Genomic DNA, 57,205 nt, shown 5'->3' on the forward strand with positions numbered 1-57,205 from the left:
CGGCCAAGGCCGGCGTCATGGCGCTCACGCGATGCAGCGCCATCGAGGCCGTCGAGCATGGCGTACGCATCAACGCGGTAGCCCCGAGCATTGCCCGGCACAAGTTCCTCGACAAGGTGACGTCCTCGGATCTGCTGGACAAGCTGTCCTCCGATGAGGCATTCGGTCGCGCCGCCGAGCCGTGGGAGATTGCCTCCACCATCGCCTTCCTGGCCAGCGATTACTCGAGCTATCTGACCGGTGAGGTCATCTCGGTGTCCAGCCAGCGGGCGTGACATGCGCCATTAAGCGGTGACCAAACAAGCGCTTGGTTGATACAGTAGGGAGGTGGACAAGGTGGCAGAAGTGCGAGAGTCGGACGCTCTTCGCTCAAGCGGTGCATCGCAGCCGTCGCGACGTGACGAACTGCTGAGCCTTGCGGCCGCCATGTTCGCAGAGCGCGGCCTGCGCGCCACCACGGTGCGCGACATCGCCGATGCCGCCGGAATTCTGTCAGGCAGCCTCTATCACCACTTCGATTCCAAAGAGGCGATCGTCGACGAACTGCTGCGCGACTTCCTCGAGGGACTCTTCGCCCGGTATCGCGAGATTGCCGCGGCCAACCTGAATCCCGTCGACACGCTTAAGGGCCTGTTCCTGGCCTCGTTCGACGCGATCGAAACCAAGCACGCACAGGTCGCCATCTACCAGGCGGAAGCACCTCGGTTGCTGTCGCAGGAGCGGTTCGCCTATCTGAACGAACTCAACACTGAGCAGCGCGAGTTATGGCTCGAAGTGCTGCGCGACGGCATCGCCCAGGGCTACTTCCGTCCCGATCTTGATGTGGCAGTGGTGTACCGGTTCATCCGCGACGCAACATGGGTATCGGTGCGCTGGTTCCGTCCGGGCGGTTCGCGCACGGCGCAGGAAGTCGCCGAACAGTACCTTTCGATAGTCCTCGGCGGGATTACCGTCGATTAGTCTGGGAAATAAGGAGATTCACCATGTCTGAGGCGTACATCATTGACGCTGTGCGTACCGCTGTCGGTAAGCGCAACGGCTCACTGTCCACGGTGCACCCGCTGGATCTGGGTGCAGCCACCTTCAAGGGGCTCTTCGACCGCGTCGACGTCGACCCCGACGCCATCGATGACGTGATCATGGGTGTCCTGGACGCCATCGGTGGGCAGGCCGGCAATGCCGGACGCCTCGCGTGGCTGGCCGGTGGATACCCGGAAGAGGTGCCGGGCTGCACCGTTGACCGCCAGTGCGGATCGAGCCAGCAGGCCATTTCCTTTGCCGCGCAGGCCGTTATGTCCGGTACCGCGGACCTGGTGGTGGCCGGTGGCTTCCAGAACATGAGCCAGATTCCGATCTCTGCCGCGATGATCGTCGGCAAGGAGTACGGATTTACTTCGCCCACAGCAGAATCCGAAGGCTGGCTGCACCGCTATGGCGATCAGGAAATCTCCCAGTTCCGCGGCGCGGAGATGATCGCCGAGAAGTGGGACATCAGCCGCGAGGAGATGGAGCAGTTCGCGCTCTCCAGCCATGAGCGGGCTTTTGCCGCGATCCGCAACGGACACTTCGACAATGAGATCATCCCGGTCGGCGACTTCCGCGTCGACGAGGGTCCGCGCGAGAGCACGCTGGAGAAGATGGCGGGGCTCAAGACCCTCGTCGATGGGGGCCGGCTCACGGCAGCGCTGGCCAGCCAGATCTCGGACGGTGGTAGCGCGACGCTGGTCGCCTCGGAAAGCGCCGTGAAGGCGCACGGGCTGAAGCCACGCGCACGTATTCACCACATCAGCGCCCGGGGCGACGACCCGGTGTTTATGTTGACCGGCCCCATCCCCGCCACCAAGTACGCGCTGGCCAAGACCGGCCTGACGATGGACGATATCGACGTTGTCGAGATCAACGAGGCCTTCGCCCCCGTGGTGTTGGCATGGGCCAAGGAGCTGGATGTCGACCTGAAGAAGGTCAACCCCAACGGCGGCGCAATCGCGCTGGGTCACCCGCTGGGGGCCACCGGCGCCAAGTTGTTCGCCACCATGCTCAACGAGCTGGAGCGCACCGGCGGCAAGTACGGTCTGCAGACGATGTGTGAGGGCGGCGGCACCGCCAACGTCACCATCATCGAGCGCCTCTGAGCGCCTCGCGGGCGTAGCCTGAACTGATGCGTGCAGGAATCCTGATTGGCACGGCCGCAGCGGCCCTCGGCGTCATCGCAAGCAGTGCGCCGGCATCTGCCGAACCGTGTCCGCCGGAGGTTTGCAGCATTCCCGGATTGCCGGGCGGCAGTCTGCCCTTCAACCCGCAGATGTCTGACCTGCCACAAGACCCGATGTGGATGGGTCAGGCCTGGGATTGGTTGAGCAAACGGGACAACACAGGCATGTTCGATACCCCAGGGGCGGCGGACTTCATTCGGTCGCAGCCATCCGATGCGTGGGCGCCGGAGCAGGCGCCGCCACCCCTACCGGGGCCTGCTCTACCGGGCGACTAGTTTCCGGCCCAGGTGCCGAACGGGACGTCAGGGTCGGTGCCCAACGGGGTATCCGGGTCGGCGCCACCGATGTCGTTGGCATGGTCCGGGACATAGGGATCGGTTCCGTACGGGACGTCCGGGTCGGCGCCGCCCTTGTTCTGGTCTTGTAACAACACGTGGTGCGGACCCCGGTCGGTCGGTAGCTCCATCGCCCCTTGTGAGGGTGCGTGGATGGGTTGCTCGGGTGCCAATGGTTCGTCGGGGTCGGCCGCGGCGACCGGTGCCAGCACGAAGGCGGCGGCTGCGGCCAAACAACACGCAGCTGTCGAGAAGCTGAACGTTCGATGTCTCATATCTCCAGGATTCTCCCGCATTCTGTGAATCCGCTGTCCCTATCCTTGCCCATTCCTGCCGAATGGGAATCTGGCGAGGGATTTCGACCGATTTCCCTCGTGAGATTCCCACTCAGATTTGTCAGTGGTGAGTGGCATGCTCCCGCTATGGGGAAGGTTCCATGGCCGTTTCGTTCGGGTGAGGCTATTGCTTCTGGGACTGTGACTGAGCACGAGATCCGTCGGCGATACGAACAGCTCTACCCATCCGTTTACGTTCCACGCGGATCGAATGTGACGGCCATACAGCGTGCGCGGGCCGCATGGTTATGGTCGCGGCGGGGCGGGGTGGTCGCGGGCCTGTCCGCGTCGGCGCTTCTCGGCTCGAAGTGGGTAGGTGGTTCGGCCCCAGCGGAATTGATCTATCAAAACCATAAGGCGCCCAAGGGGTTGAGGGTTCACCGAGAGTCATTGCTGGCAGACGAGGTTGCCAGCGTCGACGGCCTCGCGGCCACCTCGGCGGCACGCACGGCCTTCGATCTTGGACGCTGGTTGCCGCTAGACGCTGCTGTTGAACGCTTGGACGCCCTGATCGCAGCTACTGGCGTCAGCCCTGCACAGATTCTTCAGATCGCGGATATGCATCCCGGAGCCAGGGGGCTAGTGGCGCTCGGCAGGGCGCTGGAGTTGGTCGACGGCGGAGCAGAGTCACCTCAAGAAACCCGCACGAGGCTGCTTCTCGTAAGGGCGGGATTCCCCACGCCGCGGACTCAGATCCGGGTCTACACGCGCTATGGAGAATTCGTTGCGCGGATCGACATGGGTTGGGAGGACCTCAAACTCGGAGTCGAATTCGACGGCGCCCAGCACTGGACTGATCCGCACCAGCGCTCCCGCGATGTCGACCGGTCAGCCGGACTCTCCGCAGAGGGCTGGACCATCATTCGGGTGACATCCGAGATGCTGCGGCATCGAGCCGGCACGATCGTGGCCCGGGTCGATGAGGCGTTTCGAACAGCGATGTCGAGTGGGAATCTGGCGAGGGATTTCGGTCGTTTTGCCTCGTGAGATTCCCACTCGGCGGTTAGAGAATGGCCGCGTTCGCACTCTTCAGATGGGCGACCGCTTCCGTCACGATCGCGTCGATCAGGTCTTGGCAGCTGGGCAGGTCATCGAGGATGCCCGCGACCTGACCGGAGGCGAGAACACCGGCACCGGTGTTGCCCTCCACCAGACCGGCTTTCAGCAGCATCGGGGTGTTCGCGGCCATGAGCACCTGAGACCAGGTGAGCTCCTTGCCATGACGCATCGCCAGGCCGTCCTTGACCATGGACCGCCACGTCATTCCCGACATCTTCTTGAACTTGGCCGCGTTCCGGATCGCTGCACTGAATCCACGTACCCGCGAACCGCTTTCGAGCTTCTCGACCAGCTCGGTGCGCAACACCCGGTGCGGCATGCCGTCGACCCGGGTCGACACCACGGTGCCGTCGAGGGCCGAGGCCAGATAGCGCTCCTTGACTGCATCCGGCACGGTGCTATCGGAGGTCAGCAGGAATCGGGTGCCCATGGCGACACCGGCCGCACCGTAGGACAGCGCGGCGGCGAGGCCACGCCCGTCGAAGAATCCACCGGCTGCGATGACCGGCATTCCGGTGTCCTTCACGGCATCGAGCACCGAGGGCAGCAGCAGGGTGGTTGCTACCGGACCGGTGTGTCCGCCGCCTTCACCACCCTGGACGATCACCGCGTCGGCACCCCAGGCGGCGACCTTCTTGGCGTGCTTGGCTGCGCCGATAGACGGAACCACCACCACGCCATTGTCTTTCAGCTTGGCGATCAAATCCTGCTTGGGGGCCAGCGCGAACGAGGCCACCTTCACCTTCTCGCGGATCAGCAGATCGATGCGCTCGGTGGCATCACCGGCGTCGGCACGGATGTTCACACCGAAGGGTTTGTCGGTGAGTGACTTCGTCTTCGCGACTGCCGCGACCAATTCTTCCAGCGTCATGGTCGCCGAGGCGAGGATGCCCAGACCGCCGGCGTTGGAGGTGGCGGCCACCAGGCGCGGTCCGGCCACCCACCCCATGCCGGTCTGGACGACGGGATGGTCGATGCCGACCAGCTCGGTCAGTGCTGTTTTGAGGACCGGTGCGCTCATTGCTTGACTTCCTTGTCCCGGAACGACTTCGGATCGATCACCTCGCGAATGATCCGAAGCTCTTCATCGGTGGGCAGGCGGGTCTCACCGGCGTCGGCCAGCCCGTGCACCTCGAAGCTGGTGTTGGACGCGACGTCCTCGACCGAGACCCCGGGGTGCAGTGACAGGGCCTGCATCTCGTGGTTGGGGCCGTTGAAATCGAACACACCCAGGTTGGAAATCACCCGGAACACATTGAGGTACTTGTACGCCGGGTTGGCCGGGTCGACCTTGTCGTAGCCGACGCCGGAGACGATGTCGACAGAGTTCCCGAACACACGCGCCGAGTGGTTGCCCACCCAATACGACGTGGCGTGATTGATGGTGTTGCCGGGAGCGCCGCGCACACCGAACATCTGCCGGGTCGGGTGCTGCAGCGGCCCGAACGCCGAGAGGTTCTGATTGCCGTAGCGGTCAATCTGATTGGCGCCCATGACGACATGCCGGCGGCCGGAGGCCACCACATCGAACACCTTGCGGAAGGGCATCCACCCTTCGATCGGCGAGATGCCGCCGATCGCCGGTGTCTCGGCCATCAGGACGGCCTCGCCATCGGAGAGCACCAGATCAGGGGAGAAGGTCAGGCGAGCCAGCCGGGCGCCGACGGTGGACATGGTCGACATCGCGGAGGCCATGATCTCGCCTGCGTCCCTGAACAACTCGGCGCACGCCACGGCGCATACCTCGGCGCGGGTTGCCTCGCTCATGCCTGCTGCTCCTTAAACCGCTTAACGGCTGCCTGGTAGTCCTCTTCGGAACCGGACAGGTAGGTGTCGACGAAGGTCTGCCAGGTCTCCGGATCCCCGGCGGCCTCGGCGTAGTGCCGCTGGAACTTCTCGTCGCGGCCGTAGTCGGCGGCGCCGATGGTGAAGTGCGCGCCACCGGGAGCTTCCACCACCTTGTCCACCATCATGCGGTTCAGCAGAAGCGACTGCAGAGGAACGGTTTTCACCAGTTCTTCGGTAGAGACGACCTTCTCCACCGAGAGGAAGCGGCGCTCGGCTGCCAGGCAGTAGAGGTCGTCGAAGTATGGGTCCACGCCGGTGTAGGCGGCATTGCCGGTGGCGTCACCCAGGTTCAGGTGCACGAATGCGGCGTCCAGATTCAGCGCGGGCATCGCGACCAGGGTCTCGTTATCCGCATACGGGGATGTGACGGTCTTGAGCTCGTCGCCCCAGAAATTCATGACGTCCGAGCCCAGCCCGGCCCGGATGGGCAGGAACGGCAGGCGGGCGGCGGCGGCTTCCAGGCCGCACTTGACCATGCCCTCGTCCATCTCGCGGGACTCGATCGCGCCGGTGGTGCGGGCCTTGGCGAACCACGGGTCATAGAAGGGCGGCGAATCCAGGGACACGAAGCCGTAGTAGGCCTTTTTGACCTTGCCCGCCGAACACAGCAGGCCCAAGTCCGGTCCGCCGTAGGTGACGACCGTCAAATCCTTGACATCCGAACGCAAGATCGCGCGCACGAAGGCCATCGGCTTGCGGCGCGAACCCCAGCCTCCGAGGCCGATGGTCATGCCGCTACGCAGTTCGGAGACGACCTCGTCGAGAGTGCTTGTCTTGTCTGCCATTAGTTTCCCTTCGGCTTTCCGGTCTCGACGAATGCGTCGCGATGCTCGTCGGCGACACCCGCCAGGTTGAGCTCGAATGTGAAGCCCTGCTCCATGCGGTAACTCAACTCGACGTCCTGCGGATCGATGAAGTTGATGGCTTCCTTGGCGGCGCGGATGACGCGGGTGTCCTTGGCAGCGATGTCACGCGCTACGCGCAGCGCGGCCTCGTCGAGCTCCTCCCGCGGCACCACCTCGTGGATGGATCCGTAGTGGTGCAACGTTTTTGCGTCAACCTTGGCCGCCGTGTAGAACATCCGGCGCATCACGTGCTGGGGAACCAATCGCTGCAGATGAGTGGCGGTGCCGAGTGCACCACGATCCACCTCGGGCACGCTGAACACCGCGTCGTCGGAGGCGACGATCACGTCGGCGTTACCCACCAGGCCGATTCCACCGCCGAGGCAGAAGCCGTTGACGGCGGCGATGACGGGCACCTTGCAGCGGTAGACCGCGCTGAAGGCTTCGAAACAGCCGCGGTTGGTGTCGATCAAGGCGGTGAAGCCCTGTCCTTCTGCCTGAGTGCGCTGCATTTCCTTGATATCGGCGCCCGCGTTGAACCCGCGGCCCTCTGCTCGCAGGATCACGACGTGGGTGGACGGGTCGTTGCCCGCCGCCAGGATGGCGTCGGCCAGCTCAAACCATCCGCGCGAGGGGATGGCGTTGACCTTCGGATAGTCGACGGTGACGGTCACGATGCCCGGTTCAACCGTCGCGGTGATGATGCCCATGAGACTCCTCAAGGTACCGAAACAAGCACTTGCTTGGTACGCTACCATGGCTCGAAAGCGCAGGACAAACAGCAGGAATACAGCAAGGAGTGACGTGCGAACCCCTTACGAACTCGGCCTCGCGGGTCGCGTCGTGCTGGTCACCGGAGGTGTCCGCGGCGTCGGTGCCGGGATCAGCCGGGTGTTCGACGAGCTCGGTGCGACGGTGATCACCTGTGCGCGCCGTCCCGCACCTGATGGTCTTCGCGCAAGCGGCTCATCCCAGAGCCTCCCTTACGAATTCCATTCCTGCGATGTCCGTGATGAAGAGTCGGTCGATGCGCTCATCAACACCGTTGTTTCCACACATGGGCGTCTGGACGCCGTCGTCAATAACGCCGGTGGTGCGCCCTTCGCACTGGCTGCCGACGCGAGCCATAACTTTCATCGCAAGATCATCGAACTGAATCTGCTCTCCGCCTTGCTCGTCTCGCAGCGCGCCAACGCCGTGATGCAGCGGCAGGACGAGGGCGGCACCATCGTCAACATCACCAGCGTGAGCGCAAGCCGGCCTTCGCCGGGTACCGCCGCATACGGCGCCGCCAAGGCCGGGCTCGAGAGCCTGACTCGGAGCCTCGCTGTGGAATGGGCGCCTAAGGTGCGGGTGAATGCCCTGGCCGCCGGAATGATCCGCACAGAGCTCTCGGAAATGCACTATGGGGATGAAGAGGGAATCGCGTCCGTCGGCGCGACGGTGCCGCTGGGCCGCCTTGCCAATCCGGACGAGATTGGTTGGACGGCAGCGTTTCTTGCCTCACCCCTGTCCTCCTACGTGACGGGTTCGGTTCTTACGGTTCACGGTGGAGGGGAGCGTCCCGCGTTCCTCGACGCCGCCAATGTCAACAGCAATGAGAACGGCGAAAAGGAATAGAACATGCCAGGTTTGCTCGACGGTCGGGTCGTCATCATTACCGGTGCAGGCCGGGGCATCGGACGTGCGCACGCGCTGGCGTTCGCGGCCGAAGGCGCCCGGGTGGTCGTCAATGACATCGGTGTGGGCCTGGATGGATCGGCTGGCACCAGCCCCGCTCAGGAAGTGGTCGAGGAGATCAAGGCTGCCGGTGGCGAAGCCGTCACCAATGGTGATGATGTCGCCGACTGGAACGGTGCCAAGAACCTGATCGACACCGCCGTCAATTCCTTTGGCCGCCTCGATGTTCTGGTCAACAACGCCGGATTTCTGCGCGACCGGATGCTCGCCAACATGAGCGAGGAGGAGTGGGACGCGGTCATTCGTGTGCACCTCAAGGGGCACTTCGCGCCGCTGCGTCATGCCGCCGCGTACTGGCGTGACGAGTTCAAGGCCGGCAATGCGGTGGATGCCCGCATCATCAACACCAGCTCCGCCGCCGGGCTGCAAGGCAGTGTCGGGCAAGGGAATTACGCCGCCGCCAAGGCCGGTATCGCCACCTTGACGCTGCAGGCTGCTGCCGAGATGGGCCGCTATGGCATCACTGTCAACGCCATCGCTCCGGCCGCGCGTACCCGGATGACCGAGGCAGTGTTCGCAGAGACCATGGCCAAGCCCGAGGACGGTGCATTCGACGCGATGGCTCCGGAGAACGTCTCGCCGCTGGTGGTGTGGCTGGGCAGCCCGGAGTCGCGCGCGGTCACCGGAAAGGTGTTCGAGGTCGAAGCCGGCATCATCCGCGTCGCCGAGGGATGGGCGCACGGTCCGCAGGTGGACAAGGGTGCGCGTTGGGACCCAAGTGAATTGGGTCCCGTGGTCACCGACCTGCTCGATAAGGCTCGTACGCCGGTTCCGGTCTACGGCTCACAGGGTTAGGGCTCCAGGATGACGACGGGAATCTTGCGGGTCGTGTACGACTGGTACTTAGCGAAGTCGGCGTAGAGCTCGACCAGCTTGGGCCAGTAGTACGCGCGTTCCTCGTCGGTCGCGGTGCGAGCCGTCATGGTTCTGATGTCGCCCTTTATCTGAACGGTGACTTCAGAATTCGCCTTCAGATTGAGGTACCACGCCGGATTGGCGTCGCGTCCGCCCTGCGACGCCACCAGGACGATCTTGTCGCCGTCGGGTAAGTAAAGCAGCGCGCTCAGCCGCTTCTGCCCGGTCTTGCGGCCGATGGTGGTGATCAGCAGTACCGGTATGCCCCAGGGGAAAGCCGCACCCACACGCCACTTTCCGCCCAGGCGGCCGTCAGTCCGCTGATACAGCCAGACATTGGCGGTGGTCATCCACTTGATCAGCTTTCCGGCCAACTCCGAGTTCAACTGGGCGGGTGCATTCGCGGAGGAGCCGCTCGCGGCAAGACCATCAGACATGGCCCTATGCTACGAGGGTGTCAACACCTGGAGCCTCCGACGAAGTACGTATTGCCGCCGCGAATGCCTACATCGAAGCCCTCGTCACCCATGAGGCAGACGCGGTGCCGTTCGCCCCGGAATGTGTGCGGATCGAGCAGGGTGTCAAGACCGGCTTTTCTGGAGATCACTTGCGGCGCAGCCTGAATAACGGACCGCAGTTCCGGCTGATTGCTGCCGCGTCCAATCGGCAGTTTCGTGTCGAAGGTGACAACGTCATCGCGAGTTTTGTCATCGAGACCAAGGCAAAGGTCGCCGGATGGCGCGTCGTGGCAAAAGTGGACGAGACGTTCAAGATTCCGGCTACTGATCCGCGGATCCACCACATCCGGGCGATCTTCGTGCCGAAGCTGTCACGCACCTAGAACGCGTTCTAGATCTGGGGTTTTTCCTCGACGCACCCTTGTCCCGGGGTCGATTTCTGTGCTTCACTGCCACTAGAGCCATTAGTGAAATGCATCACAGGTCGGGAGGTACAGCGTGGTACAGGCCCAACATCCCCACTTGCCGGATGGTATCGACTTCACCGATCCCGATCTTTTTGTGCACGGAATCCCAGAGGTCGAGCTCGCCGAACTGCGGCATACCGAACCGATCTGGTGGAATCACACCGAGCGTGGGGTCGGCGGATTCGATGATGACGGTTTCTGGGTGGTGTCCAAACATAAAGACGTCAAAGAGATCTCACTTCGGTGCGACGTATTCTCCAGCGAGCAGAACACCGCGATACCGCGCTATCTGTCCACCACGCCGCGTGAGCGCATCGACGCGACCCGCTTGATCATGCTGAACATGGACCCACCGCGGCACAGCAGGTTGCGGCACATCATCAGCCGGGGGTTCACGCCGCGCGCGGTGAACCGGCTCCGCGATGACCTCAATGACCGCGCGCAGGGCATCGCGAAATCGGCGGCCCGACTGCAGCACGGCGACTTTGTGGAACAAGTGGCTTGCGAGCTTCCGTTGCAGGCCATCGCCGGTTTGTTGGGCACTCCGCTCGAGGAACGCGAGCAGCTGTTCGACTGGTCCAACAGGCTGGTGGGTTCCGACGATGGCGAGGATGACAGCGCGATCGCCAGCGCCGAGCTGTTGATGTATGCCATGCAGGTCGCGGCACGCAAGACCGCGGAGCCCGGCCCGGATATCTGTACCGACCTGGTGAATGCCGATATCGATGGGCAGAAGCTTTCCGATGACGAGTTCGGTTTCTTCGTCATGCTTTTGGCGGTGGCCGGCAATGAGACGACCCGCAACTCCATCACTCATGGAATGCATGCCTTCACGCAGTTTCCGGAACAGTGGGAGTTGTACAAGAAGGAGCGTCCGGAGACGGCGGCCGATGAGATTGTCCGTTGGGCAACACCGGTGACGTCTTTCCAGCGGACTGCGCTGGAGGACACCGAGCTTGGTGGTGTGAAGATCAAGAAGGGCCAGCGGGTGGTGATGATGTACCGCTCGGCCAACTTCGATGAAGAAGTCTTCGAGAATCCGTTTACCTTCGACATCATGCGTAACCCCAACCCGCATGTGGGATTTGGTGGAAATGGCGAACACCATTGCGTCGGATCCAACCTGGCCCGCATGACCATTAACCTGATGTTCAACGCCATCGCCGATCACCTGCCGGACCTCGCGTCGGCGGGCGAGCCGGACAGGCTGCGATCCGGATGGCTGAACGGGGTCAAGCACTGGGAGGTTGACTTCTGCCCGGCCGGGTTCGGGCGGGCCAGCTGACGAAAAGGCCCCCGGACACCGAGGTGCCGGGGGCCTTCGCGCAGGTACTAGATCCGCTCGATGATGGTGCCGGTGGACAGCGCGCCACCAGCACACATGGTGATCAAAGCCGTTGACTTGTCGGTACGTTCCAGCTCGTGCAGTGCCGTGGTGATCAGGCGGCTGCCGGTGCTGCCGACGGGGTGCCCCAGCGCGATGGCGCCGCCGTTGACGTTGACCCGGTCGAAGTCCGGCTTGTGCACCGCGGCCCAAGAAAGCACCACCGAGGCGAAAGCCTCGTTGATTTCGACGACGTCGATATCGCCGATCTTCATGCCCGCGCGGTCCAGCACGCGCTGCGTCGACTGCACCGGGCCGTCCAGGTGGTAGTAGGGCTCGGCACCGACGAGCGCCTGCGACACGATGCGGGCGCGCGGCGTCAGGCCCAGTGAGCGGGCCTTGTCCTCGTCCATGAGCAATACCGCAGCCGCACCGTCGGAAATCTGCGAGGACGTACCGGCTGTGTGAATACCCTCCGGCATAACGGGTTTGAGGTTGCCCAGAGATTCCAGGGTGGTGTCGCGCAGGCCCTGGTCGCGGCTGACCGTCAGGGTCTCACCGGTGGGGTTGCCTTCCTTGTCCACCTGCGGCGCATCAAGCGCGGTGATCTCGCGATCGAATCGTCCTTCGGCCCATGCCTGCTTGGCCAGTGCCTGCGAGCGCACTCCGAGCCCGTCGACATCGGCGCGGGTGATCCCGCGGCGCTTGGCAATCCGCTCTGCTGCCTCGAACTGATTGGGCATGTCGATATCCCAGGAGGCGGGGCGGGGGATGCCGGTGCCGCCGACGTTGGCGCCCAGTGGCACGCGGCTCATCGATTCGATACCGCAGGCGATGCCGGTGTCGATGGCACCGGAGTAGATCAGGCCGGCGATGAGGTGATTGGCCTGCTGCGCGCTGCCGCACTGGCAGTCGATGGTGGTGGCACCGGCGGCTTCGGGCAGCCCCGCGTGCAGCCATGCCTGCCGAGTGATGTGGCCGCCCTGCTCACCGAACTGGGTGACACAGCCGCCGATGACCTGCTCGACTTCGTTCGGATCCAGACCCACGCGGGTGATCACCGACTTCTGGATGCTGCCGAGCAGCTCGGCCGGATGCAGGCCCGCGAGCCATCCACCACGTTTGCCGATGGCGCTGCGCGTCGCTTCGACGATGACCGGATTACCCATGGAGCTGCTCCTTTGCGCTCTGAACGTTGACTTCACGGTAGAACACGTTCCAGTCTGGAAGCAATGAGAACGTGTTCTCCCCCCATCCACCACGTTTTGTCTGCGCTGATCGTGTGCTTCAATGGGGTTAGAGAGTGTCGTATCTCACTAAGCTCTCACTAGATGCTCTAACAAGATCGTCCCTGAATGACGCCCTGAAAGGCCATAGGAGTTCAACGTGGTGCACCCCAGCCTTCCCGCCGGTTTCGACTTCACCGACCCGGAGATCTACGCAGAACGGCTCCCGATCGAGGAGCTCAAGGAGCTACGGAAGACGGCTCCGATTTGGTGGCAGGAGCAGCCCGACGGCGTCGGCGGCTTCAATGACGGCGGGTATTGGGTCGTCTCCAAGCACAAGGACGTCAAGGAGGTGTCGCTGCGCAGCGATGTCTTCTCCAGCTGGGAAAACACCGCCATCCCGCGGTTTCAGGATGACATCACCCGCGAGGCCATCGAGCTGCAGCGTTACGTGATGCTCAACATGGACGCCCCGCATCACACCCGGCTGCGCAAGATCATCTCCCGCGGTTTCACGCCCCGGGCGATCGGCCGGCTGCGCGACGAGCTGAACGAGCGCGCTCAGCAGATCGCGAAGGCCGCCGCCGCGACCGGCTCGGGTGACTTCGTGGAGCAGGTGTCCTGCGAGCTGCCGTTGCAGGCCATCGCGGGTCTGCTCGGGGTGCCCATCGAGGACCGGGGCAAGCTCTTTAACTGGTCGAACGAGATGACCTCGTACGACGACCCCGAGTTCTCCCACATCGACCCGGCGGCATCGTCGATGGAGATCCTCGCCTACTCGATGGAGATGGCGAAGCAGAAGTCCGAGAATCCCGGCGAGGACATCGTGACCACCCTTATCAACGCCGAGGTTGAGGGCGAGGGCAAGCTCTCCGATGACGAGTTCGGCTTCTTCGTGATCATGCTCGCGGTGGCCGGCAACGAGACCTCACGCAACTCGATCACCCAGGGCATGATGGCCTTCACGCAGTTTCCGGAGCAGTGGGAGTTGTACAAGAAGGAGCGTCCGGAGACGGCGGCCGATGAGATTGTCCGTTGGGCAACACCGGTGACGTCTTTCCAGCGGACTGCGCTGGAGGACACCGAGCTTGGTGGTGTGAAGATCAAGAAGGGCCAGCGGGTGGTGATGATGTACCGCTCGGCCAACTTCGATGAAGAAGTCTTCGACGATCCGTTCAGCTTCAATGTCATGCGTAACCCGAATCCGCACATGGGATTCGGTGGCAGCGGTGCGCATTTCTGCATCGGCGCGAACTTGGCGCGGCTGACCATCAACCTGATGTTCAACGCCATCGCCGACCACATGCCCAACCTGGCTCCGGCCGGCGACCCGAAGCGACTGCAGTCCGGCTGGCTCAACGGCATCAAGCACTGGCAGGTTGATTTCAACGGCGCCAGCGGTTGCCCGGTTCTGCACTAGCCATTCAAAAGGAAACGCACGCTATGGATTTCGCTTTCGCGGAGGAGCAGCAGGCTGTCTCCGACGTGGTCGAAGCGGTGCTTGCCGATCGGGAGTTCATCGGTGTGGTGCCCGAGGTTGGATATGACGACGGGTTGTGGCAGTCGCTGGCCGCCAATGGGGTCCTGAGTCTTGCGCTGCCTGAACGGCTGGGCGGCGACGGACTGGGCCTGGCCGAAGTGTCGGTGGCGTTGCGCGTGCTCGGAAAGCATGGCGCATTGACGCCGGCGCTGGCCACGCTCGGATTCGGCGTGGTTCCCCTGGTGGAGCTGGCATCTGTCGAGCAACAGGACAGATTCCTCGACGGCGTCGGTTCCGGCTCGATCCTCACCGCGGCCCTTGATGAGCCAGGGTCCGCGCTGCCTTCGTCGCCCTCGGTTTCCGCCGTGCACGACGGTTCCTCGTTGGTGTTGAACGGTCGCAAGATCGGCGTTCTACATGCGGCCGAGGCAAATTGGATACTTGTCACCACCGACAACGGCGTCGTTGTGGTGGCACCCAACACCCCGGGAGTGACGATCACCCGGACGCCGACGGCCAGTAAAGCCGCCGAATACGCGGTGACCTTCGCCGATGCCTCAGTACCCGATTCGGATGTGTTGGGCGGGTCTGTTGAGCGTGTGAACGAGCTTGCCTTGGCGGCGGTCGGTTCCTATGCGGACGGATTGGTCTCGGGCGCCCTGCGCCTGACCGCCGATCACGTGTCCAACCGGGTGCAGTTCGGCAAGCCACTGGCTACCTTCCAAGCGGTTTCGCAGCAGCTGGCAGACGTGTATGTGGTCTCGCGCACGCTGAATCTCGGTGTCACGTCTGCGGTATGGCGTCTCTCTGCCGGGCTTGACGCGACGGAGGATCTTGACGTCGTGGCGTTCTGGATGGCCGCGGAAGCGCAGCGAGTCATGCAGATCTGTCATCACCTACATGGTGGTCTGGGCGTCGACATCACCTACCCGATGAACCGCTACTACTCGACCATCAAGGACCTGAGTCGTCTGGTGGGTGGGTCCTCCGAGCGCCTCGACGTTCTCGCTGCGGCCCAGGTTTAGGAGCCAGTGATGCTGATAGATCTCACGCCGGAACAGGCGAAGTTGCAAAGCGATCTGCGACAGTACTTTTCGAATCTGGTTACTGCCGATGAGACGCGCGAGATGATGGTCGACCGCCACGGCTCGTCCTATGAGGCGGTGGTGCGGCGGATGGGGCAGGATGGCTGGCTCGGTGTGGGCTGGCCTAAGGAGTACGGCGGGCACGGATTCGGTCCGCTGGAGCAGCAGATCTTCATGAACGAGGTCATGCGGGCCGACGTGCCGATGCCGTTGGTGACGCTGCAAACCGTCGGTCCTACTCTGCAGAAGTACGGGACCGAGGTGCAGAAGAAGAAGTTTCTGCCCGGAATCCTCGCGGGTGAAATACATTTCGCCATCGGATATACCGAACCGGAAGCCGGGACAGACTTGGCGTCGTTGCGTACCACCGCGGTACGCGATGGCGATCACTACATCGTCAACGGGCAGAAGATCTTCACCACCGGTGCCCACCAGGCCCAGTACATCTGGTTGGCCTGCAGGACAGACTCGGATGCGCCCAAGCACAAGGGAATCTCGATTCTCATCGTCGATACCAAGGATCCGGGCTACTCATGGACCCCGATCATCACCAACGATGGTGCGCACCACACCAACGCCACCTACTACTCGGACGTGCGGGTTCCGGTGGACATGCTGGTAGGTGAAGAGAACTTGGGATGGAAGCTCATCACCACTCAGCTGAACCATGAGCGGGTTTCGCTCGGACCGTCCGGCCGGATCGCGGGTATGTACGACCGCGTCTACGAATGGGCGGCCAAGCCGGGACACGACGGTGTGGCGCCGCTGGCGCATGAGGATGTGCGCCGGGTTCTGGGCGAGATGAAGGCTGTGTGGCGCCTCAACGAGCTGCTCAACTGGCAGGTGGCCTCGTCGGGTGATGACATCAGCATGGCCGATGCTGCCGCAACAAAGATCCTTGCCACTGAATGGATTCAGAAGCTCGGCCGGTTGAGTGAGGGTGTCGTGGGGCGCTATGGAGACCCCGCCGACGCGAACACTGCCGAGACCCTTGAATGGCTGGACGCCCAGACCAAGCGCCACCTGGTGATCACGTTCGGTGGCGGCGTGAACGAGGTGATGCGCGAGATGGTCGCGACGGCTGGTCTGGGTACTCCCAGGGTGCCGCGGTGATGAAGGCTTGCGCGAAGAACGGACAATCATGAGCGTCGTGGATATTCAGGACGGCTTCGCCGAGATCAAGGCCGCCGGACCCAGCGCCCCCCGTCTGGCGCGCGATCCGGTGAACCAGGCCATGATCAACAACTGGGTTGAGGCGATGGGGGACCGCAACCCGATCTACGTCGACGAGGACGCCGCGAAGGCCGCCGGGCATCCCGGTGTCGTCGCGCCGCCCGCGATGGCGCAGGTGTGGACCATGGCCGGGTTGTACGGCGAGCGCTCGGGAGACGACCCGCTGGGCCGGGTGATGGAGCTGCTCGATTCGGCGGGTTACCAGTCGGTGGTCGCCACCAACTACGAGCAGATCTATCACCGCTACCTGCGGCTGGGCGAGCAGGTCACCACCACCAATGAGGTGACCGAGGTCTTCGGGCCGAAGCAGACCGCGCTCGGCGAGAGCTGGTTCATCAACATCCACGCCGAATGGCATGTGGGCGATGAGCTCGTCAATGAAATGAACTGGCGCATCATGAAGTTCCGGCCGGGCGCTAAGAAGTCGGCCGAGGTGCCGGATGATCTCGATCCTTCGAAGCTGATGCGTCCGTCCTGGTCGAGGGATAGCGCGTACTTCTGGGAGGGTGTCGCGGCCCATGAACTGCGGTTGCAGAAGCGGCCCGATGGGTCGTTGCAGCATCCGCCCGTACCCGCTGTGTGGCAGGACAAGGACGCTCCGATCGAGTATCAGGTGTCCAGTGGGCATGGCACGGTGTTCAGCTACGTGGTGCATCACGCCCCTCAGGTGCCTGGTCGCACACTGCCTTTCGTGATCGCGCTGGTGGAGCTTGACGAGGGTGTTCGGATGCTGGGCGAGCTTCGAGGGGTATCGCCCGACGATGTTCAGATCGGGTTGCCGGTTCAGGTGACATATCTGGACTTCCCCGCCGAGGGGGAGAGCCCGGCATGGACTCTGTATGCCTGGGAGGCAAAGTGACCACCGTTGGCGAGAAGCTGCCCGAGCTGAAACTTGAGGGCACTCCGACGTTCATCGTGTCGACCGCGCTGGCCACACGTGACTTCCAGGACGTGCATCATGACCGTGACCTGGCGCAGGCGAAGGGGTCCAAGGACATCTTCATCAACATCCTGTCCGACACCGGTCTGGTCGAGCGATTCGTCACCGACTGGGCCGGACCTTCGGCTCGGGTGAAATCGATTTCGTTGCGTTTGGGTGTGCCGTGGTACGCCTACGACACCACGGTGTTCTCCGGCGAGGTGACCGCCGTCGATGACGGTGTCGTGGAAGTGGATGTGGTGGGCAACAACAGCCTGGGTGCGCATGTCACCGCCAAGGTCAAGCTGACGATCGGAGCAAGCGCGTGAGCTTGTCGGGTAAGGCCGCTATTGCCGGTATCGGTGCCACCGACTTTTCGAAGAAGTCGGGCCGATCCGAGTTGAGGTTGGCGGCCGAGGCGGTGCTCGATGCGTTGACGGATGCCGGTTTGTCTCCCGACGAAGTCGACGGTTTGGTGACTTTCACCATGGACTCGAACCTGGAGACCGCGGTCGCGCGTTCGACGGGCATCGGCGAGCTGAAGTTCTTCAGCCAGATCGGTTATGGCGGTGGCGCGGCTGCGGCGACGGTGCAGCAGGCCGCATTGGCGGTCGCTGCCGGTGTCGCAGAGGTGGTCGTTGCGTACCGGGCCTTTAATGAGCGCTCGGAGTTCAGGTTCGGTCAGGTGATGACGGGACTGAGTTCGACCGCCGACTCGCGGGGCGTTGAGTACAGCTGGTCGTACCCGCACGGGCTGAGTACGCCGGCCGCCTCGGTGGCGATGATCGCTCGCCGGTACATGCACGAATACGGTGCCACGAGTGCCGATTTCGGTGCGGTGTCGGTGGCCGACCGTAAGCATGCGGCCACCAATCCGAAGGCATTCTTCTATGGCAAGCCGATCACCATTGAGGACCACCAGAATTCGCGGATGATCGCCGATCCGGTGCGACTGCTGGACTGTTGCCAGGAGAGCGATGGTGGGGTGGCGATCGTCGTGACGACACCGGAGAGGGCCAAGGATCTCAAGAACCGGCCGGTGGTCATCGAGGCGGCCGCGCAGGGGTCCGGCGACGACCAGTTCACCATGTACTCGTACTACCGGGACGAGTTGGGATTACCCGAGATGGGACTCGTCGGTCGGCAGCTCTGGGACCAGTCCGGCTTGACGCCCAACGATATTCAGACCGCGATCCTGTATGACCACTTCACGCCGTACACCTTGTTGCAGCTCGAAGAACTCGGCTTCTGCGGCACGGGCGAGGCCAAGGACTTCATCGCCAACGGCGCCATCGAGCTGGGCGGAAAGCTGCCGATCAACACACACGGTGGTCAGCTCGGCGAGGCCTACATCCACGGTATGAACGGTATCGCCGAGGGCGTGCGTCAGCTGCGAGGAACCTCGGTGAACCAGGTGCCCGATGTCGAGCACGTGCTCGTCACAGCGGGCACCGGTGTGCCGACGTCCGGCCTCATTCTGGGATAGCCGGCTCAGCTCAGAAACCTGGCGATGCCTTGCGCGATAGCCGCTGCCAGCCGCGCCTGGCCGTCCGCGCTGGACAGCATCGCGGCGTCGTCGCTGTTCTTCATGTTCCCGCACTCGATGAGGATCGCCGGGTACTGAGCCAGGTTCAGCCCGGCCAGGTCGGAACGTCCATACAGACCATCGTTTCCGCGGTAGGTCGACGGCTGGAATCCCGAGGCCTTGAGCTGGTCGCGCATGGTGCTGGCCAAGCGCAGCGAGGGACCTCCTTGCGCTTCATTGATCGGTGGGTTCGAGTAGTTGACGTGGAATCCCCGGCCATCCCGGGGGCCGCCATCGGCGTGAATGCTGACGATGGCGTTGGGCCTGAACGAGTTTCCGGTGGCAGCGCGCTCGTCGATGCACGGCCCGAGCGCGTTGTCATTGCCACGAGACAATGCGGTGCGAACACCGGCCACGGTGAGGGCCTGCCGGATGTGCAACACCACATTCCAGTTGAAGGTATGTTCTGGAAAACCTGAATCGGTTGCGGTGCCGCTGGTCTGGCAGTCCTTGGTGCGTCCCCGGCCGTCACTGACCTGCCGGGTGATTGAGCGGTCGTTGGCGCCGTTGTGCCCGGGGTCGAGGAAGACGATCTTTCCCGCGATGGGAGATTCCGCGTGGGCCAGGGCCGTGGTGGACAGCACGGCCGGCATGCTGAGTAGGACGGGCACGCTCGAGGCGTACTTGAGGACGTCGCGTCGCGAGAGGCAGCGGGACCGCTTGGCGGGACCGCACGGGGTGGTCTGCACGCCGGAAAGGTAGGCCCCGAACCTGGGATTTGAGAACCCGACATGTGGTTCGGTTGAACTGTGACCGAGACGAGACCGTATCGCAGTCACAGCTTTCTGACAGAAACCGCGGCGATGCTTGCCCAGTGACTCAATCAAAGGCCGCCACTGCGACAGGCGCATTGACCCGCCTGCGCAAGGATGTCGTCGAGACCTTCCGGCCGCCGCGTCGGTGGCTCGAGGGATTGGGTCTGAACCTCGGCCTGGCAATCGCCTATCTGATCATCTGGCAGCCGATCGCCCAACATGGGCGCAAACGCGACTGGGCGCTGCTGATCGGCCTGTACTTCGCGATGTTCATCTTCGCCGATGTGTCGGTGACCAACATGCTGGGTCTGGATGCCGATCGAGTCAGGCACGTGCTGCGGGGACATCGATCGCTTCTGTACGTCTTGCTGGTCAAGAACATCGCGCTGTTTCTTGTCGCCGGGCTGCCGACGCTCATCCTGACGGCTTTCTTGACCATCCACCGGCAGCAGGCAACCCAAACCGCGATCACCGTGCCCGATGTGGGCGTACATCGTCAGCTGGCTTGGTCTGGGCAATCTGGTCTCGGTACTGCTGCCGATGGTGACGCGCCCGTTGCGCGAGCGGTGGCGGCAACGAGGGGACGTTCCAGCCACGGCGCGATGGCTCTTTTATCTAGCTGTACCGTACGGCGTCTACTACCTCGTTGCGCCGGTTGGAGGTATCCCTCGAGCCATCTTCGGGCGCAACGTTTTCCACTCCATGCCGCTCACCGAACGATCCCTACTGGAACTCGGCTTGGGTGTCGCCGTCTGGAGCATGGGCACCGCGCTGGCCCTGGGGGTGTACCGCTACCGCGGAATACGTTGGTACTAGCGCGCCGGACTAGGTGTAGGTGAGCTCCACGTCTGCGAGCGCGGCGGCATCCTCACGTTCGGCCACGACAGCCGAGATCAGCAGCTTGCCGTCTTCCTTCCAGATGCGGGTCTTGAGGGTCTCGCCCGGGAACACCACACCCGCGAACTTCGCGGCATACGACGTCACCCGCGAGGCATCCCCGTCGAGTGCGGAGTCAACCGCCGCCTTGCACACCACGCCGTAGCTGCACAGCCCGTGCAGGATCGGGCGGGGGAATCCGGCCGCCGCCGCGAAGGCAGGGTCGGAATGCAGCGGGTTGCGGTCACCGCAGAGCCGGTACAGCAGCGCCTGCTGCGGCAGGATGTGCGTCGAGACCTCAATGTCGGGCGTGCGGTCGGGAGTGCCGCCTGCGGCGGAGGGCCCTCTCTCGCCGCCGAAGCCACCCTCGCCACGTGCGAAGATCGACCGGCGGATCGTCCAGAGCGGTCCCTGGTCATCGGAAGTCGTTGTCTCCGTGACGATGACGGCTGCCTTGCCCTTATCCCAGATCTCCACGACCTTGCCCTCGGAGCGGGCCGAACCCGCGGGCGGCAAGGGACGATGCGCAGTCACCTGCTCGGTGCCGTGCAGGATCTTGGCCAGGTCGATCTCGATACCCGGGAATGACACCTTGGGTGGCTCCACCGCGTGGAAGCCCGAGGCCACGGTCGCGAACGTCGGCAGCACCTGCGGAGTCTTGTCCTGCAGGTAGCGCAGCTCGGTCTCGCTCACCGGGTCGGCGCCCGCACCGATGGCCAGGTGATACAGCTGCACATCGGATGCGGTCCACGAGAATTCTGCGGGCTCGACAGCAGCGCCCAGAGCGATATCGACGTTGATAGGCATGAGCTGACCCTACTTCCCGGCGATATCGAGCGCCGCGAGGTAGCCCCATGTCATGGCCGGGCCAATGGTGGCGCCGGGGCCGGCGTAGGTGTGACCCATCACCGGGGTGCTGACATTGCCTGCGGCGTAAAGGCCTTCGATGATGCTGTTGTCATCGCGCAGCACCCGGCCCTGGACGTCGGTGCGCACGCCACCCTTGGTACCCAGGTCGCCGGGCACCATCTTGGCCGCGTAGAAGGGCCCCTTCTTGAGTTCACCCAGATTTGGGTTCGGCTTGTTCGTCGGGTCTCCGTAATAGCGGTCGTAGGCGCTCTTACCGCGGCCGAAGTCCTCGTCGGTACCGCTGCGGGCGAAGCCGTTGAACCGGTCGACGGTCGCCTTGAACTCCTCGACGGGCAGGTTGGCCTTCGCCGCGAGCTCTTCGATGCTGTCGGCCTTGACGATCACGCCGGATTCGATCCACTTGCTCGGAATCTTTTGTCCCGGCTGCAATCCGGCGAAGATGTACCGGTTGCGGTACTCCTGGTCGAAGACCAGCCATGCGGGCAGGTTCTCGCCGGGTCCCGCGCCCTGGCCGTACTCGCCGCCATACATGCGGTGGGTGGCCTCGACATAGGGCAGCGACTCGTTCATGAACCGCTTACCGGATGCGTTGACGATGATGGACCCGGGGGAGTTGCGCTCGGACAGCGCGAACCACGGCCTGCCGACCAGCGGAACCGTTGGGCCCCACCACGAGTCCTCCATGAACTCCAGCGCGGCGCCGAGCTTTTCTGCTGCCAGGATGCCGTCGCCGGTGTTGGCCTTGGCACCGACCGTCCACTCGGTGGTGATGGGGGCGCGCTGGTACTTCACGCGCATCTGCTCGTTGTGCTCGAACCCACCGGAGGCCAGGATGACGCCCTTGCGTGCCCTGATGACCGTCGGCTCGGAAGCCTCCGAAGAACCGCTCTCACGCACGTAGACGCCTTTGACCGTGCCGTTCTCGAGGTAGAGATCGGTCAAAGCGGTGTTGAGCTTGACCGGAACACCGGCGTCACGCAGGCCGATGCGCAACGCGGCCGAAAGGGCCCGTCCCATGCCGACGAGTTTCTTGCCGGTGCCCTGCGCCCAGAAGGTGCGCACGCCCACGCGCAGGCTGCGCAGCACACCACGGGGATGGCGCTTGAGCTGGTTCAGCCGCACGTAATCCTGCTGGCGTACGACGACATTCAACGGGACCTTGCCGTAGGGAGGCTCCAGGTTGGGCAGCTCGTCGCCAAGCTTCTTGGCATCGAAAGGCTTGGGTTCCACCGAGCGGCCAGTCGAACGCCCGCCGGGGGCCTCGGGGTAGTAGTCGGAGTAGTTGGGCACCCAGTCGAGCTTGAGCGGAGAGTTGGCCAACACGAAGGAGAGCATCTCCGGGCCGCGATCGAGGTAGGTGTCGATCTTCTCGCGGGGGACGACATCGCCGATGATGGTGTAGAGGTACTCGCGGGCCGCCTCGGGGGTGTCGCTCTGGCGGGCCTTCTTGAGCACCTGGTTGTTGGGGATCCAGACGCCGCCACCGGAACGGGCGGTCGATCCGCCGAAGTGGGGGGCCTTCTCGATCAGTACGGTGCTCAGCCCGTTGTGTGCCGCGGTGAGCGCCGCAACCATGCCGGCGCCACCACTCCCGACGACGACGACGTCGTACTCCTGCTCAGTCATGTAGAACACGTTATAGAATTGAGGCGGCCCGGCGCTACCGGCGCTGGCCTGTGGTTTCACCGTCTCGACACTTTGATGTTGCGGTGAAAACAGAAACTTGTTGCTGTTTTGGCTAAATGACGGTGAGGGAGGCCCAGTGCCGGGTGATGTCGAGGTGCCCGCGGTGCCTTCCTCGGATGTCGTCATCGTCGGGTACGGGGTCGCGGGGGCGGCCGCCGCACTGGCCGCCCTGGAACGCGGCGCATCGGTGACGATCCTGGAACGGTTCGACGGCGGCGGGGCTTCGGCCATTTCAGGGGGCATTTACTACGCCGGAGGTGGCACCAATATTCAGCGTGATGCCGGTGTCGAGGACACCCCGGAGCTGATGATGGAGTACCTGCAGCTTGAAGTCGGAGACGCGGTGAAGCCCGAGACGCTGCAGAGATTCGTCGACGGTAGCGCGGACACTCTGGATTGGCTCCAAGGTTACGGAGTGCCGTTCGAAGGTTCGCTGGCTCCGTTTAAGACTTCGTACCCCACCAACGACTACTACCTCTACTTTTCCGGCAGCGAATCCTCCGGGATGGCGCGAGCCGTCACCCCGCCCCGTCAACGCGGACATCGGGCCTTTGGCCGGGGCGTGTCCGGTAAGGCGCTGTTCGCACCGTTGGCGGCCTCCGCGGAGCGTTTGGGTGCCGATGTCTGGCGGCAGACCCGGGCCACCGGCCTGATCGTGGAGGACGGTCGTGTCGTGGGAGTGCGCGGCGTGACGCTGAAGGACGCGCCGGGCTGGGTGCGGCGGGCGTACTCGTTGTTCACGCGGTACGCGACCAAGCCGGGCATCTACTACCCGCCGATGCGAAAGGTGCTGGAAGGACCGGCGTACGCGCTGGAGCGCCGGTTCGCCAAGCCCTTCGAGATCCGGGCGAATGACGGGGTGATCCTGTCTTCGGGTGGGTTCATCGCGAACCGCGAACTCATCGAGCGTCATGCCCCCGCCTATCGGGACGGGTTGCAACTCGGCACCGCCGGTGACGACGGGACCGCCTTGACGCTCGCGGAGCCGTTGAACGCGGCCACCGGGCATCTCGACGAGATCTCGGCCTGGCGGTTCATCGTGCCGCCCGCGGCCTTCCTCGGCTCGCTGTTGGTGGATGCCAAGGGGCAGAGGATGATTGACGAGTCCCGATATGGCGCCGCATTGGGTAAGGAGATCGTGCGCACGGCAGGAGGGGTGGGCTATCTGGTTGCCGACAAGGCGCTGGTGAAGCGGGCCCGTCAGCAGTTGGGGTCGCAGACCCTGTGGTTTCAGCGGATCCAGGCCGAAGCGTTCCTGAATGTGGGGCGCAGGAAGGCCGGGTCCATCGAAGAACTGGCTGCCAAGGCCGGCATCGATCCGGAAGGATTGGCGCGCACCGTGTCCGAACATAATCGGGCCATCGCCGACGGCACCCCTGACCCCCTCGGCAAGCCGGACGATATTCGGGTTCCCGTCGCCGAAGGGCCGTTCTATCTGTTCAACGTGTCCATCAAGACCAACATGCTCAATCCGTGTCCGATGCTGACCCTTGGCGGGCTGGTGGTGGACGAGGAGACTGGTGCCGTGCAGACCACATCGGGCGCGGCGATCCCCGGGCTCTATGCCGCCGGACGTGCGGCGGTGGGTATCTGCTCCAATTCGTATGTGAGCGGATTGTCCCTGGCCGACTGCGTCTTCTCCGGACGGCGGGCCGGGACTGAGACTGGGAGACACATAGATGCTTAGTTCCGAAGTTCGTGAGGCCATCGCCGCCGATTTGGCAGCGGCCGAGCGCACCCGGGTGGCCATCGCGCCGCCCACCGACACGTATCCGGATTTCGGTGTGGTCGACGCCTATGAGATCCAGCTGATGAACATTCGCTCCCGCCTAGCGGACGGAGCCAAGGTCGTCGGGCACAAGGTGGGCCTATCGTCCGAAGCGATGCAGAAGATGATGGGTGTCCACGAGCCGGACTATGGGCACCTGCTGGCCGATATGGAGCTGTTCGAGGACGTCGCGGCCTCCGCGTCCAAGTTCTTGTTCCCGCGGGTCGAGGTGGAGGTCGGATTCATCCTGGCCGCCGACCTGCCGGGTGAGGACTGCACCGAGGATGACGTGCTGGCGGCGACAGCCGCATACGTGCCGTCCATCGAGGTGGTGGACAGCCGGATCACCAACTGGCAGATCAAAATCTGCGACACCATCGCCGATAACGCATCCTCAGCCGGTTTTGTCATTGGTAAGCAACGTGTTTCGCCGAAGGACATCGACATCAAGTCGATCGACGCGGTGCTGACCTGCAACGGCGAGAAATTGGCTGAAGGCAGAAGCGATGCGGTGCTGGGTAACCCGGTGACATCGGTGGCGTGGCTGGCGCGCAAGGTGGCTTCGTTCGGGGTGCGCCTGCGCGCCGGTGACGTGGTGCTGCCGGGTTCGTGCACGCGGGCATTCGATGCGCATCCGGGGGACGAATTTTTGGCTGAGTTCGCCGGACTTGGTTCGGTCCGACTGGCTTTTGAATAGCCGAGGTAGAGGAGAACGTATGGGTAGCAAGGCATCTGTAGCGATCGTCGGTTCGGGAAACATCAGTACCGACCTGCTGTACAAATTGCAGCGGTCTGAGTGGCTGGAACCGCGGTGGATGATCGGCATCGACCCCGAGTCCGAGGGCCTCAAGCGTGCCCGCGGCTTCGGGCTGGAAACCTCGCATGAGGGCGTGGACTGGCTGCTGGCGCAGGATGAGAAGCCCGACTTGGTGTTCGAGGCGACATCCGCGTACGTGCACAAGGCCGCCGCGCCGCGCTACGAGGAAGCCGGTATCCGGGCGATTGACCTGACTCCGGCCGCGGTCGGGCCGGCCGTGGTACCGCCCGCGAATCTGCGTGCGCACCTCGATGCTCCCAATGTCAACATGATCACCTGCGGTGGCCAGGCGACAATCCCCATCGTGTACGCGGTCTCCCGCGTGGTGGAGGTGGCCTACGCGGAAATCGTGGCGTCGGTTGCGTCGGTCTCGGCGGGTCCGGGTACACGTGCCAACATCGACGAATTCACCAAGACCACATCCAAGGGTGTGGAAGTGATCGGCGGTGCCAAGCGCGGCAAGGCGATCATCATCCTCAACCCGGCCGACCCGCCGATGATCATGCGCGACACCATTTTCTGTGCCATCCCGGAGGATGCGGATCGCGATGCGATCGCCGCGTCGATTCACGACGTGGTGAGCCAGGTGCAGCAGTACGTGCCCGGATACCGGCTACTCAACGAGCCGCAGTTCGATGAGCCGTCTGTGGTCAATGGGGGTAACCACGTCGTCACCACTTTCGTGGAGGTCGAGGGTGCGGGAGACTTCTTGCCGCCGTATGCCGGAAACCTGGACATCATGACCGCGGCCGCGACCAAGGTCGGCGAGGAAATCGCCAAAGAACTTCTATCAGCGAAGGTTTCGTAACATGGGTTCGGACACCAGCACTCAGCTCTTGGGCACCGACGGCGTCTTCTTCGACGCCGCGTGGGATGTGCGGATCACCGATACGTCATTGCGCGACGGGTCGCACCACAAGCGTCACCAGTTCACCGCCGATGAGGTGCGCGCGATCGTGGCCGCCCTCGACGGTGCCGGTGTGCCGGTCATCGAGGTGACCCACGGTGACGGTCTTGGTGGATCGTCATTCAACTACGGGTTCTCCAAAACCCCTGAGCAGGAACTGATCAAGCTCGCCGCGGAGACCGCGACGAACGCCAAGATCGCCTTCCTGATGCTGCCGGGCGTAGGTACCAAGGAAGACATCATCGAGGCGCAGGGCAACGGCGGCTCCATCTGCCGTATCGCCACTCACTGCACCGAGGCTGACGTGTCGCTTCAGCATTTCGGGCTGGCGCGTGAGCGCGGGCTGGAAACCGTTGGCTTCCTGATGATGTCGCACACCATCTCGCCGGAGAAGCTGGCGAAGCAGGCCCGGATCATGGCAGACGCCGGATGTCAGTGTGTGTATGTAGTGGACTCCGCGGGCGCATTGGTGCTCGACGGTGTCGCCGACCGGGTGGCCGCGGTGGTGGCAGAATTGGGGTCGGATGCTCAAGTTGGTTTTCATGGGCACGAGAACCTCGGACTCGGCGTGGCCAACTCCATCGAGGCGGTGCGTGCCGGTGCCAAGCAGATCGACGGCAGCACAAGGCGATTCGGTGCTGGTGCCGGTAATGCTCCGGTGGAGGCGCTGATCGGTGTCTTCGACAAGATCGGCGTGAAGACGGGCATCGACTTCTTCGATATCGCGGACGCCGCCGAAGAGGTGGTCGCACCTGCGATGCCGGCCGAGTGCCTGCTGGATCGCAATGCGCTGATCATGGGCTACAGCGGTGTGTACTCCAGCTTCCTCAAGCACGCCATCCGGCAGGGTGAGCGTTACGGGGTGCCCGCACACCAGCTGCTGCACCGCGCCGGTGAGCGAAAGCTCATTGGTGGGCAGGAGGACCAGCTCATCGATATCGCATTGGAGATTCAGCGCGAGAACGCCGAAAAGTAGTCAGCGGATGGTGGCTGGCGCTTGTGATTGGATAGGACCAACCGACTTGGAGCATCGGCGTCGTTGCGCGTCCTACTCAGATCTCTTGGGACTTAGCGGGACATCAGGATGAGCGCGCCTCTGCCGATATCATAATCGGCTCCAATTGTTACCAGCGGCTTCGCGCAGGATCACCAAGTGTGGATAGATCGGGAAAATAGACAAGTTTTCAACTTTTGCTGCGCCGCCGTAGGCTAGGGCTGGTACAAATCCGTATATTTCTCCAGAGTCGGTCTGCCCAAGCCGTTCTACGGCGCCGTCAAACATCCCGGTACCGTACTGGTCGGTTATCTCAAAATCTTTCTTTTGCGCGGAACCGAAGAAAGATTTAATCATCCGGTTCGGGTCAGAGGAGACTAGTCGCCGCGCGCGAAAGAAAATAGTTCCAAGGGCTGGGTTAATTATGAGAGATATCCCAAAGCCGGGTGTCCAAAACCACGTATGCCCGAAAGCACTTCTAACAACGGGTATATAAATGTCTTGGTCCGATAATTGCGGATGTCGGATGCCGTCTAACAGCAGCAGGCTGGAATTCTGCCATTCCAGAGGGTCGACTAGCCAGACGAGACCCTGGCCAAATCCGCTGAACCCAAATTCTTGCCAGTACGAAAGGAGAGACTCGGGCAATAGAGATGCGTACTCAATTTCATGTGCTGTTGTGCAGGGCTGGCCGACGAACGATTGCGGGAATTTTTTGAGGAAGTAATGAAAGTCTTCATCGGGCATCAGATTTCTCCTATATTAGACGCACGTCCACTATTGAATTTGGGGGTTGCGTTTTGAGCCATGCCTTGAAATTCTCCCGTTCCGCCTTAGACATTTTACCAAATGCATTGTTTACCGCACCGTCTCCGTATGTGTAGAAATCCTCTCGGCCGCCCATGTTCAGATCCTGGTTATGGAGAATCTGTTGGGGTATTGTGCCGGAGCCTTCGGGGAATTGCTCTAAGGCGTATACCCCGGCGTATGTATCGGCATCTTCGGGGCTGTAGCCTTCGGCGCGAAGGTTGTCATACGAAATCTCTCGAAGTTCTTCCCTCAGTCTATTACGGAGATCTGTGGATTTCTTACGCTCATTAGTCTCCATATTATCGAGAGTTTGCTGGACAGTTTGGGTGTCCATGCCGTGTTCCTGTAGTTCACGCTGTCGATTGATTTCGTCTGCATACTGCGGATCGAGATTTCGAGTGTAACCACCGGAGTCGATGGTGTACTCGGCGGTGCGTGGTAAGTCGTCGACAGATACTCCTAGATCGTCGGCTATCTGTTGAAGGTTTCGCTCTTTTGCGTCCCAATCCCGTTGATCGCATTCCTCGCGGTGTTGACGACGGGCGTCCTCTAGGACTTCCTCCGGCGAACGCTTTTGGGGGGACGCCCCGTCTGCTCCGGGCTGTTGGGGCTGATCCGCATTCTCCCGGGGCTCGGTTGCCCGCTGTTCGTGACTCTGGTTTGTCGCGTCCGTGCTCCGGATGGGTGTGGGTTGGTTATGTTCACCTGAGTTGGTCTCAGTGTTCCTGGGGTCGTTACCAAACTCGGCGGCACGGTCGCCCTGAAAGTCCGCCGGCCGGTTGAGATCGACCTCGGCGGGGCGGGTCTGCGCGATATCCGCGGGATTGTCGTCGGTTCTTATGTCCGCCGGCCGGTTGAGATCGGTCTCGGTGATTTGAGTGTGATCGATCTCCGGCGGCATGCCGCGAAGACCATTCTGGCCCTGTGGATCTTGATCGAGATTCGGGTAGTCGTTCTCCTGCACGTTCCTTCGGCCGGAGTCAGGGATCTCGTCGATCCTGGGATACCTGGTTTCCGGCTCGTTCATCTTGTCGACGTGAGGAATCTCTTCGCCGGCATCCAGGTTCTTGATATGCAGCGGATTATCTTGTCCGACATTGGGTATCTCGTTGGTTTCCGGGTACTGGAACCCGTCTTTAGGTTCAACCGCTGAGCGTCCGATGCGATCGTGGGTGTCCGGCGGCGGCACGAGTCCAGGATTGCGTGGGTCGATACCCAAGTCGCGATTTACCCCGGGCCGGCTGCGGGTAGAGGCTTCAGCGATAGCGCGATGGATGTCGTCACCGGAAAGCCCCTTGGCCTGATATTTGGCCATCAGATTCTCGTAGGTGAGATTGGCGTCGGTGCGATTCAGTCCAGCAGCGGCATCTTGATTGGCCATGAGTTCGCGTGCCCAGCCACGGATCTCGTTGCGTAGCTCGGACATCACGCGTGCTCGCGGTTCGGGCTCGGTGCCCTGCGAAACAAGATCGTCGTTGATGGCGTGCATGTTCTGCTCGCCGGTTAGGTATGTGGTCCGAGTCTCCCGGTTTGACAGGCTTCCTTCTGGATAGTCGGGCAGACCAAGCTTTCCTGAAATATGTTCCGGTCGTCCCGATGTGGTGTTGACCGGATCGGTCGGCGGGTGGAGTGGTCGACCATTCGTGTCAAAGGTTGCAATCTGGGTTGATTGCACGCGGTCGAGCCCGGCAGGAGGCCACGGGTACGGCTCGCCTGCGCCGTCATACACCAACGGTCTGGCGGGATTATCTGCGTTGGGTTCCACGGTGTAGGTGTGTGAACCCGGCTGGCCCTGGGTGGCGTGGTCAACTCCATAGGTGTCCACCACAACAACCAATTCGCCGCGATTTACTGCGTTGAGTATGTCCTGAGTGGTGCCGTCGCGCAGGGTGGTTCTAAGTGCTGCCTCATACTCCGACCGGGTAATGCCAGCGCCGCCGTGCTCACGGTCGATCTGCTGAACTGGCGACTCGGGGTGCCGTTCGCGGAAGCCTTCGATGTTTTGGCGGCCGCACTCGTTGGGGCCGGGGTAGCCGGTAGCGGGCTCGGCGTCCCGGTACTTGGAGATATCGGTGAAGGGCACGTCGGGATCGCGGTGCACGATCTCCAGATTGACCCGGTCGGGGTTGCCGCTGAGGATGTGACTGAAATTGTCCAGCGACTCGGTAACGCGCGTATGGGGATTGTCGCGCAGCAGCCCCCCAGCGTCCTCGGATGAGTAGTAATTCGTGTGCGCACCAAGACCTTTGGAAAGTTTCGGATCACCGTACTCAGCGGTGATGCGCGTGGCGCCGAACTCGTGCATGGCTGGGTCCATCCCCAGCCCAAGATGGTTGCCGGACAAGCCCAGCTTGCCTGTGATTCTGTTGAAGGTGCCGTCGCCGGTGCCGCCCACCCAAGTTACCGGATCGTGGCTGTTTGAGGCCACATAGACCTTGACGTTATGACCGTCAGAACCGAATTGTGAGGCGTGTGTCAGAGGTCCTGCTCCCGGAGAACCGAGCAATGTCACTGAGCTGACGTAAGGGCCCAATCGTCCACCGGTCCCGGCGTAGGCAGTCGTGCTCGATCCATATGAATGACCGAACAAGTGGATCTCAGGATTGTCTGTACGGCTACCCGCTAAACCGGCGACATCGTGCGCCAGCCTGTTGCCTCCGGCCTCCGCGAAACGCGCCGTGACGGTCTGCCTGCCCAAGTGCAACGGGCTTCCCGACGGCGCGTTGTATCCAATCCATACGAGTGAAGCCGTCGCGAGATCTGGGTTCTCTTGCCGTGCACGCAAGTGCAGGTTCTCGGCATTGTTGAGGTTGGTCTCCAGTGACCGCATAGTGGTGGTGATGCCGGGGGTGTTGACGGCGATTGCCCGCGCTTTGTCGAGGTCACCAATCGACACCACAACGCGGCCATCCCCGTTGAATGCCCTCGGGTCGTATGAGTACAGCTGCCGGACCGGTGTTTTTGGATCGGCGATTGTTCTCGATTGCTCTAGGTTACCGCCGTAAAGCTCATTCCAGACCGCGTGCACGTTGCGCTCGAAGGCGGTGTCTCTCGATGGATTCCAGACATTTTCGATGACCTTTTGGAGCTTGCTCATTTCGGTGCTCGGCAAGCGATCACGGTCCGGCATGGGCTTGTTACCTGGATCTGCCAGATGTTCGTCCATCTTCCGGGCGAAATCACGGATGACATCCGCCTCATTGGGATGTAGACGCACCATGTCCTCGACATGGTTGTGTCGGTTCAGCACATCGCGCTCGCGGCCTGTGAATCCATCGAGGTCGCCCAGTGTCGTTTGGCGGCCCTCTTGGGTTTCGTTGGCAATTAGTGCGGAGCGCTCTTCGCGGGACAGCTCGGCCAACTCATCACGGACCGATCGAGCCTTCTCATTGACCGCGCCAGTATCTCCGTCATCGGGATCTGTGCGGAGGTTCGCCAAGTCTTCCGCCACCTTCTCCGGGGTGCGCAGCTGCTCCTCGGGCCGGGGGTGATGGCCATCTTCCTTGCCGGTCTTGTCGCGATCCGGCACGTCGGCTCGATCCGAATCTGACCGGTCACGGGAGCTGTTCTTCTCGCCGTCTGGATCGTCTGCAGGCCGAGGACTGGCGTCGGGATTATCCGGTGAGCGACCAATCCGGTCATTCTCGCTACCGTGATTATTTCGTTGCCCCTCTGAGTCTTTCGCCGTGCTCGTGTCGACAGGACCGCTCTCAGCACGAATCTGCTGCCCTCCGGCCTCCGCGCGTGCGGCCGGACTGGCGGCGCTGTCACTGACTCGGGCGGCCGGTGTGCCCGGCGGGTGTGTCCCTGAACTTGAAGTGCCCGAGGAGGAAGAAGCTGACGAAGGGGTGTTGGCCGGCGTTGTCGGGGGAGTAGTGCTGGTGGGGCCCGCAGCCGATGTGCTGCGCGTCCCGGTCGTAGCTGGTGTGGTAGGCGAAGGCGTCGAGGATGCCGCGGGTGGGGTGGATTGTCCGGGTGTGGCGGGATTCGATTGCAGCGCTGTGGCGCTGGTCTGCCCATTTTGCGTATGGCTGTTTCCTTCAGTTACCGACGTCGAACCGTGTTGTGTGCTCTGTGTTCCTAGATTGGCGTTTTGCCCGGGAGTGCCTGTGCCCGGAGTGGTCTCGGGCGCCCCGACGGGCGCGCGCATTCCTTCAAAATGTCCGCCCACACCGTGGGCAGCGCCGGTAATCCCGCCCATTCCACCGCCGGTAAGTACAGCGGCAACCGAGAAGTCGACCTTTCCTCCATAAAAGGGAGCCGTTGCGACCATCCCGGCTGCGGCACCGGCCGACCCTGCCGCAAATCCGGAAATCGCGGCCCGACCGACAGTGCCCTGTAAGGTCCGCCCTCCGCCCAAGAGCCTGCTGGCACCCAGACCTGTGCCCGCGCCCACCACTGCGCCAGCTACAGAGGCGGCAGAGGTCGCTGCCAGCTGGCGACCGTCCAATTCTTTACGCGTTCCATCGAGGATCTGGAATGCTTGTACACCCGCTTCTTGACCAATGCCGAGCCCGCTATCAATAGCTACGCCGATCGCGATTCTCTTTCCGACTTGCTTTGCGACTTGGTTCCTAACCTGCTGTGTGGCAACACCTTGACCGAATTTTTTGACGGCCTGCTTTATCGCAGTCTTTGTCATCGCCTTCGCTAGATGCTCAACGATCTGCTTGAGTAACTCGGTAAAGAACTTGCGAATGGCCGCTATCGTCAGCGCCTCAATAACTGGAATAGCGCCGAGTGACGCGCCAAAAGTAGCCACCGCCCAGGCAAGCGCCCACAGTATTTCTACGGCGGCGATCGCCATGGAGGTAATGATGATAAGTTTCGTATATTGCAGTGCCATCGCATGGTTATCAGATAGCTGCGCCAACCCATCCATAGCACCTGCGAGTTTGTCGAACGCGAGGTCGCCCTCGAACCACTCTTTGAACGTCTTGTCGATCGCTTCGGCGGACATCCCCATGATCGAGTTCTTGACTTCTTCACGGGTTCGGTTGAGTTCTGGAAAAAGTTCGACTAATTGGTCAGCCCCTTTTCGCCACGAGTCTGCCAACCGCTGCATGGCGTCTTCATCGCCATCGGGAAATTCCATCCCACCGGAGGCCAAATAGGCGAACGGCTCCAGCCAGCCCGGGATGGTTATGGTCATGAAGTAGCGCCTTGGAGTTTCTTGTTGTTGTAGGCGCAGCTTTCTATTTTTAGGGTCGGCGTCTCACCGCCATAAATCCCACTCCGGTGGCCGCCGAATCGGAAATCAATGGGTGTATCGCGTGCTCGGTCAAGGTACAGGGGAGTCACCGCAGAATAAGGGTGTGGCTTCGCACGTCGTGCGATCTCTGTGATGTCCTCTGTCAAGGTGACCGGTGCCGTAAGAATGTAGCGCTGCCATGTCAAATCCCCCCCGGACTCCTGATGCCAAGCCGCGTGAGGTTCGCCGACCGTGAATCCCAGGAACCTGCCCCACTCCCGAATGACTGCGAAACTCTTTGTGAACGAGGCCGGCACGTCGTCCTTCTCGGGTTCGACGAATGGGCCTGGATAAATTCTTGTACCCCACTCGTCTGCCGGATTAAGGGGCCAATTCCCCGTACCAAGACGCCGCGGGATGTCTATAGCGCCGTAGTCCTCGTAGTACATGGCGGACTCGATCCTGAGCGTCATTGGCTGCTGGCCATCATTAGCTGGCCCACTCTGCCAATTGCTTGGGTCGCGCATCGCGACTGTCCAGCCCAGTGGCCCGCAGGGCACTGTCCAGTCCGATCCACTCTTGGAGGACCAGATTCCGTCCCTGACCATCGATGCCGAAAAATCAGCCACCAAGTTCTTGAATTTGCCCGAGTTGATCCGCCCGTCAGGCTTCATCCGCAGCTCAGTCACCAAGGCCGTGGCATTTCTTTCCCCGTGGGGGTCCATGAACGATGCGCGAAAGTTAGGCCACAGTGCGCCTTCTCTCCAGGACTGGTGCACCCACGTATCGGTTGGCTCTAGCCCCAGCCCCGCCAACATCGGCACCAACGCGCGCACATAGTCCAAGGAGAACATCGTGATCGCATTCGCCTGCTTCCATGACAGCCAGTGCTGCGTCGAGATCCGCTCAAACCCGTCGCAGAACGGATAATCCACCTGCGGTACCGGTCTCTTCGCTACCTCCCGAAATCCTGTCCGGTACTGCACCCACTTCCATGTCCTCCTGGAACCTTGCCGGTCCTCATGCCACAAATCTGGCTTCCCTGAATGCAATAACCGCTGATATCGCCAAAAGCCGCTAACCGACTGCCAGAACTGGCGCGCCGACACCGCCTCCGTCTCCGGCGGTAGCGCCCTGACTGGCACCGCCAAGTCGGCTACTGGCACCCAAAGCGTCGGGAGGCTCTCGCCCAGTGGACAGACCTCTACCGATCCCGCTTCGTCCACTTGACTACTCAGGATCATCACTCGCTGGGGCAACCCCTCCACGGGACGCAGAAGTTTCGCGATCCGCCCATCGAGATACCAATCGCCCGGATCAACCGGTACCCATTCACTCAACCCAACACGCTCCTTGTATCCGGCGTTGACTCGCCCGTCTCACCCTCTTGACGGTCGGGCGCCTTTTCACTTGCTTCGACGGTTGGGCGCCGGGGCACACCTGCAGGGGCTGCCCCGGCTCTACTCGTATTGACGACTGCCGCCGTCGCGGATGGCTTTGCACGGCCCGAGTCCACAGTGGGTTTGGCGGCTGGCGCAGCGCTGGCCATCGAGCGAGATGTCGACGTTTGCCCATGTTTTGGCGGCACGCCTCCGGAAGGTGGAGAACCTATCCCGGGCGATTGGCTCGGTTGCGAGTTAGCGACAGTCGGTGTGCTCGACGACGTATTGGTTGACGCGGGGAAGCTGTCGGCGCGTGCGGAGAGTGAGGTTTGTTGAGGCGGGGCGACGGTCCGACCTGCATCCGACGAGCCTCCGCCGCTTCCGGGGCTGATCGACGTGGCCGCCGGGACCCCAGAAGTCGCCGGTTGTGCGGTAGGGCCTGCGGCTCCGGGCGATTGCGGACCGCCATCCGCTTGTGCCGCGGCGCCTTGCTGGCCCCCGCCGGTTGACGGCGATTCACCTGATGAGGATGAGCCGTCGGATTGTTCCGGCTGCTGTTGCTGCGGCTGTTGTGGCGGGTTTGGCTGCGATGGTTGTGGTGTATCTCGACTCTGCTGGGTTGGCATCCGGCCGGAACCTGATCCAGTTCCGCCCCCGGTCCCGCCACTGGAGCTTGAAGATGAGCTCTGTCCCGAATTGCCCTCTTGGTCTGCTTGTTCTAGGGCGTCGGCCGTCTGCTTAATCGCGTCGGCGAAACCATGAAGGGTCTGGCTTTGGCCATCGAATACCCCCCGAAGCCATTCGACCTGAGCCAGGTAGCCGTTCCCGCCATCGCCATTGGCGAATCGCTGACCGTCTTCCTTCGAGCCCCACGCTCCTGATGCGCTGTTCGCGTTAGAGAGAATGCTTTGGACCAACGTGTCGAATCGGCTGGCGAATTGCTCCGTGTGGCGTGCGTTGTTGCGCAACTGATCTGGTGTCAGATCGAAGTCTTTACTCACCACACATCACCCCCGGACACTGTGCCAGTGACCGTCTTCGTCTTCGTCTGCAGTGGGATCGATGTCTAAACTCAGCCGCTCGGATGCGTTGGGCGGCGCCAGGGACGGTTTAGGCATTTCGTTGACGAGTTTGCTTATGTCGGGTGCACCCTCGAAGAACTCTGAGAACGACGGAAAGGCCTTCCGCCGGTCCATCGCCGGTGCGATCAGCTCTTGCGCACGTGACTGTACTTCGCGCGCCGCGGTTTGGGCTGCCTCGGTTATGTGCTTGTTCAGGTCTTCAAGGTCGAACTCATCGAGATAGTCTCGGTCGATTTTGGTTTCGATCACCACGCCCTGGGCGTTTACAGAAACCGTGACCAGTCCGTCTGCGACCGTCGCCGACGCCACTAACGCTACCTGCTTCTTTTGCAGCTCAGTAATTTCAGATATCTGTTCTTGCGCTCGTGCGATAATGTCAACGAAATCGAAACTGCCGAAAGGTGTTTCACTCATGTGGTCCGCCTTCCTCGGACTCGTTCGGCGAATCGGGAGGCGAAGATGAACTCGATCTCGCCAGGCTGGCGTGAAGTTGACGCTTTTTCGACAACGCCGTCATCTGCGGCTAAGAAGTACATGCGCCCGATACCCATACTGCCTGGCTCGATAGGGGCGTAGACCTGCCAACCGCCGTCGATACGTGCTGCGCTCAGGGTGTCCATGGGGTACCCCACGGTATCGACACCGTGGTCACGGCAGAACTTGCGAACCTCAGCGATCGCAGCCTCTTTCGAGATAGGTGGGATGCGCGGAAGAAGCACCCCAGTCGCATCAAGCTGCGCCAATGCCTCTGCCAGACTGAAGGATTCGGGAATTCCATCTAGAAACATTCGTCTCACGTAACCTTCGGAGGCAATCCCGGCCTCACACGCACGCACAAAATCCAGGGCTGAGTAATGATTGCGGTCGGTCAACTCCACGCCGATTCGTTTCAGCACGGCTGTCACAAGTGTGACAGTGGTGTCGATGGTCCAGACTCCTGGCACTCCCCGTGCAATCTCATCAGTGGGGTTCCAGGCCGGCGTCTGGGTTCTCAGCGAGTCTGCCTCTGGCAGTGCAGAGCGATACCAGCTGTTGTGCTCCCACCAATAGCAGAATGACAGCATTCCCCGGCCGGCCCGCGGATCTAGATACAGCGTGTGTAGCCAGACTGGTGCTCCGCGATACAGGTCTGGGAAGGCCACCAGGCCCTTATAGCCAGCGGATAACAACGGTGAGTCGTCGCGGCCGCCGGAAAGCACCCCCCGGCCATCAGGCAGGCGGGACAATGTGCACCCACCGTTTTCGCCAATGTACAGCTGAAATGACGGATCAGCGCTTGGCCCGACAGGCGCATCCGAGCCATGGCACATGGCGGCGAGCGCGGCCATGCGTGCCCACAATGCGGGCAGTGGCGGAAGTTCGTCGTCAACACGTTGAACCAGAGCGGGATCAGAGTTTCTCTCAGCGCTGGCGTAGGCGGCTGCTGGGCTACGCAACTGGTGTCCGTCGTTAGCCATGTAGGCCAACAGCCATACCGGAGCGTCAGGCCGCGGGAATTCCTGGTAGTCCCGCAGGTACTCGTCGCTGGGAAGGAGTTGATCAGCCGGAAACTCGTTGTCGCCGTAGTCGAAGGCGACCTGAAAGTTGCCCTCGCTATCGCAATCGAACAGCAATCGGAACCATGGCCCTTGCTCACCAATGGTGAGAAGCCGGTGCCGGCGAACCGGTTCCATCAGCTCCACCGGGATTCTTATCTGCTGAGGCTCAGTGGGAGTGATCGCAACAACACTCGCGATCTCACCTGCCCCGGCCAAACTGAACGCGGCGTGTATCTGCTGCCAGCCAGCGGGCGCGAGCTGCGCCACCGCCTGCACTACTTGCTCCACCAGTGCTCGCGGGTCCTCGGGTTCTTGCTCCTGGTAGGAGATGCCTGGGATACCCCCGCGTGCCAGTGCTTCGCTCGCAATCCGAGCGGGGTCAAAGTCCTGCGGAGATGTCATGAAGCCCTTTCAGGTCTGCGCAAGCGAGCAAGGGGACGTACTACAGCCGCTCCTGCGTTGACCCAATACCATGGGATCACGCCAGAATCTCGGTGCGTTCGATCGACCTCTCAGACGCCCCCACGTCCTTCCCCTTGCTGTACCGATCCGCGATCTTTGGCCATGAGTATGCCAGATTGTGGAGATTCGCTGACTGCCTATCGTGGGTGGGAAGCTGTTCGGTTCTCGGTCAATATCGAAGTGATACATCTCCCGAGTGCTACTGCATCTGTAGTGCGTATTCCGGCACGCGACGGTCGACGTCAACGCATCCAGTCATGGCGGCCGTGTCTCCCGGCTTGGGAATGTTGCGACATTTGCGGGAGTGTGACGAACGTGCGACTTTTCTCCGTGCGCCGCGAACCGATCGTCTGTCGTGGCTTTGTCGCGTGTAGATGCGTCATTGCATATCTTGGGCCGTGTACTTCATTCAGACAGCTTGAACGTCGTCACATTCGAGGGGAGCTGGCCTTACAGATTCGGAGTTGTCCTCGCTGGATGACCAACGTGTACAGCCGCCCTCCGTAACCTTCTCCTGGCGAGCGATACAGAACAGGGATCGTCCAGTTCGGTCCGATGCGGTTGAGCTGCCCAACGCTTACAGCATCCAGTTGGCCTAGCTCGGGATTGGGCTCTTCGCGCGTGTAGGGGATCGCAATCTGGCGTTGCGGGCCGGTGCACATGAGAGCCGCCATATTGGCAACATTGCGGTCGTTCCGTGCCCGCACCCAGGCCCGGATAGTTGATTCGGCGACCTCGTATGCCTCCTGATCGCTCATGGAGTCGCTGGCAGGAAGAGCATGGATGGTGGGGCGAGGACGCATTACAGATGAGACTGAGATGCCGAGAAGCAAAACTGAGACAACTGCCACGGCGATCCAGATCGCCAACTGCACTCTCGGGCTGAAGGCCGTAGATGGCTTAGCCACTGCACATCCTTAAGGTTCCGTCTTCCTTACTCATGACGAATGTCCAGATGAAGTATCCAAGGTCCTGTTCTGCGATGGCCCGGCTAGCAGCGCTTGTCAGGGGGTGAGCGGCTGTGTAAAACACCTTGATTTGAACATAGGACCCTCCATCGACAAAGTCTGTAAAGCCCGCGATTGTGATTTCTGCTTCGCGGCCGGCAGGGCCAGATTCAACTGTGGTGAGTTCCTCGGCAACCAAGCCGCTGGGAGCGGCGCAAGCCAACTGCCGCAGCCACACCGGATCGTGGCTCTTTTCGTTGTCAAACCACGCTCGTACGAGGTCTTGCGCTTCCTGCTGGAGAGCGGACACAGGCGGTGCGACGTCCACTGGGATCGGACTCGGCTTCGGGCCGAAGAACATCCAGAGCTGCAGGGTCGCTGCCACGATTAACGAAATCGCACTAAGGCCAACTAATCCGTTACGTAGGCGTTTCAATGCGGGCGACTGGCCGTATTTCAAGCAGGTCTGCGGTGGTTGTCCGGGGTCGATGTCGATGACGAGCTGAGACCAGTTACCAGAGTCCTTGCGATGCTGCCTCAGAAGTTGTTGGACGGCAGTGGGTATGGGTATCCACGTTGAATCCTTGGGCGCCGCCGCAAACACCTTGCCGCGGCTCGCGGATGTGAAGTCGCCTCTGATGTGGAGCCATCCAGATGGTGCCCGACGCGATAATTCGCTCGCGATTTGAGCGACTAGCTCACTCGAATCTGTCTGGCTTGCCTGACTCAATGCCCATCCCTCCGTGTGCAATGGCTGCCCGCCCTCTCGCTAGAGACATGCTATGTGGTGGGCCTGCAGTGCGGCACACTGCAGGCATGTTTCTGACCGCTGTATCCGCGCTCCTTCCGACTGCGCGCGCCGTGACAGACGAAGAAGTGCGCGCAGTTCCCAAATGGCGCGGCATCGCCGAATACCCAGGTGCCACGCCGGTTGACATGGCAGTTGAGGTGGGTAGGTCGGCTGTCGTGCATGGTGGACGCGCGCTGTCAGAGTTCGATTGGGTTATTCACGCCGGGAGTGGCTATCAGGGTGCGAGAACGTGGCCAGTGCACCATGCAATCCAACATGCCGTTCTTGGTGATCGAGGAAATGCCTTAGAAGTACGCCAGTACTGCGCTGGAGGTTTGACATCCTGGGTGTTGGCGGCAGATATCTGCAAGCCTGGACGATCGGTGCTATGTACGGCCGCCGACAACTGGTCGTGGACGGACAGATTCGCGGTATCACGTGAGATTGCGGGTGAGCCGTTTGCTGATGTCGCGAGCGCGGGAGTTCTTTCGGCTTCATCCGGCTTTGCTCGCGTGATCGGAGCAGGATCCTCGAGTCGACCGGCTCATGCCGAGGCATGGCAAGCGAGCGGAAGATTCTGGGAGCAGATGGACAAAGACGAGTTTTGTCAGGTTTACGCGAACGCCCAGTCTAAATGGGATACCAAATCTTCTCGGGAGACAGTTGAAATGATAGCTGAAGCAATCGCGGACGCCATCGCGAGGGCGGGTCTAAGCCCGACGGAAGTGACTCTCTTCGTTACGCCTAGCTCGTACCGAGGGGAGCCTTACCGATATCTTGCAGGCCGTTTTGGCATCCCATGGAATGAATACCTACACCAATTCCACCTAGAGCATGGATATTTAAGCGTGTCAGGGCAGGCATGTGCCATTGTGCACTCGGCAAGCGCGGGTCTCTTGACCGACGGTGCAAACATTCTAGTTGTAGCGACCGAATACAACGTTAGTTGTACCGCGATGGTGATAAGAATTGATAGAAATCCACAGATCGTCGTCTCCGATAGTGTTATCACTGTCTATTGAGCTAGCTAGAGTTATGATGACATCATGAACACTGAATGGGCGATGCCCTCTGGTCCTCCGCCAAGGGACAAGCGTCGGTGGTGGCCGGTGGTAGTCGCAGTTATTGTTGTTGTTATTGCCACGGCAGTTACGGTGGTAGTAGTGGGCAATAAGGGATCGCGCACGGGCGCGGACCAACTTCCACCGATTGTGAGCGGCCAGGTATTGTTATCGCCGGTTCGGTCAAAGCCAGTGCCTGGGTGGCGGACAGATATGTCTTCCCTGATTTCAGACGCAAAAGTTGCTCCGCGGCCTCGTCTGTTTAGCTCAATTCGCGATCGTGCGTTCTTCGTGGCCACTTCCGAGGAGGGAATTGACAATTTCAGACATTGGTTAGTAGCCCTAGATGTTACCAGCGGGAGACCGTTGTTTCATCCCATTGAAATTTCTGGATACGGGACGCTTCAGTGTTACTTGAACGGACCATCCAGGATAGTGTGTATGAATTATTCAGTGAACAGTAAGTCTACCGATTCTGACAATATTCCAACGCAAGTGTGGGTCGTTGACGCGGTGTCGGGGCGGATAGTTGCAAATTCGCTAACAGAGCTGCGCCCCAGTGAGTCGGTAGCTGCGCCGCATATCGGTGTCCAGCAGGTTGGTGATTACCTCGTAGCATTACTGCCCGGTGTCGGATGGCGTGGTGTGGGTGAAAATGGAGAGTTGACGTGGCAGGTGTCAGGGGAGGGGCGTACTCTGCGGACTGTTGATCGCCGCTATTTTCCTGGGGATCCGGCTGTACCTATTGGGGTTGGCAATACGGGTGGTGCATCGGCTGTAGCATTTTCTGCTGTCGATGGAAAAGAGTTCTCATCGGACGGTGGTGAGTGGATTGATCCCATCGTCGGTGGGTTTGTCGTGTCGGGTCCTTCTATTCGATTCTTCGATGAAAAAGGTGTAAAGCGTGGAGAGTTCAAATCCGATAAAAACGCCTCATGGGAGCCAGCCTCTAATGGACAGCTAGCGATAATGTCGGTTAGCGATATTGTTGGTAGTGGAGTTAAACAAGTGGTCTTTAATTCTAGTGGAACCAAAATCGCCGAGCTCAACACGCATTCGCTGGGCTCATCGATCAGGGTCATTGGCGATTACATATTCACTGGATCCGACAATGAAAAAGATGGGCCCGCAGTTTGGAAGAAGTTCAGTCTACGCAGCGGGAAGGCCATTTCCGAATGCTCTGGCATCGGCTTGAGCCGATCAAGCTTTGTGGGCTCCGACGGGACTGTAGTTATTGGGAAAATTGACAGCCCAGTGTCGAGTGACCGCGATATTGTTCGTGCAGTTGACAGCAACAGCTGTGAGCCAGTGTGGGAGGTTGAAGGGCACCCGGCACTGACCGCAGTGAACGAAACACTGATACAGACCAGCGAGAGTGAGGTTTTTTCGCTGGTTAGCAGCTAGCTACTCGGAGCGCTGCGACTTAAGGTCGGCGATTTCCTTGGAGATTGATCTATTCACTTTTTCGAGCAGTTGCTGTCGGGTCACCGGCGTCGCATATTCGTGCGGCTGTTCGACCATGTAATCGCCATGGCGTGTCGCGATCCAACCGATTGGTCCTTTGACACGATCGCGCCCCCATTGTCTGGCAGGACGCCATGCCGTGTAGATTTCGCCACCCGCAAGAAGATCTGTATATGGGACAAGCTTGTGGGCCGGCTCGGAGGTGCTGAAAACGTTCGCTTTGATAGGGACGTCGCTATCGTCTTCTCTCGGTCGCGAAGATACGGGTGCTGTAATGCCGATACTCGGTACAGTGATGGTTCCGAGCGCACCGGGACGTCCTGTCATATCAACTAGCTTCACCACTTCTGGGCCAATATCGTATGCCGTTACCTGCTGCACTGATATGACGTCATGGTCGTCCTGCCGGGCGATATACCCGATATCATTCCATCGGGTTGCCGACACATCTACCGATGGTTTTCCGTCGGCGTAGACGTACATGCACTCGATGCGGAGATCCGCGTCACGTAGCTGGACATCGAGCCATCGCCGAAGGTGGTCGAATTTTCCGGATTTGAATCCATCAAGAACAGATGCGCGGAATACGCGAACGTCGTCGGCGGATTCATAGGGTATCGACCTCGTGAACCGGAAAGGGTACGGCAGAAAATCTCGGCCGTAGTGTTTGGAGAGAGTATCCAGTTCGAGTACCGATAGGGTACCGATTATCTTCGGCATGCTGGCGATAGTGCTCAGGCGTTCGGCGGTGTATCGGGCTTCAAATTGCTTTGTTCACCGATTACCGGCAATACGGCATCGGCTTCGCCTACTATGTCAGATCCATTGGCTCGGGTCCGCAACGCCTTGTTAACCTTGTGCTCCTTGCCATCTCCCCCGCGCTGACCTGCGGCAGGGCCGCCGCCTGCACCCATCCCGGAACCGGATGACGTGCTGAGTCCTGAGCGTGACGTCGCCGGTGTTGCACTGGAATTCGTTGATGCCGCGGCAGCCGGCATTGCAGTTCTGCTCGCTAGGGGCTTCGGATTGTTTCCCCCCGAGCCAAGCCCTCCGCCGCCCGTAGAGCGAGGTAAGCCTGACATTTTAGATGCGGTGCTGCCTAGTGGCCCACCCAACCCGAGCGTTCCCTCGGGGAGCGTTGGGCTGTTACTGAGTAGACCCTTAGTAGAGTCGGCTAGCCCCTTGACCGCATCTGCAGCTTGGCTGGCCAGCCCCTTTGCTGCGTCACTTCCGCTCTTCAGGGCGTCGTTGGCGCCACTGAGCGCAGACTGTAGCGCCTGAGCCGGATTGGAATTCTGATTCTGATTCGGCAGTGTAGTTTGCTGAGGCGTCGTATTTGTGTTGAGGTTTTTGAATTTCGACGGATCAGTATTTAGTGAAGGTGTTTTAGGGGATCCTCCCGGACCCGAGGGCGTATTAGGTGTAGCCACGTTGGGAGTTGGTCCGGTTCTGTTCACAGCTGGGGTTGCATCTGCGGTGAACTGTGGATACGCCCTTCCTACTTCGGTGAGACCCGGCACGTAATTTCCGGTCATCACCTTTCGGACATAATTGTTGTACTGCTCTTCCACTTCTTTTTGGTCGGGAGTGGTAGTTGTAGTGTTTGCATCAGCGCTGAACGCGGCGTAAGACGTGGTTGTGGTCTTACTCTTAATGTCTTCGTTATAGCGGTACACAAGGGAGGGTAATTCACCGTGCGGATCCTCGACTACCTTCTTTATGGTGTAGCTCAGCGTATCGCGGAACTTATGCGCCAGCTCAGCTCCGCGTAAGGAGGCACTGCCGATATAGCGGGGTTCCTCTATCGATGATGCCGCGTTATCGTATGCGGCCTTTATCGCTTCGCCTTTCCAGACCTGCCCGTCGGCGGGGGCGTCCCTGAGCTGTTTTATTTTGCCCTCGAACGCAGTAGCAGCGGCCTGTAGTGTAGTGCCAATTTCTCGCCACGCGGCGTCAATAGACGTAGGCACTATGCTGTCGCCGGGATTGGGGCCAGCACTCCACACAGCCACCATCTTGCCGAAGACTTCCCTCCATTGTGCAGCGGAAAAATCCTCCATGAAAAGGTCTTTGGGTGTGATGCGAAGTGTGTTGGCACCGTTGGTGCCCGGGATACTCTTATCTAAGGCATTTGAGCCGGATACGTCGTCGTCGTTCACATAGGGTGCAGCATCAGGGTCGTCGTGGCACATAAATTACTACAATCTATGATTGATCTAGACTATTCAGGCTGTCATATGTAGCCTTAATGGCGCCCTGTAATTCTTCTAAGTATTCTCGGTATTTCTTGATGCTAGCTTCAATCTCGTTGGGCGCTGTTTCATTTAGCAGAGTGCGATACTTCTCCGCCGAAGTATAGTTGGGGACCTGGCCAATGCCTTTCAGGTCCTTGATTTTCTCCTCCGCTTTTTTAACCTCACCAAGGAAATTCGTAATTGCCTTGTCCCAAGAGTCCCAGGCTGCGTGGCTAAATGTTACGAACCCATCGCCACCGCTAGTCGCTGCGCTGCGGAAGTTCTTTATCGTCTGAATGTCCTGGTCAGTCGACACAACGAGGATCCTCTCTAGAGTCTGAACGATCTGGGCGTGGGAGGCCGCAACCTGGCTGGTGGGACCCGGTCGCCTTCAACGGACCGAGCCCCACCAGTGTTGGTTTCTTAACCGCAGCCTAGTCGCGCGTTAGCGCAGTGACTCAGAAACCGCCGGCGCGCTGACGGTCGAGTTCCTGCACGGCGTCCTGCTTGTTCTGCGCGGCAGTATGGGTCTGGTTGATGTCGTCACCCAGATCTTCCATGAGCTGGTCGATTTCGGCAGCCTTCACGTTAAGTGCTTCTTGGGTTTGGCCCTTGAACACTTCGTTGAGAAGCTGGAACCCCCTCTGGATCTCCTGGCGGAGTCCAACGATCTCTTGGATCTTGCTGGACATGCTCTCCAAGAAGCCGCGGTTTTCCTCAAAACGGTAAACAATCTCGCTCATAGTTCGTTCCTCTCCTGCGTTAGTTCTCTTGGTCAGCTGTTTGGAAGTGAGTCAGGGATTCCCGGGCGTAGGACATCGTTTCGTCCAGTTTTGCAATAAGGCGATTGAATTCTGAACCCTGCTCGTCCACCTGGTTACCGAACTTGCCGGAAGAATGCCCCTGCCACGAGGAGCTGATCATGTCGGCGCTCGTGTCCTGCCAATTCTTCACGGTTTGCTTTACCTGAGTGAGAATCTCCTCAGCCTGCCCTACCTTCTGGACCGCTACGTCGTACGAAACTTCGAGATTTGATCCCGTTGACATTTCTTCTCCTTCTTAGGTTCTGTGTAGATTGGGAGTGTAGGAACCAGTTGAATATCTATTGATTCCCCTTCCATCCGCATGGCAACAGCTCGATGAGCTGTCGGATGGCCTGTGTAATGGTGTGATTAGACGCACCTTTGATGGTTGCCCAGATCTGGCCGCTCGGTGCCAGACTCGGAGCCGACACCAACCGGCCCCGCTTCGTATAAAAGACTCCGACCGCGGCACGTGTCCGCTCAATGCGGTCCTCGCTTGTGTCAATTGCGTGGTACACAACCTCGGCGAATGCCATTCGGGTCGCCAACGCAGCCCCTAGTGTCATCGCGGCGCGAGTGTCAGCCCCAAGCGCCCTGACCCGGTCGGCGAGGATCGCTGGATCATGGGTCCCAAACAGCGCGTCCCGGACGGCGTCAAGCGGGGCACCCACCGGATCGACCTGGGCTGCCTCGGCACCAGGCAGCTCTGCGAGCAGTGTCTGGATTGCCTCCGGTGCCTCGGCGTGTCCAGAGATTTCGCGAAGCAGGATCTCGTTTTCGATTCGTCTGACCAGTGCCATGCGCTGGCCGTTGCGGACTACCGATACTCGAGAAATGCCGTCAGGGGTCACTAGACGCATCGAAAGGTCACGATCGGGGCGCTGCAGTAGTCGAACTGTTGCGATCAGCTCGGGCGAGACCTGCCCATCGACTATCAGGCCGCGCTCGGACAGCCGAGCGGTTGCGGCGTCAAATGCAGTGTCGAGTGCGGTATACGTCGCGTGCCTGGGCCTGATGGCCAGCACCACGGGTAACGACTGCACACCAATGCGATTAGCGATGACCTGTAGTTCGTCATCGGTAAGCGTGTAGGTACTAGCCAGCGCACTTGTCATGCGTTCTCCCGATCCTGACCGATTACAGGCGGGGAGACCCAGCTGTCAGAGACTTGCTCCAATGTGCGCGCCGACTCATTCGTGTCCCATTTCGGAACGTCAGGCTCGGCTGGTACCACCAGTTCGTCGAATACAGCGCTGGTGGGGGACCAGCTGACGCTTGATACCGCAAACGGTGAATCGTTTTGTCCTGCGGCAGGTAGCCAGGACTGTCCCGCGCCGGAGAGCCCGGCGGCGGCTTCGCCTCCGCCTTCGAGTGCTGACGCGGGTCGTATCGAATCGTGCTCGCGGTCGTTGTCATGGCCGCGGCCGGCGCCCATCATGCCGCCCATAGGGGCACCGCCCATGCCGCCCATGCCGCCTGCGGCGGCGCCGGCAGCACCAGCCGTGAAGCCGATGCGTTGCAACTGGGCAGGAGGGGCACTTTCCTTAACCTGACGGTCTTGGCGGGGGCCCAGCGGCGTTGGCGCCATTCCACCACCGCCACCACCACGACCGCCGCCGCCAGCAGCCTTCGCCGCGGCCGCTTTTGCGTCCTTCTCTGCTTTCAGTGCTTCGCCGGAGACAACCTGAGGTGGGAGCGGTTCTTCCCACATAGTCGCCAGCGGGGTGACGGCCTCCTCGTACTGGTTCATAACCATCGCGGCGTTCGCTTGATCGGCGGTGGCGGCTTCATCGAACTCGGCGAAGCTACCGGTGAGCACCGCACCGTTGTAAGCAGCGAGCGATTTCATCATGTCGTGCCGAGCCTTGTTCTCGACGGCCTCCGCCACGCTTGGCATCGCTAGTACCGCAACGGTGTTCGCAACCGCGGCTTCCTCGGCCCGTTGCCCGTTAGCGGCGGCGTTGATAGCGGTGGCCGAGAGCCATTCGCCGAACGCCTCCAGGCGCCCAATGACAGCCTCGGAGCCGGCGCTGCTCCATGCGGCACGCAACGTGTCGAGAATCCTGCGGTATTCCTCCGAAGCGGATGCGTGTGCGTTCGCGATCCGCACCCAAGCGGCGCCCGCTTCCCCCATCGAGGTGGGACCGGCACCGTCGGTGAGGTCACGCGCGAGCTGCTCAGTGCTCCGCGACTCCCATACGACATCAGTGAATCCCACGTTGACCTCCCCTCAGTTAAAACCTTGTACCGGCTAAGCCGGTTGTCAGACTCGGAAGTCGGAATCAATTGCGGCGGCAGAACTCCCGTGAGCACGCATTGCTGCAGCAATCTCATGAAGTTCATTCAGGCCAGCTTGATTAGACTTGGCGTACGAACCCTTCACCTCGTTCATGGTGCTGGCGGCACGAACCGAGACCTCATCGCGCCCGGCGGCGATGACATTGAGCTTGGCGTCCTCGTCTTGCATCACCTTCTGAAGGCGGTCCGCCAACGCGTCGAGCTGTTTGCTTGCCTCGGCAACGTCACCGGTGTTCATCGAGAAATCTGAGCTAGCCATGTTCTTCTCCTAGATTCTTAGGTCGATTTCTTGCACTTCGTGTGGATCGGCCTCGCCGATGACCGGCGGTGCCACGCTGCCAAGATCACCGATGATTTCGCCGCCTTGGTCACTGGTGTGCAGGAAATCGGCTGACGTGTGACCGCCGCTGTTCTCGCTGCTTGCCCCTCGGCTGCCGGCTCCCGGTGCCATACCCATACCGCCTCCACCCATGCCGCCGGCAGCACCTCCTGCCGCTGAGATGCGAGCACCAGAGGATCCGACCTTGGCAGCTGAATCGCTGGTGCTGCCGGAACCCGGCATCGCTGCAGCGGTCCGCGCACCGAGGCTCTGCTTGGGTGTTGAGGCACCGCTGCCGCCGCCGCTTCCTCCACCTGGCTTGGCAGTATGGCTAGCGGTTGACAGGGGTTTTGCTGCACCGGTGGCCTTCGCGGCGCCATTCGACGTGCCCTTGGCAGCCGACGTCATCTGCCCGATCAAGCCGGTTCCGGTTTGGATGCCAGTCCCCAGGCCCTGGGTGACCATGCCCAGCCCGGAGCTGAGGAGCCCAGTCACCGCCTGCAGCGCGGGCCCCATCATCTGCATGCCGATGCTGGCGACGTCGACTGGGGCGCCGGCAGCGGTAGTGGCCGCAGCATTACCCGACAACTTAGCCTCTGCCTCCGCCATGACCTGCGAGGTCTCGGTGGTCGCTTTTGTCGCCGCGGCCATCACTTTGGCGTAACCCCACGGAGTGGCGATATCGCCCCCGACTGACTGCACGGTTTGTTGGTACTCCTGCAGGATTTCCTGCACCTTCTGACGTGTCTTGGCTGTCGTTTCGGCAGCTGATGCGGTTTCCGAACCAAGTTTCTGGCCTTGGTTCGAGAGATTGGCGCCGCTCTTGGCGGCCTGCGCAGACTTGTTCGCTGCAGCGTCGGAAGCCTGGCCCGACCATCCATTACCCGCGCCTGAGGTGGATTTAGTGGCCGAACTCAGCGCAGACGTCGCGCCTTCGATGGCTTTGGAGACCGATTCGAACATCTTGGTTGGGTCGAAAGCCTGAAAGATCCCGGTGCCCAACGAACTAAGGGCCTCCGTGACAGGCGAGATGAGCGACGAAGGATCCATCGGATTGCCTTGTGCGGCGTCGCCCTGACCATCCTGATTCTGGCGATCTTGCCCCGGCTGCTGCCCGTTCCCCGGCATGGGCGGAACGCCGAGCCTGTTGAGGATGTCGTGCACCGGCAGATTGAGAAAGTCGGCGAGATTCTGCTCTGATGCATTGATGACCGGGCCCGGGTCGTAGCCCGGGACCTGGTGCGCCAGTACCGTCGTTGGGCCTGTCGCTACCGGGCTTGGAGGTGGAGTGACGTCAGCCATGACGACTTAGGCACCTGAGTCCGCGGCCTTGAATGCCACGTTTGTGGCTTGGGTCGCCATACCAATCCCGGTGTGTAGCGCAGATTGCTGGAGTGCACCGGCGATATGGCTAGCTTGCGCCGGCCCAAACGCGGCAAGGAACTGCACTCCAAAAGGGCCGACAGCCTGGGATACCTCGGCCACGGACTGGGCCGTGTCGACGCTAGCAGCCTGCAAAACCTGCGCACCGCCTTCGACGGCTGTCGTCGCAAACTCGATGAGCTTCGACCAGACCGCTTCGACATCTTTGCTCATTGATTTCCCGCCTTCTGACTCCGTTCAACCGACCACGGCCGGTTGCTTCCCCTGCAGTTGAAGCCGAGCATAGCTGGAGCATCCGGATGGGGCCAGTTGTAGGTACGGAATTCACGAAGAATGCTGGTTGCCAGCGCCGTCACCGACTCGTTCATGATGCTTAGCGCGACTTGGATTGCACAGAGGACCCCGCGGTTACCGGACGCTACCTGCGAGTTCGATATCTGTTGAGCCGATAGACAGCCGTCTACTAGCCGCACTACGCTCGTAGTGGGATTTCTCTGTGACAGAGACAACGCTGGCTGGCTGGCTGCCGGCATGGGCCGTGGGCGCCGATTCCGTAGCACCCATAGCGTCGCTGGGACGCACACTGCTGGGCGATGTGGGCGATGTCAACGGTTGTTGCTCGCTGAACCGTTGAAGGTTAACCCTTGCCCGGGATGAAGGTGCTTCCGTCCCATCGAGTGAGTGGCGTTTTCCTCAGATCGTTGAACTTCTTATCGAAGTGGTCGCCTAGGAAGCGCTGGCGCTCCAGAGCGTGTTGAGCGGCCGCCTGCGCGGTCTCGATGATGAGCTTGGCCAACGCATCTGCGGACAGCTTCTGAGCTTGACTGCTTAACCAGAGACCGGTCATTGTGCCGAGTCCATCAACCTGGACTTTTACCGCCTGGTCCTTACTGACCATCGTTACCGAGATCGAGTGGCACTCATCGGTCATGGCCTGCATCAGATCGCGCTGCTTGCGTATGCGTGCCATCAGGGATTCTGCGAGCCCGCTCATACGCTACGCATCCAGGTTTGAGGCTGCTCATCTTCTTCCTGACCCAGCACCTCTTCTTCGGCACGGGCTAGTTCCGCTTCAGTCGGCAACTCCAAGGTTCTAACAATCTCGGCCCCGAAGGGCTGCTGGAGCACTTCTCTTCGTCGAGCAACCTGTTGACGAAGTGCCGAGAGCTTGCATAACGCCAAGATCTCGTCCGCGAGGGCTTGCGGTGGCCTTCTCATCTCGCGTTGATCTATCTTGAGGCTCATCGGCAGGCCCTGCTCGGTTGTGGTCACCGAAATCGAGCCGGTCCGCGATCGCACCGAACGCTGCGCGGTCATCGTCATCTCCCTTAGGCTGATAGTTGACTACGGGGGTCGAGTTGGCTGTCCACCGGTCCGGATACCTGTGTGCTAACTACTGAGTACCATCAAACTCTACGAGAGTACGGCGATTGAGGAAGGGGAGGGGGACGTTGCCCAAGCAGGACCGCATTGCCCCGGTCCGTCCTCCGTGGCTGCCCGAAGAGGACGACCATCGCAGGGGATTGTTTAGGCGTCGCCGCAAAGCGGAGCAGGAGCCCGAAGCCACTCCGGCGGGTCGCGAGAAAGCCTTGGCGACGCCGGAACCTGAGGCAGCGTCGCCGAAAGCCGACGGGGCCAACGGTTCGGCAAGAAAAGCCTTAGAAGAGGTGACGTCCCAGACGGCACAGCAAAAACGTGGCGACTCGGACTACTACGCGCCGGCGCGCTCGGATTCGGCAGAAGGTGAGCGGCCCGGAACCGAGGGGGTGGAGTCGGGAGTCGAATACTCAGAACCCGAATCAGGTTCCGCGCCAACGCGAATCGTATCTCCGTCTGATCAGTCGCCGGAGCAGGCAGTTACGTCCGCTCTGCGCTCAGAAGCAAGCCGCACTTCCCCGGCCGAGGCTAGCGAGCCGGTGTCGCCGTCGAAGTCTTCGTCGCCGGCCCCCGAATCTGAACCTGAACCTTTGCAGACATTGAGTGACCTCTATGTGGCCGCAACCGATGCTTCAGTCCTTGAGCTGCCTGAAGTTCCGTTAGCTACGTCGACCGCTGAGTCGATTTTCCAGCCGGAGGTACCTGATCCGGAACCGGTCAGGCCCACCGGCGTTGTTGCGCCGCAGGCAGCTCCAGGGACGCTGGGGGAGCCGGGTGGGGCGGACCCGTTCTCGCGGTTCAGCGAACTTGAGGCCAAGTTACGGCAGATGGGGTTCGACGAGAGCATCCCCGAGGAATCGTCTGTGTCCGGCCCGCGGATCGACGACACCGCAGGCGTAGAAGACGGCCTGACGAGGAGATTCATTCTTCCTGAGTGGCTGGGCGCTGAGCTAGATCCGGAACTGCCTGTTTCCCAATCGGTTTCGTTTGTTCATCAGGAGGATCAGGCGGCTGCCGTAGTTCCTGATGTTGACGAGCCGCTGCGATCTCGGCATGCGGCGCCTGAGGAGGTCGAAACTGGCGAAAAGCCTTATGACTTTGATGATCTGACCGAAGCCGAATCTGAGGTCGTTGGTCCGGAAGCTGAACTTGCTGTGCCAGAGTCAGGGGCTGGGCCTACAGCACCGGGACCATTCGTGGTGTCGGAGCAGCAGGTTGATCCGGAGTGCGCCGCGGCGGACCAGGAAACTGAGCCAGAAGTTCCGGAGACGCTTGTGGTGCCAGAACCGGAATCTTTTGTGCCGGAATCTCAGTCCGTGCCCGGGCTAGTAGTGCCGGAAGTTGAACTTGATGAGCCCGAATCCGAGCAGAAACCTGCACAGTTGCCGCCAGTTGAGATTCCTCGCAGCAGCGAGGCCGACGACATCGATGCGCGCGCGGCAGCACTGCTTCAACGGATTGAAGCCAAGCGGGCAGAACTCAACAGAGACATCGCCGCGGTAAGCGAACCGGATGCACAGTCGGAACCGATTGTTGTTGAGCAGGATCCGGAATTTACCCCAGAGCCTGAATCTGAGGGGACAATTCCTGAGCCTGAGCCTGAGCCTGAGCCTGAGCCTGAGCCTGAGCCTGAGCCTGAGCCTGAGCCTGAGCCTGAGCCTGAGCCTGAGCCTGAGCCTGAGCCTGAGCCTGAGCCTGAGCCTGAGGAATCGGCAGACCTTGCCTCTGATTTCGAGCCCGAAGCTTCGGTCGTGGAGCAGAAGCACTTGTGGGAATCGCAGCCTGTTGAAGCGGATTCCGTTGCAGTGGTCTTTGACACCGACCTGGAGCGAGCTGCGGTGCTTGAGCAGGACTCGGAAGTTACGGTAATTGAGGCTGAATCAGCCTCGGAGTATGCAGAGTGCGAGCCGGAATCCGGTCCCGAAGCTGTGCCGCACGAGCTAGTGCCGGAACCGGACTCGGAACAGTCGCTGGAACTACCGGAATCGGTACCGATCCCCCAGCCCGAACTTGAGCAGGCGGCGGCAGCAGAGCTTGAACGCGCCCAGGTACCGCCAGAACCGGAGTCGCCTATCGCGATGTCCGAATCTGTTGGATCACAGGAGTTGTCGTCGTCTGACGCGGAGTCTCCGCATGACGTGGTGAAGGAGTTGCGGGAAGAGACGCGGTCCCCGCGACCGGCTGGCCGACGGTTGGCGACACCACCTTGGCAGATCCCCAACGCGGTGCAGCAGGCACCGGCGATCGAGCCTCCACCTGGGCCCGCGTACTACGTACCGCCGCAACAGCCTGCGGCTCAAGTGCCACCTCCCGGCTGGGTGCCAGCGCAGCCTCAGCAATGGCCGCCGCAGAACCCGCAGCCGCCTGCTATGCCTGCTCCTCCAATGAATCTCGACCCATACGTCCCGCCGCAGGTGCCTGGTGGCGAAGTGCCTTGGGCGCAGGGGCAGCCGCCGACTGGCCCGCCACCTCAGCAACTCAACCAGATGCCTCCGCCGGGTTGGGTGCCGGCGCCTATCCAGCCGCAACAGCAGCCCATGCATCCGGTGTACCAGGAAGGGCCGGCGCCGGGGCATCTTCCGCCACCGCAGTTCAACGCGCCTCCTGCAAATTATCAAGCACCACAGGCTTATCGGATGCCCCCTTCGCTGGATGAAGCAGCGATCATCAACCGTGGCCTTCACGCGCCACGATCTGGCTGGCGTCGCGCGGTACACCGCGCCAGCGCTGGGCACGTGAACCCAGGCGACTCCCGTAAGGACCGGGAGCGAGACGACCTGCTCGCACGTATCCGCCAACCGATCCTCGGTGACTATCGGATCGCTGTTCTGTCCATTAAGGGTGGCGTAGGAAAAACCACCACGACCTTAGGGCTTGGCTCAGCCTTTGCCACGGTGCGTACCGACCGCATCATCGCCGTCGATGCTAATCCTGACCGCGGCACCCTAGCTGAGCGAGTGCGCAACCAATCGACGTATTCCACGGTGCGGGATCTACTCAACGACGATCACATCAACAGTTATGCGGACGTGCGTAACCACACCAGGATGGCTACCAGCCGCCTGGAAGTGCTTGCTAGTGAGCAAGATCCGGCAGTTTCGGAAGCGTTTGGCGAGGTTGATTATCGCCACACCATCGAGATATTGCAGCGGTACTACAACATCATCTTGACCGACTGTGGAACTGGCATCATGCACTCGGCGATGACGGGTGTGCTCGATCTTGCACACACCATTGTCCTGGTCAGCTCGCCGGCCATGGACGCAGCACGAAGTGCCTCGGCGACGCTGGACTGGCTTATGCAGCATGGTCATTCGGGCCTCGTTCGTGAGGCGCACGTAGTGCTAAGCGCCTCACGACCTGGATCGGCCGGCATCAAGCTCGACAAGGTGTATGAGCATTTTGAGGCGCGTTGTAGGTCCATTCACTTGGTGCCTTTCGATCCACATCTGGCCGAGGGCGCCGATGTCGACTTCAACCTGTTGGGCCCAGCCACCAATGAGGCGTATCTGGGCTTGGCGGGAGCGATCGCGGAGAACTTTCCTCGTCTGCGCACGCATGAACAGCACATGTAATACGAAAGAGGCAGGAAACATCATGGTTGACAGCAGGGACGCCCAGCGGGTGTTCGACGCGGGCGTGCTCTCGCTTGGCATCCCGATTGACGGTCTTGAGACCGATCGCGATGTTGAGTACGCCAAGCTTGCTTTCCAACGTGCTACCGAATACGACGCTGACATGTGTGACGCATGGCTCGGACGAGCTGCGGCAGGCGATGCAAGCCCTGAGGTGTTCTTCAACCTGTACCGCACCAGCGAGACATCGATGTTCCGCGAGCAGCGCAGGCTGGGACTGCAGCCCCGAGCGTTAGCAGGGCTCTTCGAGACCGGTCTGTACATTAACTACACTCTGGCAACATTCACTGAGGTATGGCTGGCATACGCGGCGAGCCTCATCACAGGCAAAGACTTCGGTGAGGCCGAACATGTACTCGATGATCTGGATAAGCGTCGGGCTCGGATGGCGGACGGCAACAAGGAGGCACAGGAAATCTGTGCCTATATCCGCGGCGTTTTACACTTCACTACCCAGCGTTGGCCGGATGTCCTTACCGCACTTGCTAACTCGGCTTCATTCACCGACCCGTACATAGGGGCAGGTGCGCATCTGATGGTCGGTTCGGCCTGTGCGCAAATGGGCCTGTTCGGAGAGGGGATTCGGCGTCTTGACCAGGCCGCCGAAGGTCCGATTCCTGCTGCCAAGCGTGCCGCGGAATTCTGCAAAGGGCTGACACTGCGTGAGATGGGTAAGGAGGACGAAGCTCGGGTCATCTTCGAGCGGCTCTACAGCGAGGAGCCGGGATTCGAGGCCAATGCCGCTGCACTACGCGATCCGAAGTACCGGTTGATCATCACCACCCAAGAGATCATCGACTCGCGCACCGACAAATGGGACCCCAGCACGGCGCGCACAGGCGATCAGATAGACGCGGAAAGCCTTGAGGAGCGCAATAACCAGTATCTGCAGGCTGCGCAGGAAGAACTCGACCGGCAGATCGGCATGGCAGAGGTCAAGACTCAGGTCGCCAAGCTGCGTTCCGCGGCCAAGTTGGCCAAGATACGCGGCGACAAGGGGCTGAATGCAGCCTCACGCAGTTTGCACCTAGCTTTCACGGGCCCTCCCGGCACCGGCAAGACCAGCATCGCCCGTGTTGTTGCTCAAACCTACTGCGGCCTAGGCCTTCTCAAGACGCCTACGGTGGTGGAGGCCAAACGTCAAGATTTCGTCGGACAGCACCTCGGCAGCACGGCTATCAAGACGGGTGCGCTAATCGATAGCGCCATGGATGGCGTGCTATTCATCGATGAGGCGTACACGCTAATCCAAACGGGTCTTTCGGGCGGAGATGCGTTTGGCCGTGAGGCCGTCGATACGTTACTGGCTCGCATGGAGAACGATCGAGACCGTCTTGTGGTCATTATCGCAGGATACGACGGTGAGATCGATCGTTTCCTTGCCTCCAACGATGGCCTGTCATCCCGTTTCACGAAGCGAATTAGATTCGCCTCGTACACATCGGCAGAGTTGGGCGACATTGGACGAGTGATCGCAAAGGCGCGTGATTCTGATTTGTCCGAAGAGGCGTACAACGCGCTGGTTTCGGCGTGCACCACCCTCTATGAAGGAGAGTCGGTCGACCAGTCGGGGCAGACACGCCGGAATATTGACCTGGCAGGTAACGGTCGTTTCGTTCGAAATGTCATCGAATCTGCTGAAGAGGAGCGGGAATTCAGGCTAAGTGAAGAGCACGGGGCAGGTTTAGAAGACCTTGATGAGAGTGCGTTGATGCGTATTGAGGAGCCCGACATGCGGGCGGCACTCGACAATGTTCTTGGAATGCTGGCCAAGTGATCCACCATGGTTGAACCGCCCGACAATCAGAGTGATGGCCCGCCGCCGAGTGGCCCTTGGCGTGAGCCTATTCCTGATGGCTTGGGCCAAGACTCGGCTGGTGTGTCTCGGCGCCGGACGGCTAAGCACCAGCCGCAGAATTTTGTGCCCCCCAGCGCTGATTACTTTCCGACGCTCAAGCAGACGCCCCCACCGCCGTTGCCTAAGGCGCCCAAGCTGAGTCGCCGTCAGCGTAACCACCAGCGTCCATTGGCTCCGACTTGGGAGCCGGACCCGCTCAGCGCATACGGAACACCGCAGTTTCAGCAACAGGCGCCTGCACAACCACCTGGTCCTGGGCAGTATCAGCCGCCACCTGCCCCTGGGCAGTACGAGCAGCCGATGCAGTATCAGCAACAGGCGCCTGCACAACCACCTGGTCCTGGGCAGTATCAGCCGCCAGCAAAACCTGTTGCACCGCAACACAACTACTATGTTCCACCGCCGATGCAGATTGGCGTTGGCCGACCGTCGGTAGAACCGGGATTGGCTTCGCCGCCGCAGGCTGATGGATTCCCGCCATCCGTGAGCAACGAAACGACGCATGAGATGCTGATTTCGGCACCGCGTGCGCAGAGTCAACCGTTCGATGCGCCCACGCCACGGATTGAGGTCGCACCACCCGCGGGGGGTGCCCCGCCCACCCCACCAGAGGCTGCTCCCGCGCCCTTCGTTCCGACGTCGCACCCGCTACCAACTCCTCAGCGGTCGCCTGTGCAGCCTCCGACCGCGGTACCGCCGCGTGCTCCCATGAGCACGCCGCCGCCTGCATTCCCGCGCGCAGACTGGAACGCTCCGGCTCCGTCTGCTCATGGGCACACAGCTCACGTACCCGTGGCAACGCCATTTACCACTGCGCAGCCGGAGGTACCGGCCTATGATCAGGCGCCTCAACACCGCTCTCAAGGTCCGTCGGTAGATCAGCTGGGGCTG

At 61.3% G+C, this 57,205-nt stretch carries 53 protein-coding genes (2 of these 53 cut by a window edge); 24 read left to right on the forward strand and 29 right to left on the reverse strand.

What is annotated here, in order from left to right:
* The 4 genes in view from ipdF to RHO23_RS23895 are tightly spaced (at most 52 nt apart) and all read left to right on the forward strand, a layout consistent with a single transcriptional unit that may run on beyond the window.
* A protein-coding gene (gene ipdF, locus RHO23_RS23880) for a (5R,7aS)-5-hydroxy-7a-methyl-1-oxo-2,3,5,6,7,7a-hexahydro-1H-indene-carboxyl-CoA reductase (protein WP_057967105.1) crosses the window boundary here: on the forward strand, positions 1-275 show its 3' end. 514 nt of this gene lie to the left of the window's left edge; only the last 275 of its 789 coding nucleotides appear in the window; its start codon lies beyond the left edge, outside the window; the stop codon is at positions 273-275.
* 52 nt (positions 276-327) lie between these two features.
* Positions 328-960 carry a TetR/AcrR family transcriptional regulator gene (locus RHO23_RS23885; protein ID WP_057967104.1) on the forward strand — a complete coding sequence of 211 codons (633 nt, stop codon included), beginning with the start codon at positions 328-330 and terminating at the stop codon, positions 958-960.
* A 23-nt stretch (positions 961-983) separates the two neighbouring features.
* Positions 984-2,132, forward strand: a complete 1,149-nt coding sequence (gene fadA6, locus RHO23_RS23890; RefSeq protein WP_057967103.1) for a steroid 3-ketoacyl-CoA thiolase FadA6 — start codon at positions 984-986, stop codon at positions 2,130-2,132.
* 26 nt (positions 2,133-2,158) lie between these two features.
* Positions 2,159-2,488, forward strand: coding sequence for a hypothetical protein (locus RHO23_RS23895; RefSeq protein ID WP_070916708.1), 330 nt, complete (start codon positions 2,159-2,161; stop codon positions 2,486-2,488).
* Here RHO23_RS23895 and RHO23_RS23900 read toward each other — a convergent pair.
* Entirely contained in the window at positions 2,485-2,823 is a 339-nt protein-coding gene (locus RHO23_RS23900) for a hypothetical protein (RefSeq protein WP_057967102.1), read from the reverse strand. The two genes, RHO23_RS23895 and RHO23_RS23900, sit on opposite strands and share 4 nt — an antisense overlap.
* 147 nt (positions 2,824-2,970) lie before the next feature.
* Here RHO23_RS23900 and RHO23_RS23905 point away from each other — a divergent pair, with 147 nt between their 5' ends.
* Complete coding sequence (locus tag RHO23_RS23905) at positions 2,971-3,870, forward strand: endonuclease domain-containing protein (RefSeq protein ID WP_070941888.1); 900 nt, start codon at positions 2,971-2,973, stop codon at positions 3,868-3,870.
* Positions 3,871-3,886: 16 nt separating this feature from the next.
* Here the strand turns inward: RHO23_RS23905 and ipdC are convergent, their stop codons facing one another.
* The 4 genes from ipdC to RHO23_RS23925 are packed head-to-tail and all read right to left on the reverse strand — an operon-like array spanning position 3,887 to position 7,345.
* The gene (gene ipdC, locus RHO23_RS23910; protein ID WP_030095751.1) at positions 3,887-4,963 is read right to left on the reverse strand and encodes a (3aS,4S,5R,7aS)-5-hydroxy-7a-methyl-1-oxo-octahydro-1H-indene-4-carboxyl-CoA dehydrogenase; all 1,077 of its coding nucleotides are present in this window, start codon (positions 4,961-4,963) and stop codon (positions 3,887-3,889) included.
* Positions 4,960-5,709, reverse strand: a complete 750-nt coding sequence (locus RHO23_RS23915; RefSeq protein WP_070941889.1) for a CoA-transferase subunit beta — start codon at positions 5,707-5,709, stop codon at positions 4,960-4,962. The genes ipdC and RHO23_RS23915 overlap by 4 nt, the downstream gene beginning before the upstream one ends.
* Positions 5,706-6,575, reverse strand: a complete 870-nt coding sequence (locus RHO23_RS23920; RefSeq protein WP_046252445.1) for a CoA transferase subunit A — start codon at positions 6,573-6,575, stop codon at positions 5,706-5,708. Before RHO23_RS23920 ends, RHO23_RS23915 begins: the two co-directional genes overlap by 4 nt.
* Positions 6,575-7,345, reverse strand: coding sequence for an enoyl-CoA hydratase family protein (locus tag RHO23_RS23925; protein WP_070941890.1), 771 nt, complete (start codon positions 7,343-7,345; stop codon positions 6,575-6,577). Before RHO23_RS23925 ends, RHO23_RS23920 begins: the two co-directional genes overlap by 1 nt.
* Before the next feature lie 94 nt (positions 7,346-7,439).
* On the opposite strand from RHO23_RS23925, the gene RHO23_RS23930 reads away from it, so the two are divergent.
* The gene (locus RHO23_RS23930; protein WP_064407733.1) at positions 7,440-8,255 is read left to right on the forward strand and encodes an SDR family oxidoreductase; all 816 of its coding nucleotides are present in this window, start codon (positions 7,440-7,442) and stop codon (positions 8,253-8,255) included.
* Between the two features lie 3 nt (positions 8,256-8,258).
* Positions 8,259-9,170, forward strand: a complete 912-nt coding sequence (locus RHO23_RS23935; protein ID WP_046252447.1) for an SDR family oxidoreductase — start codon at positions 8,259-8,261, stop codon at positions 9,168-9,170.
* On the opposite strand, the gene RHO23_RS23940 is transcribed toward RHO23_RS23935, so the two are convergent.
* Positions 9,167-9,667, reverse strand: a complete 501-nt coding sequence (locus tag RHO23_RS23940; protein WP_030095745.1) for a nitroreductase family deazaflavin-dependent oxidoreductase — start codon at positions 9,665-9,667, stop codon at positions 9,167-9,169. The genes RHO23_RS23935 and RHO23_RS23940 overlap by 4 nt on opposite strands.
* Positions 9,668-9,684: 17 nt before the next feature.
* Here RHO23_RS23940 and RHO23_RS23945 point away from each other — a divergent pair, with 17 nt between their 5' ends.
* On the forward strand, positions 9,685-10,071 hold the full coding sequence (locus RHO23_RS23945) for a hypothetical protein (protein WP_057967095.1): 387 nt from the start codon (positions 9,685-9,687) through the stop codon (positions 10,069-10,071).
* Between the two features lie 115 nt (positions 10,072-10,186).
* Positions 10,187-11,440 (forward strand): cytochrome P450, encoded by a 1,254-nt coding sequence (locus RHO23_RS23950; protein WP_070941891.1) that lies wholly within the window; start codon positions 10,187-10,189, stop codon positions 11,438-11,440.
* Positions 11,441-11,487: 47 nt separating this feature from the next.
* Here the strand turns inward: RHO23_RS23950 and RHO23_RS23955 are convergent, their stop codons facing one another.
* Positions 11,488-12,648 (reverse strand): steroid 3-ketoacyl-CoA thiolase, encoded by a 1,161-nt coding sequence (locus RHO23_RS23955; RefSeq protein WP_057967093.1) that lies wholly within the window; start codon positions 12,646-12,648, stop codon positions 11,488-11,490.
* 217 nt (positions 12,649-12,865) lie between these two features.
* On the opposite strand from RHO23_RS23955, the gene RHO23_RS23960 reads away from it, so the two are divergent.
* Genes RHO23_RS23960 through RHO23_RS23985 form a run of 6 tightly spaced genes read left to right on the forward strand, consistent with a single transcriptional unit; the run spans position 12,866 to position 18,908 of the window.
* Positions 12,866-14,125 carry a cytochrome P450 gene (locus RHO23_RS23960; RefSeq protein WP_057967092.1) on the forward strand — a complete coding sequence of 420 codons (1,260 nt, stop codon included), beginning with the start codon at positions 12,866-12,868 and terminating at the stop codon, positions 14,123-14,125.
* Between the two features lie 23 nt (positions 14,126-14,148).
* Positions 14,149-15,210, forward strand: coding sequence for an acyl-CoA dehydrogenase family protein (locus RHO23_RS23965; protein ID WP_070941892.1), 1,062 nt, complete (start codon positions 14,149-14,151; stop codon positions 15,208-15,210).
* A 9-nt stretch (positions 15,211-15,219) separates the two neighbouring features.
* A complete protein-coding gene (fadE29, locus tag RHO23_RS23970; protein ID WP_030095739.1) occupies positions 15,220-16,383 on the forward strand; it encodes an acyl-CoA dehydrogenase FadE29 in 1,164 nt (387 codons plus the stop codon).
* Positions 16,384-16,411: 28 nt separating this feature from the next.
* On the forward strand, positions 16,412-17,362 hold the full coding sequence (locus tag RHO23_RS23975; RefSeq protein ID WP_057967089.1) for a bifunctional MaoC family dehydratase N-terminal/OB-fold nucleic acid binding domain-containing protein: 951 nt from the start codon (positions 16,412-16,414) through the stop codon (positions 17,360-17,362).
* Positions 17,332-17,751, forward strand: coding sequence for a MaoC family dehydratase (locus RHO23_RS23980; protein WP_057965253.1), 420 nt, complete (start codon positions 17,332-17,334; stop codon positions 17,749-17,751). Before RHO23_RS23975 ends, RHO23_RS23980 begins: the two co-directional genes overlap by 31 nt.
* A gap of 2 nt (positions 17,752-17,753) precedes the next feature.
* A complete protein-coding gene (locus RHO23_RS23985; protein WP_423489289.1) occupies positions 17,754-18,908 on the forward strand; it encodes a lipid-transfer protein in 1,155 nt (384 codons plus the stop codon).
* Positions 18,909-18,913: 5 nt separating this feature from the next.
* Here the strand turns inward: RHO23_RS23985 and RHO23_RS23990 are convergent, their stop codons facing one another.
* Positions 18,914-19,600: an Rv3717 family N-acetylmuramoyl-L-alanine amidase gene (locus tag RHO23_RS23990; protein WP_030095735.1), complete on the reverse strand. Its 687-nt coding sequence runs from the start codon at positions 19,598-19,600 to the stop codon at positions 18,914-18,916.
* Positions 19,601-19,830: 230 nt separating this feature from the next.
* Positions 19,831-20,256, reverse strand: a complete 426-nt coding sequence (locus tag RHO23_RS23995) for a hypothetical protein (RefSeq protein ID WP_123771702.1) — start codon at positions 20,254-20,256, stop codon at positions 19,831-19,833.
* Between RHO23_RS23995 and RHO23_RS24000 the strand changes: the two genes are divergently transcribed.
* Positions 20,243-20,578 carry a hypothetical protein gene (locus tag RHO23_RS24000; RefSeq protein WP_064407739.1) on the forward strand — a complete coding sequence of 112 codons (336 nt, stop codon included), beginning with the start codon at positions 20,243-20,245 and terminating at the stop codon, positions 20,576-20,578. The two genes, RHO23_RS23995 and RHO23_RS24000, sit on opposite strands and share 14 nt — an antisense overlap.
* A 9-nt stretch (positions 20,579-20,587) precedes the next feature.
* Here the strand turns inward: RHO23_RS24000 and RHO23_RS24005 are convergent, their stop codons facing one another.
* Entirely contained in the window at positions 20,588-21,445 is an 858-nt protein-coding gene (locus tag RHO23_RS24005; RefSeq protein ID WP_057965251.1) for a MaoC/PaaZ C-terminal domain-containing protein, read from the reverse strand.
* A 9-nt stretch (positions 21,446-21,454) separates the two neighbouring features.
* Positions 21,455-23,143, reverse strand: coding sequence for a 3-oxosteroid 1-dehydrogenase (kstD, locus tag RHO23_RS24010; RefSeq protein WP_064407741.1), 1,689 nt, complete (start codon positions 23,141-23,143; stop codon positions 21,455-21,457).
* Positions 23,144-23,231: 88 nt separating this feature from the next.
* Between kstD and RHO23_RS24015 the strand changes: the two genes are divergently transcribed.
* Genes RHO23_RS24015 through dmpG form a run of 4 tightly spaced genes read left to right on the forward strand, consistent with a single transcriptional unit; the run spans position 23,232 to position 27,662 of the window.
* Positions 23,232-24,881, forward strand: coding sequence for an FAD-binding protein (locus RHO23_RS24015; protein ID WP_081349433.1), 1,650 nt, complete (start codon positions 23,232-23,234; stop codon positions 24,879-24,881).
* Positions 24,874-25,659, forward strand: a complete 786-nt coding sequence (locus tag RHO23_RS24020) for a 2-keto-4-pentenoate hydratase (RefSeq protein ID WP_030095730.1) — start codon at positions 24,874-24,876, stop codon at positions 25,657-25,659. Before RHO23_RS24015 ends, RHO23_RS24020 begins: the two co-directional genes overlap by 8 nt.
* 19 nt (positions 25,660-25,678) lie before the next feature.
* The gene (locus RHO23_RS24025; protein ID WP_064407743.1) at positions 25,679-26,587 is read left to right on the forward strand and encodes an acetaldehyde dehydrogenase (acetylating); all 909 of its coding nucleotides are present in this window, start codon (positions 25,679-25,681) and stop codon (positions 26,585-26,587) included.
* Position 26,588: 1 nt separating this feature from the next.
* Positions 26,589-27,662: a 4-hydroxy-2-oxovalerate aldolase gene (gene dmpG, locus RHO23_RS24030; RefSeq protein WP_109535868.1), complete on the forward strand. Its 1,074-nt coding sequence runs from the start codon at positions 26,589-26,591 to the stop codon at positions 27,660-27,662.
* A gap of 129 nt (positions 27,663-27,791) precedes the next feature.
* Here the strand turns inward: dmpG and RHO23_RS24035 are convergent, their stop codons facing one another.
* From RHO23_RS24035 to RHO23_RS24060, 6 genes are all read right to left on the reverse strand, one after another.
* Positions 27,792-28,427, reverse strand: coding sequence for a GAD-like domain-containing protein (locus RHO23_RS24035; protein ID WP_070941893.1), 636 nt, complete (start codon positions 28,425-28,427; stop codon positions 27,792-27,794).
* Between the two features lie 10 nt (positions 28,428-28,437).
* Complete coding sequence (locus tag RHO23_RS24040; protein ID WP_423488426.1) at positions 28,438-33,642, reverse strand: alpha/beta hydrolase; 5,205 nt, start codon at positions 33,640-33,642, stop codon at positions 28,438-28,440.
* Positions 33,639-34,616, reverse strand: a complete 978-nt coding sequence (locus RHO23_RS24045; protein WP_123771703.1) for a hypothetical protein — start codon at positions 34,614-34,616, stop codon at positions 33,639-33,641. Before RHO23_RS24045 ends, RHO23_RS24040 begins: the two co-directional genes overlap by 4 nt.
* A 1,454-nt stretch (positions 34,617-36,070) precedes the next feature.
* On the reverse strand, positions 36,071-36,559 hold the full coding sequence (locus RHO23_RS24050; protein WP_070941896.1) for a YbaB/EbfC family nucleoid-associated protein: 489 nt from the start codon (positions 36,557-36,559) through the stop codon (positions 36,071-36,073).
* The gene (locus tag RHO23_RS24055; RefSeq protein WP_070922149.1) at positions 36,556-38,085 is read right to left on the reverse strand and encodes a hypothetical protein; all 1,530 of its coding nucleotides are present in this window, start codon (positions 38,083-38,085) and stop codon (positions 36,556-36,558) included. The genes RHO23_RS24050 and RHO23_RS24055 overlap by 4 nt, the downstream gene beginning before the upstream one ends.
* A 960-nt stretch (positions 38,086-39,045) precedes the next feature.
* Complete coding sequence (locus RHO23_RS24060) at positions 39,046-39,822, reverse strand: hypothetical protein (protein WP_423488427.1); 777 nt, start codon at positions 39,820-39,822, stop codon at positions 39,046-39,048.
* A gap of 1,562 nt (positions 39,823-41,384) precedes the next feature.
* Here RHO23_RS24060 and RHO23_RS24065 point away from each other — a divergent pair.
* Entirely contained in the window at positions 41,385-42,347 is a 963-nt protein-coding gene (locus tag RHO23_RS24065; protein ID WP_123771704.1) for a hypothetical protein, read from the forward strand.
* Here RHO23_RS24065 and RHO23_RS24070 read toward each other — a convergent pair whose 3' ends face one another.
* The 12 genes from RHO23_RS24070 to RHO23_RS24125 form a co-directional block, all read right to left on the reverse strand.
* The gene (locus RHO23_RS24070; RefSeq protein ID WP_116079893.1) at positions 42,348-43,127 is read right to left on the reverse strand and encodes an ESX secretion-associated protein EspG; all 780 of its coding nucleotides are present in this window, start codon (positions 43,125-43,127) and stop codon (positions 42,348-42,350) included.
* 14 nt (positions 43,128-43,141) lie between these two features.
* Complete coding sequence (locus RHO23_RS24075; protein ID WP_123771705.1) at positions 43,142-44,566, reverse strand: hypothetical protein; 1,425 nt, start codon at positions 44,564-44,566, stop codon at positions 43,142-43,144.
* 46 nt (positions 44,567-44,612) lie between these two features.
* Positions 44,613-44,957, reverse strand: coding sequence for a hypothetical protein (locus RHO23_RS24080; RefSeq protein ID WP_070941902.1), 345 nt, complete (start codon positions 44,955-44,957; stop codon positions 44,613-44,615).
* Positions 44,958-45,099: 142 nt separating this feature from the next.
* A complete protein-coding gene (locus RHO23_RS24085; RefSeq protein ID WP_070922153.1) occupies positions 45,100-45,384 on the reverse strand; it encodes a hypothetical protein in 285 nt (94 codons plus the stop codon).
* A 19-nt stretch (positions 45,385-45,403) separates the two neighbouring features.
* Positions 45,404-45,688: a WXG100 family type VII secretion target gene (locus tag RHO23_RS24090; protein WP_070922154.1), complete on the reverse strand. Its 285-nt coding sequence runs from the start codon at positions 45,686-45,688 to the stop codon at positions 45,404-45,406.
* Positions 45,689-45,743: 55 nt separating this feature from the next.
* Positions 45,744-46,559 (reverse strand): ESX secretion-associated protein EspG, encoded by an 816-nt coding sequence (locus RHO23_RS24095; protein ID WP_070941903.1) that lies wholly within the window; start codon positions 46,557-46,559, stop codon positions 45,744-45,746.
* Positions 46,556-47,662, reverse strand: coding sequence for a PPE domain-containing protein (locus tag RHO23_RS24100; protein ID WP_070941904.1), 1,107 nt, complete (start codon positions 47,660-47,662; stop codon positions 46,556-46,558). The genes RHO23_RS24095 and RHO23_RS24100 overlap by 4 nt, the downstream gene beginning before the upstream one ends.
* A 45-nt stretch (positions 47,663-47,707) precedes the next feature.
* On the reverse strand, positions 47,708-48,001 hold the full coding sequence (locus RHO23_RS24105; RefSeq protein ID WP_070922157.1) for a PE domain-containing protein: 294 nt from the start codon (positions 47,999-48,001) through the stop codon (positions 47,708-47,710).
* Between the two features lie 9 nt (positions 48,002-48,010).
* Positions 48,011-49,363, reverse strand: coding sequence for a hypothetical protein (locus RHO23_RS24110; RefSeq protein ID WP_070922158.1), 1,353 nt, complete (start codon positions 49,361-49,363; stop codon positions 48,011-48,013).
* A gap of 6 nt (positions 49,364-49,369) precedes the next feature.
* Positions 49,370-49,657, reverse strand: coding sequence for a hypothetical protein (locus tag RHO23_RS24115; protein WP_070922159.1), 288 nt, complete (start codon positions 49,655-49,657; stop codon positions 49,370-49,372).
* Positions 49,658-50,081: 424 nt separating this feature from the next.
* Positions 50,082-50,438 carry a YbaB/EbfC family nucleoid-associated protein gene (locus tag RHO23_RS24120; RefSeq protein ID WP_078354300.1) on the reverse strand — a complete coding sequence of 119 codons (357 nt, stop codon included), beginning with the start codon at positions 50,436-50,438 and terminating at the stop codon, positions 50,082-50,084.
* Complete coding sequence (locus RHO23_RS24125; RefSeq protein ID WP_078354319.1) at positions 50,435-50,761, reverse strand: hypothetical protein; 327 nt, start codon at positions 50,759-50,761, stop codon at positions 50,435-50,437. The genes RHO23_RS24120 and RHO23_RS24125 overlap by 4 nt, the downstream gene beginning before the upstream one ends.
* A gap of 674 nt (positions 50,762-51,435) precedes the next feature.
* Between RHO23_RS24125 and RHO23_RS24130 the strand changes: the two genes are divergently transcribed.
* The 3 genes in view from RHO23_RS24130 to RHO23_RS24140 are tightly spaced (at most 22 nt apart) and all read left to right on the forward strand, a layout consistent with a single transcriptional unit that may run on beyond the window.
* Positions 51,436-54,396, forward strand: coding sequence for an AAA family ATPase (locus RHO23_RS24130; protein ID WP_423488428.1), 2,961 nt, complete (start codon positions 51,436-51,438; stop codon positions 54,394-54,396).
* 22 nt (positions 54,397-54,418) lie between these two features.
* Complete coding sequence (eccA, locus tag RHO23_RS24135; protein ID WP_070922163.1) at positions 54,419-56,233, forward strand: type VII secretion AAA-ATPase EccA; 1,815 nt, start codon at positions 54,419-54,421, stop codon at positions 56,231-56,233.
* A gap of 6 nt (positions 56,234-56,239) precedes the next feature.
* Positions 56,240-57,205: the 5' portion of an AAA family ATPase gene (locus RHO23_RS24140; RefSeq protein ID WP_423488429.1), read on the forward strand. 912 nt of this gene lie beyond the right edge of the window; the window shows 966 of its 1,878 coding nt (coding positions 1-966); the start codon lies at positions 56,240-56,242; its stop codon lies beyond the right edge, outside the window.

This window comes from Mycobacteroides sp. PCS013, assembly GCF_049532645.1.
GTDB lineage: Bacteria > Actinomycetota > Actinomycetes > Mycobacteriales > Mycobacteriaceae > Mycobacterium > Mycobacterium gwanakae.

Excerpts from the sequence above, each read along its gene's own strand:
- eccA (WP_070922163.1), top strand. The coding sequence starts at position 54,419 with ATGGTTGACAGCAGGGACGCCCAGCGGGTGTTCGACGCGGGCGTGCTC.
- RHO23_RS24055 (WP_070922149.1), bottom strand. The coding sequence starts at position 38,085 with ATGACATCTCCGCAGGACTTTGACCCCGCTCGGATTGCGAGCGAAGCA.
- RHO23_RS23895 (WP_070916708.1), top strand. The coding sequence starts at position 2,159 with ATGCGTGCAGGAATCCTGATTGGCACGGCCGCAGCGGCCCTCGGCGTC.
- dmpG (WP_109535868.1), top strand. The coding sequence starts at position 26,589 with ATGGGTTCGGACACCAGCACTCAGCTCTTGGGCACCGACGGCGTCTTC.
- RHO23_RS24050 (WP_070941896.1), bottom strand. The coding sequence starts at position 36,559 with ATGAGTGAAACACCTTTCGGCAGTTTCGATTTCGTTGACATTATCGCA.
- RHO23_RS23975 (WP_057967089.1), top strand. The coding sequence starts at position 16,412 with ATGAGCGTCGTGGATATTCAGGACGGCTTCGCCGAGATCAAGGCCGCC.
- RHO23_RS24115 (WP_070922159.1), bottom strand. The coding sequence starts at position 49,657 with ATGAGCAAAGATGTCGAAGCGGTCTGGTCGAAGCTCATCGAGTTTGCG.
- RHO23_RS24090 (WP_070922154.1), bottom strand. The coding sequence starts at position 45,688 with ATGTCAACGGGATCAAATCTCGAAGTTTCGTACGACGTAGCGGTCCAG.
- RHO23_RS23915 (WP_070941889.1), bottom strand. The coding sequence starts at position 5,709 with ATGAGCGAGGCAACCCGCGCCGAGGTATGCGCCGTGGCGTGCGCCGAG.
- RHO23_RS24005 (WP_057965251.1), bottom strand. The coding sequence starts at position 21,445 with ATGCCTATCAACGTCGATATCGCTCTGGGCGCTGCTGTCGAGCCCGCA.
- fadE29 (WP_030095739.1), top strand. The coding sequence starts at position 15,220 with ATGCTGATAGATCTCACGCCGGAACAGGCGAAGTTGCAAAGCGATCTG.
- RHO23_RS24105 (WP_070922157.1), bottom strand. The coding sequence starts at position 48,001 with ATGGCTAGCTCAGATTTCTCGATGAACACCGGTGACGTTGCCGAGGCA.
- RHO23_RS24070 (WP_116079893.1), bottom strand. The coding sequence starts at position 43,127 with ATGCCGAAGATAATCGGTACCCTATCGGTACTCGAACTGGATACTCTC.
- RHO23_RS23995 (WP_123771702.1), bottom strand. The coding sequence starts at position 20,256 with ATGTACGCCCACATCGGGCACGGTGATCGCGGTTTGGGTTGCCTGCTG.
- RHO23_RS24125 (WP_078354319.1), bottom strand. The coding sequence starts at position 50,761 with ATGACCGCGCAGCGTTCGGTGCGATCGCGGACCGGCTCGATTTCGGTG.
- RHO23_RS23990 (WP_030095735.1), bottom strand. The coding sequence starts at position 19,600 with ATGCCGGCCGTGCTGTCCACCACGGCCCTGGCCCACGCGGAATCTCCC.
- RHO23_RS23905 (WP_070941888.1), top strand. The coding sequence starts at position 2,971 with ATGGGGAAGGTTCCATGGCCGTTTCGTTCGGGTGAGGCTATTGCTTCT.
- RHO23_RS23980 (WP_057965253.1), top strand. The coding sequence starts at position 17,332 with ATGGACTCTGTATGCCTGGGAGGCAAAGTGACCACCGTTGGCGAGAAG.
- RHO23_RS24040 (WP_423488426.1), bottom strand. The coding sequence starts at position 33,642 with ATGACCATAACCATCCCGGGCTGGCTGGAGCCGTTCGCCTATTTGGCC.
- RHO23_RS24065 (WP_123771704.1), top strand. The coding sequence starts at position 41,385 with ATGAATTATTCAGTGAACAGTAAGTCTACCGATTCTGACAATATTCCA.
- RHO23_RS24120 (WP_078354300.1), bottom strand. The coding sequence starts at position 50,438 with ATGAGCGGGCTCGCAGAATCCCTGATGGCACGCATACGCAAGCAGCGC.
- RHO23_RS24025 (WP_064407743.1), top strand. The coding sequence starts at position 25,679 with ATGGGTAGCAAGGCATCTGTAGCGATCGTCGGTTCGGGAAACATCAGT.
- RHO23_RS23935 (WP_046252447.1), top strand. The coding sequence starts at position 8,259 with ATGCCAGGTTTGCTCGACGGTCGGGTCGTCATCATTACCGGTGCAGGC.
- RHO23_RS23925 (WP_070941890.1), bottom strand. The coding sequence starts at position 7,345 with ATGGGCATCATCACCGCGACGGTTGAACCGGGCATCGTGACCGTCACC.
- RHO23_RS23965 (WP_070941892.1), top strand. The coding sequence starts at position 14,149 with ATGGATTTCGCTTTCGCGGAGGAGCAGCAGGCTGTCTCCGACGTGGTC.
- RHO23_RS23900 (WP_057967102.1), bottom strand. The coding sequence starts at position 2,823 with ATGAGACATCGAACGTTCAGCTTCTCGACAGCTGCGTGTTGTTTGGCC.
- RHO23_RS24020 (WP_030095730.1), top strand. The coding sequence starts at position 24,874 with ATGCTTAGTTCCGAAGTTCGTGAGGCCATCGCCGCCGATTTGGCAGCG.
- fadA6 (WP_057967103.1), top strand. The coding sequence starts at position 984 with ATGTCTGAGGCGTACATCATTGACGCTGTGCGTACCGCTGTCGGTAAG.
- RHO23_RS23920 (WP_046252445.1), bottom strand. The coding sequence starts at position 6,575 with ATGGCAGACAAGACAAGCACTCTCGACGAGGTCGTCTCCGAACTGCGT.
- RHO23_RS23955 (WP_057967093.1), bottom strand. The coding sequence starts at position 12,648 with ATGGGTAATCCGGTCATCGTCGAAGCGACGCGCAGCGCCATCGGCAAA.
- ipdC (WP_030095751.1), bottom strand. The coding sequence starts at position 4,963 with ATGAGCGCACCGGTCCTCAAAACAGCACTGACCGAGCTGGTCGGCATC.
- RHO23_RS24000 (WP_064407739.1), top strand. The coding sequence starts at position 20,243 with ATGTGGGCGTACATCGTCAGCTGGCTTGGTCTGGGCAATCTGGTCTCG.
- RHO23_RS23940 (WP_030095745.1), bottom strand. The coding sequence starts at position 9,667 with ATGTCTGATGGTCTTGCCGCGAGCGGCTCCTCCGCGAATGCACCCGCC.
- RHO23_RS24110 (WP_070922158.1), bottom strand. The coding sequence starts at position 49,363 with ATGGCTGACGTCACTCCACCTCCAAGCCCGGTAGCGACAGGCCCAACG.
- RHO23_RS24035 (WP_070941893.1), bottom strand. The coding sequence starts at position 28,427 with ATGCCCGATGAAGACTTTCATTACTTCCTCAAAAAATTCCCGCAATCG.
- RHO23_RS24095 (WP_070941903.1), bottom strand. The coding sequence starts at position 46,559 with ATGACAAGTGCGCTGGCTAGTACCTACACGCTTACCGATGACGAACTA.
- RHO23_RS24085 (WP_070922153.1), bottom strand. The coding sequence starts at position 45,384 with ATGAGCGAGATTGTTTACCGTTTTGAGGAAAACCGCGGCTTCTTGGAG.